The organism is Fibrobacter sp. UWB15 (assembly GCF_900177705.1).
Classification (GTDB): domain Bacteria; phylum Fibrobacterota; class Fibrobacteria; order Fibrobacterales; family Fibrobacteraceae; genus Fibrobacter.
The window spans coordinates 173014-230684 of sequence record NZ_FXBA01000003.1 but is presented as its reverse complement, the minus strand read 5'-3'; the positions used below and the strand labels follow the sequence as shown (position 1 = coordinate 230684).

The 57671-nt window shown below is 50.8% G+C and carries 50 protein-coding genes and 3 pseudogenes (2 of these 53 only partly in view); 45 read left to right on the top strand and 8 right to left on the bottom strand.

What is annotated here, in order from left to right; translation table 11 throughout:
* From B9Y58_RS07200 to B9Y58_RS07140, 14 genes and pseudogenes are all read left to right on the top strand, one after another.
* Positions 1-2059, top strand: partial view of a peptidyl-prolyl cis-trans isomerase gene (locus B9Y58_RS07200; RefSeq protein ID WP_073054916.1) — the 3' portion only. Its footprint begins 17 nt before the window's first position; the window shows 2059 of its 2076 coding nt (coding positions 18-2076); its start codon lies beyond the left edge, outside the window; it ends in the stop codon at positions 2057-2059.
* 132 nt (positions 2060-2191) lie between these two features.
* A complete protein-coding gene (gene ndk / locus B9Y58_RS07195; RefSeq protein ID WP_072797367.1) occupies positions 2192-2644 on the top strand; it encodes a nucleoside-diphosphate kinase in 453 nt (150 codons plus the stop codon).
* A gap of 37 nt (positions 2645-2681) precedes the next feature.
* Complete coding sequence (locus tag B9Y58_RS07190) at positions 2682-3527, top strand: succinate dehydrogenase cytochrome b subunit (protein WP_073054918.1); 846 nt, start codon at positions 2682-2684, stop codon at positions 3525-3527.
* Between the two features lie 17 nt (positions 3528-3544).
* On the top strand, positions 3545-5458 hold the full coding sequence (locus tag B9Y58_RS07185; RefSeq protein ID WP_073054921.1) for a fumarate reductase/succinate dehydrogenase flavoprotein subunit: 1914 nt from the start codon (positions 3545-3547) through the stop codon (positions 5456-5458).
* Positions 5458-6234, top strand: coding sequence for a succinate dehydrogenase/fumarate reductase iron-sulfur subunit (locus tag B9Y58_RS07180; RefSeq protein WP_073054923.1), 777 nt, complete (start codon positions 5458-5460; stop codon positions 6232-6234). The genes B9Y58_RS07185 and B9Y58_RS07180 overlap by 1 nt, the downstream gene beginning before the upstream one ends.
* A 357-nt stretch (positions 6235-6591) precedes the next feature.
* A complete protein-coding gene (locus B9Y58_RS07175) occupies positions 6592-7503 on the top strand; it encodes a homing endonuclease associated repeat-containing protein (protein ID WP_158278338.1) in 912 nt (303 codons plus the stop codon).
* A 189-nt stretch (positions 7504-7692) separates the two neighbouring features.
* Positions 7693-7959, top strand: a complete 267-nt coding sequence (locus tag B9Y58_RS07170) for a type II toxin-antitoxin system Phd/YefM family antitoxin (protein WP_073054927.1) — start codon at positions 7693-7695, stop codon at positions 7957-7959.
* Positions 7956-8267, top strand: coding sequence for a type II toxin-antitoxin system RelE/ParE family toxin (locus B9Y58_RS07165; RefSeq protein ID WP_083532231.1), 312 nt, complete (start codon positions 7956-7958; stop codon positions 8265-8267). The genes B9Y58_RS07170 and B9Y58_RS07165 overlap by 4 nt, the downstream gene beginning before the upstream one ends.
* A 148-nt stretch (positions 8268-8415) precedes the next feature.
* Positions 8416-9325, top strand: a pseudogene (locus B9Y58_RS07160) (succinate dehydrogenase/fumarate reductase iron-sulfur subunit).
* Positions 9326-9600: 275 nt separating this feature from the next.
* A pseudogene (locus B9Y58_RS15145) lies at positions 9601-9720 on the top strand (LuxR C-terminal-related transcriptional regulator); the annotation flags it as partial.
* 135 nt (positions 9721-9855) lie between these two features.
* Positions 9856-10935: a tetratricopeptide repeat protein gene (locus tag B9Y58_RS07155; protein ID WP_233247881.1), complete on the top strand. Its 1080-nt coding sequence runs from the start codon at positions 9856-9858 to the stop codon at positions 10933-10935.
* Positions 10936-11097: 162 nt separating this feature from the next.
* Positions 11098-11889: an amino acid ABC transporter substrate-binding protein gene (locus B9Y58_RS07150; RefSeq protein ID WP_073054935.1), complete on the top strand. Its 792-nt coding sequence runs from the start codon at positions 11098-11100 to the stop codon at positions 11887-11889.
* Positions 11889-12548: an amino acid ABC transporter permease gene (locus B9Y58_RS07145; protein WP_072978795.1), complete on the top strand. Its 660-nt coding sequence runs from the start codon at positions 11889-11891 to the stop codon at positions 12546-12548. Before B9Y58_RS07150 ends, B9Y58_RS07145 begins: the two co-directional genes overlap by 1 nt.
* A gap of 8 nt (positions 12549-12556) precedes the next feature.
* Positions 12557-13351 carry an amino acid ABC transporter ATP-binding protein gene (locus B9Y58_RS07140; protein ID WP_073054937.1) on the top strand — a complete coding sequence of 265 codons (795 nt, stop codon included), beginning with the start codon at positions 12557-12559 and terminating at the stop codon, positions 13349-13351.
* A gap of 5 nt (positions 13352-13356) precedes the next feature.
* Here B9Y58_RS07140 and B9Y58_RS07135 read toward each other — a convergent pair whose 3' ends face one another.
* Positions 13357-13809, bottom strand: a complete 453-nt coding sequence (locus tag B9Y58_RS07135; protein ID WP_073054939.1) for a hypothetical protein — start codon at positions 13807-13809, stop codon at positions 13357-13359.
* 171 nt (positions 13810-13980) lie between these two features.
* On the opposite strand from B9Y58_RS07135, the gene B9Y58_RS07130 reads away from it, so the two are divergent.
* Both B9Y58_RS07130 and B9Y58_RS07125 read left to right on the top strand, forming a co-directional pair.
* Positions 13981-14748 (top strand): transporter substrate-binding domain-containing protein, encoded by a 768-nt coding sequence (locus tag B9Y58_RS07130; RefSeq protein ID WP_073054941.1) that lies wholly within the window; start codon positions 13981-13983, stop codon positions 14746-14748.
* A gap of 22 nt (positions 14749-14770) precedes the next feature.
* The gene (locus B9Y58_RS07125) at positions 14771-15556 is read left to right on the top strand and encodes a transporter substrate-binding domain-containing protein (RefSeq protein ID WP_073055199.1); all 786 of its coding nucleotides are present in this window, start codon (positions 14771-14773) and stop codon (positions 15554-15556) included.
* Here B9Y58_RS07125 and B9Y58_RS07120 read toward each other — a convergent pair whose 3' ends face one another.
* A complete protein-coding gene (locus B9Y58_RS07120; RefSeq protein ID WP_073054942.1) occupies positions 15557-16366 on the bottom strand; it encodes a hypothetical protein in 810 nt (269 codons plus the stop codon).
* Positions 16367-16371: 5 nt separating this feature from the next.
* On the bottom strand, positions 16372-17343 hold the full coding sequence (gene floA, locus B9Y58_RS07115; protein WP_073054943.1) for a flotillin-like protein FloA: 972 nt from the start codon (positions 17341-17343) through the stop codon (positions 16372-16374).
* A 104-nt stretch (positions 17344-17447) separates the two neighbouring features.
* On the opposite strand from floA, the gene B9Y58_RS07110 reads away from it, so the two are divergent.
* On the top strand, positions 17448-19646 hold the full coding sequence (locus B9Y58_RS07110) for an FISUMP domain-containing protein (RefSeq protein ID WP_073054944.1): 2199 nt from the start codon (positions 17448-17450) through the stop codon (positions 19644-19646).
* A gap of 5 nt (positions 19647-19651) precedes the next feature.
* Here B9Y58_RS07110 and B9Y58_RS07105 read toward each other — a convergent pair whose 3' ends face one another.
* The gene (locus B9Y58_RS07105; protein ID WP_073054945.1) at positions 19652-21205 is read right to left on the bottom strand and encodes an NfeD family protein; all 1554 of its coding nucleotides are present in this window, start codon (positions 21203-21205) and stop codon (positions 19652-19654) included.
* A 373-nt stretch (positions 21206-21578) separates the two neighbouring features.
* Between B9Y58_RS07105 and B9Y58_RS07095 the strand changes: the two genes are divergently transcribed.
* The 6 genes from B9Y58_RS07095 (at position 21579) to B9Y58_RS07070 (ending at position 31458) form a co-directional block, all read left to right on the top strand.
* The gene (locus B9Y58_RS07095; RefSeq protein WP_233247880.1) at positions 21579-23675 is read left to right on the top strand and encodes a pectate lyase family protein; all 2097 of its coding nucleotides are present in this window, start codon (positions 21579-21581) and stop codon (positions 23673-23675) included.
* A gap of 358 nt (positions 23676-24033) precedes the next feature.
* Positions 24034-25599 carry a 2-isopropylmalate synthase LeuA2 gene (gene leuA2, locus B9Y58_RS07090; RefSeq protein ID WP_073055202.1) on the top strand — a complete coding sequence of 522 codons (1566 nt, stop codon included), beginning with the start codon at positions 24034-24036 and terminating at the stop codon, positions 25597-25599.
* A 59-nt stretch (positions 25600-25658) separates the two neighbouring features.
* Positions 25659-28190, top strand: a complete 2532-nt coding sequence (locus tag B9Y58_RS07085) for a hypothetical protein (protein ID WP_073054947.1) — start codon at positions 25659-25661, stop codon at positions 28188-28190.
* Positions 28191-28215: 25 nt separating this feature from the next.
* On the top strand, positions 28216-28575 hold the full coding sequence (locus B9Y58_RS07080; protein WP_073054948.1) for a DUF4349 domain-containing protein: 360 nt from the start codon (positions 28216-28218) through the stop codon (positions 28573-28575).
* Positions 28576-28614: 39 nt separating this feature from the next.
* Entirely contained in the window at positions 28615-30180 is a 1566-nt protein-coding gene (locus B9Y58_RS07075) for a fibrobacter succinogenes major paralogous domain-containing protein (RefSeq protein WP_083532232.1), read from the top strand.
* Positions 30181-30183: 3 nt separating this feature from the next.
* Positions 30184-31458 carry a pyridoxal phosphate-dependent aminotransferase gene (locus tag B9Y58_RS07070; protein WP_073054950.1) on the top strand — a complete coding sequence of 425 codons (1275 nt, stop codon included), beginning with the start codon at positions 30184-30186 and terminating at the stop codon, positions 31456-31458.
* Between the two features lie 15 nt (positions 31459-31473).
* Here B9Y58_RS07070 and B9Y58_RS07065 read toward each other — a convergent pair whose 3' ends face one another.
* Positions 31474-32613, bottom strand: a complete 1140-nt coding sequence (locus B9Y58_RS07065; protein ID WP_073054951.1) for a DegT/DnrJ/EryC1/StrS family aminotransferase — start codon at positions 32611-32613, stop codon at positions 31474-31476.
* Between the two features lie 102 nt (positions 32614-32715).
* Here B9Y58_RS07065 and rpsT point away from each other — a divergent pair, with 102 nt between their 5' ends.
* The 7 genes and pseudogenes from rpsT to B9Y58_RS07030 all read left to right on the top strand — a co-directional run bounded on the left by rpsT (position 32716) and on the right by B9Y58_RS07030 (position 40214).
* Positions 32716-32976: a 30S ribosomal protein S20 gene (gene rpsT / locus B9Y58_RS07060; RefSeq protein WP_073054952.1), complete on the top strand. Its 261-nt coding sequence runs from the start codon at positions 32716-32718 to the stop codon at positions 32974-32976.
* A 95-nt stretch (positions 32977-33071) separates the two neighbouring features.
* Positions 33072-33905, top strand: a complete 834-nt coding sequence (locus B9Y58_RS07055) for a mechanosensitive ion channel family protein (protein WP_073054953.1) — start codon at positions 33072-33074, stop codon at positions 33903-33905.
* A gap of 95 nt (positions 33906-34000) precedes the next feature.
* Positions 34001-34564, top strand: a pseudogene (locus B9Y58_RS15140) (ATP/GTP-binding protein); the annotation flags it as partial.
* Positions 34565-34983: 419 nt separating this feature from the next.
* On the top strand, positions 34984-35403 hold the full coding sequence (locus tag B9Y58_RS07045; protein WP_073054955.1) for a roadblock/LC7 domain-containing protein: 420 nt from the start codon (positions 34984-34986) through the stop codon (positions 35401-35403).
* Between the two features lie 73 nt (positions 35404-35476).
* Complete coding sequence (locus tag B9Y58_RS07040; protein WP_072797409.1) at positions 35477-35887, top strand: hypothetical protein; 411 nt, start codon at positions 35477-35479, stop codon at positions 35885-35887.
* A 5-nt stretch (positions 35888-35892) separates the two neighbouring features.
* Entirely contained in the window at positions 35893-38781 is a 2889-nt protein-coding gene (locus B9Y58_RS07035) for a hypothetical protein (RefSeq protein ID WP_073054956.1), read from the top strand.
* A 41-nt stretch (positions 38782-38822) separates the two neighbouring features.
* Positions 38823-40214, top strand: coding sequence for a BamA/TamA family outer membrane protein (locus B9Y58_RS07030; protein WP_073054957.1), 1392 nt, complete (start codon positions 38823-38825; stop codon positions 40212-40214).
* On the opposite strand, the gene B9Y58_RS07025 is transcribed toward B9Y58_RS07030, so the two are convergent.
* Positions 40211-41185 (bottom strand): KamA family radical SAM protein, encoded by a 975-nt coding sequence (locus B9Y58_RS07025; RefSeq protein ID WP_073054958.1) that lies wholly within the window; start codon positions 41183-41185, stop codon positions 40211-40213. The two genes, B9Y58_RS07030 and B9Y58_RS07025, sit on opposite strands and share 4 nt — an antisense overlap.
* A 41-nt stretch (positions 41186-41226) precedes the next feature.
* Here B9Y58_RS07025 and efp point away from each other — a divergent pair, with 41 nt between their 5' ends.
* Positions 41227-41811, top strand: coding sequence for an elongation factor P (efp, locus tag B9Y58_RS07020; protein ID WP_073054959.1), 585 nt, complete (start codon positions 41227-41229; stop codon positions 41809-41811).
* 158 nt (positions 41812-41969) lie between these two features.
* Positions 41970-43550, top strand: coding sequence for a sialate O-acetylesterase (locus tag B9Y58_RS07015; RefSeq protein ID WP_073054960.1), 1581 nt, complete (start codon positions 41970-41972; stop codon positions 43548-43550).
* Positions 43551-43569: 19 nt separating this feature from the next.
* Here the strand turns inward: B9Y58_RS07015 and B9Y58_RS07010 are convergent, their stop codons facing one another.
* Positions 43570-44547 (bottom strand): glycoside hydrolase family protein, encoded by a 978-nt coding sequence (locus B9Y58_RS07010; protein ID WP_073054961.1) that lies wholly within the window; start codon positions 44545-44547, stop codon positions 43570-43572.
* A 17-nt stretch (positions 44548-44564) separates the two neighbouring features.
* Positions 44565-44987: a hypothetical protein gene (locus B9Y58_RS07005; RefSeq protein WP_072797422.1), complete on the bottom strand. Its 423-nt coding sequence runs from the start codon at positions 44985-44987 to the stop codon at positions 44565-44567.
* A gap of 281 nt (positions 44988-45268) precedes the next feature.
* Between B9Y58_RS07005 and thiL the strand changes: the two genes are divergently transcribed.
* The 13 genes from thiL to B9Y58_RS14750 form a co-directional block, all read left to right on the top strand.
* Positions 45269-46264 carry a thiamine-phosphate kinase gene (gene thiL, locus B9Y58_RS07000; protein WP_073054962.1) on the top strand — a complete coding sequence of 332 codons (996 nt, stop codon included), beginning with the start codon at positions 45269-45271 and terminating at the stop codon, positions 46262-46264.
* Complete coding sequence (locus B9Y58_RS06995; RefSeq protein ID WP_234989102.1) at positions 46261-48195, top strand: GspE/PulE family protein; 1935 nt, start codon at positions 46261-46263, stop codon at positions 48193-48195. The genes thiL and B9Y58_RS06995 overlap by 4 nt, the downstream gene beginning before the upstream one ends.
* Positions 48196-48286: 91 nt before the next feature.
* Positions 48287-50788, top strand: a complete 2502-nt coding sequence (locus B9Y58_RS06990; protein WP_085534873.1) for an ATP-dependent helicase — start codon at positions 48287-48289, stop codon at positions 50786-50788.
* A 75-nt stretch (positions 50789-50863) separates the two neighbouring features.
* Positions 50864-51151 carry an Asp-tRNA(Asn)/Glu-tRNA(Gln) amidotransferase subunit GatC gene (gene gatC / locus B9Y58_RS06985; protein ID WP_073054966.1) on the top strand — a complete coding sequence of 96 codons (288 nt, stop codon included), beginning with the start codon at positions 50864-50866 and terminating at the stop codon, positions 51149-51151.
* Positions 51152-51175: 24 nt separating this feature from the next.
* Positions 51176-51886, top strand: a complete 711-nt coding sequence (locus tag B9Y58_RS06980) for a 3-deoxy-manno-octulosonate cytidylyltransferase (protein ID WP_085534872.1) — start codon at positions 51176-51178, stop codon at positions 51884-51886.
* 18 nt (positions 51887-51904) lie between these two features.
* Positions 51905-52354, top strand: a complete 450-nt coding sequence (locus tag B9Y58_RS06975) for a ComEA family DNA-binding protein (protein WP_085534871.1) — start codon at positions 51905-51907, stop codon at positions 52352-52354.
* 38 nt (positions 52355-52392) lie between these two features.
* Positions 52393-53307 (top strand): type IV pilus biogenesis protein PilM, encoded by a 915-nt coding sequence (locus tag B9Y58_RS06970; RefSeq protein WP_085534870.1) that lies wholly within the window; start codon positions 52393-52395, stop codon positions 53305-53307.
* Entirely contained in the window at positions 53304-54320 is a 1017-nt protein-coding gene (locus B9Y58_RS06965; RefSeq protein ID WP_085534869.1) for a hypothetical protein, read from the top strand. The genes B9Y58_RS06970 and B9Y58_RS06965 overlap by 4 nt, the downstream gene beginning before the upstream one ends.
* Positions 54321-54325: 5 nt before the next feature.
* Positions 54326-54874 carry a 16S rRNA (guanine(966)-N(2))-methyltransferase RsmD gene (rsmD, locus tag B9Y58_RS06960; RefSeq protein WP_085534868.1) on the top strand — a complete coding sequence of 183 codons (549 nt, stop codon included), beginning with the start codon at positions 54326-54328 and terminating at the stop codon, positions 54872-54874.
* A gap of 85 nt (positions 54875-54959) precedes the next feature.
* Positions 54960-55460 carry a pantetheine-phosphate adenylyltransferase gene (gene coaD, locus B9Y58_RS06955; RefSeq protein ID WP_085534867.1) on the top strand — a complete coding sequence of 167 codons (501 nt, stop codon included), beginning with the start codon at positions 54960-54962 and terminating at the stop codon, positions 55458-55460.
* A 69-nt stretch (positions 55461-55529) separates the two neighbouring features.
* Entirely contained in the window at positions 55530-56381 is an 852-nt protein-coding gene (locus B9Y58_RS06950; RefSeq protein ID WP_234989101.1) for a rhomboid family protein, read from the top strand.
* Positions 56381-57343 carry an adenosine kinase gene (locus tag B9Y58_RS06945; RefSeq protein ID WP_085534865.1) on the top strand — a complete coding sequence of 321 codons (963 nt, stop codon included), beginning with the start codon at positions 56381-56383 and terminating at the stop codon, positions 57341-57343. The genes B9Y58_RS06950 and B9Y58_RS06945 overlap by 1 nt, the downstream gene beginning before the upstream one ends.
* Positions 57344-57458: 115 nt before the next feature.
* Positions 57459-57671: the 5' portion of a hypothetical protein gene (locus B9Y58_RS14750; protein WP_085534864.1), read on the top strand. 792 nt of this gene lie beyond the right edge of the window; only the first 213 of its 1005 coding nucleotides appear in the window; its start codon is at positions 57459-57461; its stop codon lies beyond the right edge, outside the window.

Sequence of the window (57671 nt, the reverse complement as noted above, 5' to 3'; positions counted from 1 at the left end):
GGCTCTTGTTTCATTGGCATCGCTGTTTGTATTGAACGGCTGTAACGGTATCGGCGACAAGGATACGCTCCTGGCTCGCATCGATGGCGAAAAGGTCTATCAAGAAGATTATGCACTGCTCATGAAAAATGGAGAAACGTACAAGACGACTAAAGGTCAGTTCCTGTACGACAAGCTCTATTCGAAGGCTGCACTTGTAACGAGAGCTCTTGCAGAATATCCTGAATTGGCTGAAGATTGGAAAACGCATTTTGCTGATTTGGAATCGCGCATCTTGATGATGGTGTACCAGCGCTATTACGTCATGGAATGCTTGATGTATAGCGATGCAGAACTGCGTCAGTTCTACGATGCCAACCGCAATCTGTTCCCGTCCGATTCTACGGGTGATTTCTTGATGGTTCGTGGCGATGTCGCAAACTACTACTATGTTTCAAAGAATCAGGAACAGTTCGATGCGTATGTGAAAGATTCGCTTAAACTTGAAAATCCTTCGGAAGAAGAACTCCTAAAACAGAAGAAGAATTACGCGGATATGCATCGTCGCACGTTGCGTTACGAAATGTCGGAAAATATTCTCGAAAAGGCTCACGTAGGTCTTCAAGAAGTTTCCGCAGTCGATGCGAAGACGTATTACAATTCCCACAAGGATGAATTCATGACCGCCCCTGGTTATGAACTGTACCATGTGCAGGGAGATTCCGCGAAGCTTGCCAACTTGTTTGCCGAAACGCCGTCTCTTGAACAGTTCAAGGCTGCTGCATATGCAAACAGTTCCAATCAGAAGACTGCAAAAGACAGCGGCTATGTGGGACATGTCAAGCAGAATTATGCGCTGCCCTATGGCATTGGCTTGGTAAATGACCTTTCTTCTGCTTTGGAAGGTAAGGAACCTGGCTTTGTGACACCGGTGATTCGTGCAAACGACATGAAAAACTTCCATCGTTTCTACCTTGCTGCCGTTGATCCTGCAAAGCTCAAGTCCTATGATCGCGTGGGGGCTGGTATCGAAGCTGGCGTCAAGGCGGGAACCTATTTCGAAGTGGATTCTTCTGCGGTGTTGATCACTATCGCTGGCAAGCCGGTTTTTACCGAAGCCGATTTGCTCAGGTTTAATGAAGCGTATTTCCGTCGAGTATTAACTCAGCAAATCCATCAAAAGATGGTGCAGATGATCGCAGAAACTTTCGCCTATGCTGAAATTGCAAAGGAACTGAAGCTGAACCATTCCTGGGAATACAGGGCCTTGTACCGCTATAACCGTTTGGAATATCTGTCGGATCGTTATGTCGAAAAGAAATTATTTGACAAGGATGTTCCGGAAGATACTTTGAAAGCATTCTACGAATATGTTCGTAATTCTATTCAGGCGGGCTATTCTTACGAACAGTCCAAGAGTCTGGTACGCAAGATTGCCTTGTTCCCCGAAAACTTGTACAAGCATGATTACTTCATGTGCTACCGCATGATTTATGCAGGCAAGACTTATGAACAAAGTATTTCGGAAATTTATAACAGGAATGTGGGCGAGTATACGGCGACAATGACCGATAGATTTGCTGCAGAAGCCTATAACCAGGCCGATGTTCATCTGTATGATACGGGTATTGCCGAATTCAAACCCTACAAGATTGCTGACAAGCTAATCGCTCGTGCGGATTCCCTTTACCAGGCCGGTAAGAAATCCGATGCCTATTACGCCTACCGTGATGTTATGTATGCTTATGCCGAAAACGACAGCCTGTTTGAACGTGTCGCTTATGAAATGGCTCAGATTCAGGGTGAAAACGAAGAATTTATGGATGCGGAAGGGGAGTATTACGCCTTCTACACCATGTGGCCGAATAGCGTAAATGCCGAAAAGGCCATGTTCAGTCGCGGCTTTATGCTCAACGAAAACCTGGGCTGGAACGACAAGGCTCTGAAGGTGCTGGAAGAATTCCTTCAAAAGTATCCGAACAGCGAACTCAAGGAATCTGCCCAGTGGCTCGTCGACAACATCAAGAGTAACGGCAAACTCGCCGAAGACCTGATGAAGAAAATCGAAGCCGAAGAGTAGCTCGCAAAGCTCGCCGTAGACAGTAGACGGTAGGAAGTAGGCAGTTTTTTTGTCTTTTTACTTCCTACTTCCTACTTCCTACTTCCTACTAAAATCTATATTTCACATACTTTCAAACAAAAGGTACCTACTATGGAAATGACATTTGCAATGATCAAGCCCAATGCAGTCAAGTCTGGCCTCATTGGACGCATTATCGACCGTTACATCGCTGCAGGCCTCTCCGTCTGCGCCGTGAAGATGCACCAGATGACCTCTGCTGATGCTCGCGGTTTCTACGCCGAACACGTGGAAAAGCCGTTCTTCCCGGAACTCGAAGCCTACATGACCAAGGGCCCGTCCGTGATGCTCGCCCTCGGCGGCGAAAATGCCATTGCCAAGGTTCGCGCCATCAACGGCGCCACCAATCCGGCTAAGGCGGAACCCGGTACCCTCCGCTACGATTTTGCCCCTTCCATGACTGAAAACGTCGTGCACAGCTCCGACAGTCCCGAATCCGCCAAGCGCGAACTGGACTTCTGGTTCAAGGAAGACGAACGCTACGCTTACGAAATGCCGAGCCTCAAGGCCTGCTGCGTCCTCTAAGTTTCAAAAATAACCCCCCTCAAGGAGACACAACTCAATGCAATGGATCGTCAAGTATCTTACCTCTTCCATCGGTAAGAAGCAGATCATGGGATGCACAGGCGCGTTCCTCGCCCTGTTCATCTTCGGCCACATGTGTGGTAACTTCCAGCTTCTGAATTTCGATCAGGCTGCGGCTCAGGCATCTTACAATGCCTACACCGAATTCCTGACCGGATTCAACCCGCTCCACTTCCCGATCAAGATGATTTATCTTGTTGAACTGGTGCTGGTGGCTGCTTTCGCTCTCCACATCTTCCTTGCTATCAAGCTGAAGATCGAGAACAAGAAGGCTCGCGGTGGCATCGACTACGAAGTCAACGCTCGCAAGGGCAAGAAGACTTTCGCAACCTTCACCATGATCTGGTCCGGTCTCTTCATTCTCGGCTTCCTCGTGCAGCACCTCATGATGCTCAAGTTCGGCGAACACTACCTCTATGTGAATGCCGAAGGTGAAATCGTCCGCGACATGTGGCTCACCACCATCCAGATGTTTGCTAACCCGGCTTGGGCTGCATTCTATGTGGTCAGCATGTTCGTGATCGGTATGCACCTCTTCCACGCTATTTCTTCTGCCTTCCAGACCATGGGCATTGCTCACCAGAAGTGGACCCCGATTATCGACATCGCCGGTATCGCTTACAGCATTATCGTTGCCCTCGGTTTCGGTATCACCGCCGTTGCAGCCTTCTACCTCGCTAATCAGCCGGGTACCCAGGCCCTCATCGAAAAGTCCCGCAGCCTCCAGCCGCAGTACGAACAGATGAAGAAGGACAAGGAAGCCGCCAAGACTTCTTACGTGATTCCTTCTGTCGGCACCGTCGAAGTTTCTTTTAACGCTTAATTTTAAGGAGCCCACTAATGATTCTTGATTCTAAAATCCCCGGTGGTTCCATCGAAGAAAAGTGGACCAAGCACAAGTTCGAACTCAAGCTCGTGAACCCCGCCAACAAGCGTAAGTTCACGGTAATCGTGGTTGGTACTGGCCTTGCCGGTGCATCCGCTGCCGCATCCCTCGCCGAACTTGGTTACAATGTCAAGTCTTTCTGCATCCAGGATAGCCCCCGTCGCGCACACTCCATTGCTGCCCAGGGTGGTATCAACGCTGCCAAGAACTACAAGAACGACGGCGACTCCGTTTACCGTCTGTTTTACGATACCGTGAAGGGCGGTGACTTCCGCGCTCGCGAAGCCAACGTGCACCGCTTGGCCGAAAACTCGAACCTCATCATCGACCAGTGCGTCGCCCAGGGTGTTCCGTTCGGTCGTGAATACGGTGGCCTCCTCGACAACCGCTCTTTCGGTGGTACGCAGGTTTCCCGTACGTTCTACGCCCGCGGTCAGACGGGTCAGCAGCTCTTGCTCGGTGCCTACCAGGCCCTCATGCGCCAGGTTGCCGCCGGTAAGGTGAAGATGTTCCCCCGCCGCGAAATGATGGACCTCGTCGTGATCGACGGCAAGGCTCGCGGTATCATCGTCCGTAACCTCATCACTGGCGAACTTGAAAGCCACGTGGGTGACGCTGTGTGCCTCTGCACCGGTGGTTACGGTAACGTCTACTACCTTTCTACAAATGCTCAGGGTTCCAACGTCACGGCTGCATTCCGTGCCTACAAGCGCGGCGCCCTGTTCGCTAACCCCTGCTACACGCAGATTCACCCGACTTGCATTCCTCGCCACGGCGACCTGCAGTCCAAGCTCACCTTGATGAGTGAATCTCTCCGTAACGACGGCCGTATCTGGGTTCCGCGCAAGGCGGGCGACACCCGCAGCCCGGACCAGATCCCCGAAGAAGAACGTTACTACTACCTCGAAGAAAAGTACCCGAGCTTCGGTAACCTGGTGCCGCGTGACGTGGCTTCCCGTAACGCCAAGCAGGTCTGCGACGCAGGTCTCGGCGTGGGTAACACCAAGCAGGCCGTGTACCTCGACTTCGCCGACGCTATCCAGCGCATGGGCGTTGCAGGCGTGTCTGCCAAGTACGGCAACCTCTTCCAGATGTACGAAAAGATTACCGACGAAGACCCGTACAAGGTCCCGATGCGTATCTTCCCGGCCATCCACTACACCATGGGCGGCCTCTGGGTGGACTACGATCTGATGTCCACGATTCCGGGCTGCTTCGTTCTCGGTGAAGCCAACTTCTCCGACCACGGTGCAAACCGCCTCGGCGCTTCTGCTCTTATGCAGGGCCTCTCCGACGGTTACTTCGTCATTCCGTTCACCATCGGCGGCTACTTCGCGGGCACCAAGCTCGAGAAGGTTTCCGAATCCGATGCCGCGTTCGAAGACTGCAAGAAGCAGACCGAAGAACGCATCCACAAGCTCCTCTCCATCAAAGGTCACCGCACGGTCAACGATATCCATCGTGAACTCGGTAACATCATGTGGGAATACGTGGGCATGGCTCGTAACGAGGCCGGCCTCAAGACCGCCCTCGAGAAGATTCCGGCCCTCCGTGCCGAATTCTGGGAAAACGTCAACGTGCTCGGCTCCGAAGGTTCCTTCAACCAGAACCTCGAACGTGCCGGCCGCGTTGCAGACTTCCTCGAATTCGCCGAAGTCCTCACTCTCGACGCCCTGCACCGCAAGGAATCTTGCGGCGGCCACTTCCGCGAAGAAAGCCAGACTCCGGAAGGCGAAGCCAAGCGCGACGACGAGAACTTCTGCTACGTGGGTGCCTGGGAGTACAAGGGCGACGGTGTCGCACCGGAACTTTCCAAGGAACCTCTTACCTTTGATAACGTCCACCTCGCTACTAGGAGCTACAAATAATGAGCGGACTGAATTTGACTTTGAAGATTTGGCGTCAGAAGGATGCCAAGACCAAGGGACAGTTCGAAACTGTCAAGATCAACGATGTTTCCCCGGACATGTCCTTCCTGGAAATGCTGGACATCGTGAACGAAGAACAGATGAAGCAGGGCAAGGAAGGCTTCGCCTTCGACCACGACTGCCGCGAAGGTATTTGTGGCATGTGCTCTCTCGTCATCAACGGTATGCCGCACGGTCCTGACCATGCGACTACCACTTGCCAGCTTCACATGCGTAAGTTCAAGGATGGCGACACCATCGTGATCGAACCGTGGCGCGCCGCCGCATTCCCGGTTATCCGTGACTGCGCCGTGGACCGTACCGCATTCGACCGCATCATCCAGGCTGGCGGTTTCATTTCTGTGAATACCGGTGCCGCTCCTGAAGCATCCACGATTCCGGTTCCCAAGGCTGATGCCGACCGCGCCTTCGACGCTGCCGCCTGTATCGGTTGCGGTGCCTGCGTGGCTGCCTGTAAGAACGCTTCTGCAATGCTCTTCGTTTCTGCGAAGGTCTCTCACCTCAGCTTCTTGCCGCAGGGCAAGGTCGAGGCCAAGAAGCGCGTTCTCGCCATGGTCGCTCAGATGGACAAGGAAGGCTTCGGCAACTGCACGAACCTTTACGAATGCCAGGCTGCCTGCCCGAAGGGTATTACCGTGGATTACATCGCCAAGATGAACCGCGAATACCTCGGCGCTACCGTGACCTACGCCGAAAAGGTTTATGGCAAGGATTAATGTGGAATGTGGGATGTGTAATGTGAAATGAAAATCATTTCGCGTTGCACGTCATTGCGAACCCCGAATAGGGGTGAAGCAATCCACTCCTAACATGTCATCCCCGCGCAGGCGGGGATCTCCTTTAAAAGAGGACTGCTTAACGGCAGTTCCCTTTTTTTATGGTGGGGGACGGATCCCCCTGGCTTCAGCCCCGTTGGGTCTTCCGCGCACCCCCACTGCGGGGCTCATTCGCCGCCCCGCAACGCCCTGCTTATTCTTATTCAACGTGTCTGATAATATATTGGAAGAGCGCGAATTAATGTATATTAGTTTGGGAGTCTTTATTTTTAGAACATTTGGTTAATGGATAGAAGTATGAAGTTTGTTCTTAACGAATATAAGAGAGAATTATCAGATGAAGAGATAATTCAAGACATAAAAAAGACTTCCGAACTACTGAAAAAAGATCGAATCGCTATTTCTGAATACAGAAAATATGGAAAATATTCTCTAAATGCAATCCAACGTCATTTTGGAACATGGGTGAACGCCCTAAAAAAGGCCGGATTGAGAACCGAAAGGACCAAATCTGAATTAAAAATAATTCCAGATAAGAAAATTTATGAAGACTTGTTAAATGTTGCGGAAAAAATAAAATTAAAGACTGTTCCTTATGCAGAATACAAAAAGTATGGGAAATATTCAGCAGACTATATTTGCAGTAGATTTAAAAAATGGAACATTGCGCTAAAAAATGCTGGTCTAGAAGAAACTGGTTTTTCGAAAGATAAAATTACAGAACAAGAATGCTTTGATGAAATAGAAAGAATTTGGACACTTTTGGGAAGACAGCCTACATCAACTGATTTAACAAACTCAAATATTTGCAAGTATTCTTTAGACACTTTTAAACGCCGCTTTGGTGGTTGGCGAAAAGCATTGGAAGCATTTGTAAATTATGTGAACGAAGATGATACAGGTGATCTTGAACCTAAATGTGAAGAAAAAGTCGTTGTAGAAGATGAAGCTCCAAAACAAAGTGAAGCAAAAATTTCGCAACCAGATAAACATACAACATCAAGGACCATAACAACAAGATTGAGATTTATCGTCTTGCAAAGGGATAATTTCAAATGTTGTGCTTGTGGAGCGTCTCCTGCAAAAGATCCTTCCGTTGTATTACATGTAGACCACATAAAGCCTTGGTCGAAAGGTGGAGAGACTGTTCTTAATAATTTGCAAACATTATGTTCTAAATGCAACTTAGGGAAGAGTGATGTTCTTTAACTTAATTGTTTAGACATAATTTTAAATTTCGAAAGAAATTCTCAAGGAATTACGTTTTAACGGAAAAGCGTAAACCGGTGGGACAGTCTGCCCGCCGAATTATTTCTCATTTGAGTGTCAATAGAAATATGTGATGCTTGCTTTTGTCAGTTAAATAATGTATATTGCAGATATACTCAAGGAGTTTCTATGAACGCCATAAGACCTGTTTCAGATTTGCAAGATTGTCTTGACGACATTGCCCAGACAGTCCATGAAACTGGACGTCCTGTGTTCTTGACAAAGGACGGCTATGGCGATATGGTCCTTATGAGTATGGAAGCCTACGCTCAAATCCAGACTGAAAATGAGATTTATGCCAAGTTGCATGAGGCTGAAATGCAAGCGGCAACTTCCGACAAGCGCTATACCTCGGAAGAAATTCTCAAGGAACTGGAACACAGCGTATCGGTATGAAATATAGAGTCGAGTATCTCGGACTTGCTCTTGAAGACCTGAAAGAAATGGTCGCCTACATTTCGGATGAACTTGGTTCGCCGGAATCCGCAAGTCACTTGGCAACAGACATTGTTGAACGAATCAACACCCTTTCCGATTTTCCCTATGCCTATGCGGTCTATATTCCGATTCGCCCGCTGTCGCACGAATTCAGGAAGATGGTCGTGCAGAATTACTCCGTATTCTATTGGATTGACGATGTTGCCAAGCTAGTCACCGTCGCCCGAGTTTTATACAATAAAAGAAATATCATTTCGCTTTTGTAACAAAACCTGATGCCGGTGCGAGCAGAACGTTCTTGCCGCATTTGCGTTAGGGATAGTGACCCCTTGGGGCGGTGCTGTGGCACCGTTTTAGGCGGCGGGTGGCAAGCGTCGCGATGACAACTGCCCCTAAAATATAGCCCGACCGCACATGCAATGTGCGGGAACGCCAAAAAGAAAATGCCGCGACGGCGACGGATTCAATTTGACTTTGAAGATTTGGCGTCAGAAGGATGCCAAGACCAAGGGACAGTTCGAAACTGTCAAGATCAACGATGTTTCTCCGGACATGTCCTTCTTGGAAATGCTCGACATTGTGAACGAAGAACAGATGAAGCAGGGCAAGGAAGGCTTCGCCTTCGACCACGACTGCCGCGAAGGTATCTGTGGCATGTGCTCTCTCGTCATCAACGGTATGCCGCACGGTCCTGACCATGCGACCACCACTTGCCAGCTTCACATGCGCAAGTTCAAGGATGGCGACACCATCGTGATCGAACCGTGGCGCGCCGCCGCATTCCCGGTTATCCGTGACTGCGCCGTTGACCGTACCGCTTTCGACCGCATCATCGCTGCCGGTGGCTTCGTTTCTGTGAATACCGGTGCCGCTCCTGAAGCATCCACGATTCCGGTTCCCAAGGCCGATGCCGACCGCGCCTTTGACGCTGCCGCCTGTATCGGTTGCGGTGCCTGCGTGGCCGCTTGTAAGAACGCATCCGCAATGCTCTTCGTATCTGCCAAGGTTTCTCACCTCAGCTTCTTGCCGCAGGCTGTGAGCCAAAAGCGACTCGTATTGACGAGTCGTGTTGGCGAGAGTGAGCGCTAATTAGAGTTTTTTTTATGCGTCTAGCGCGAACGGTCGTCATAGGGTCGAGGCGAAGAAGCGTGTGCTCGCCATGGTCGCCCAGATGGACAAGGAAGGCTTCGGCAACTGCACGAACCTTTACGAATGCCAGGCCGCCTGCCCGAAGGGTATCACCGTGGATTACATCGCCAAGATGAACCGCGAATACCTCGGCGCCACCGTGACCTACGCCGAAAAGGTTTATGGAAAAGACTAGCAAGCCGAGCGTCGCGAGCAAGCTCGCTTGCTCATGACCGAGGCGCCGCGAGTCTGCGCTTAAGCCCGTAGGGCGCAAGCGCAACGATTAATATCCGGCATTGTCATCCTGAGCGAAGAGGCGTAGCCTCGGAGTCGAAGGATCCAGACCAGCATTAAAAAGGGACCGCAGCGATGCGGCCCTTTTTGGCATATAAATGAAATAAATAAAAAAACAGATATTTTTTATGGTTGGGTTTCTATAAAATCTAACTTTATAGATATATTTGCTTATGTATGGCAGAGCCTGGTAAATGTTTAACATCGCGACAAAAGGAAATCCTCTCCTTGCTCCGTAGAGGGCTTACGAATGTTGAAATTTGCAGGGCGTTGAATATCTCGGCGAATACGGTCAAGGTCCATCTAGCAAACATCTACAAGATTCTCGATGTCACGAACAGGACCGAAGCGGTATCTGTCGATCTTGAAGAAAGACGTAAAAAACCAGCTGTCGACGAAGAAATCCACATCGCGTTTATAGATGGGAAAGCCTTGGACGTTTTTCCCCCTGCAAAAGAGCTTTATCTCTCTATCATCCAAGCCTTGAACCGGTACCGGCTTTTTTCAATCAACGAGGGCGAAGACGCTTCGTCCGCGGCAACGTATCAGGTAAAAATATCCCCGGTCTTGAACAAAGAAAATACCTTCTTTGTAACTCTATACAAAGGAAAAACGGCGGATATTCTTTGGTCGGAATCGCTACAGGTTAACGCTAACGACGATTTTGGACTGGTGGGAACGCAGGTGGCGATGCAGATTTTTAGGCTTTTGTTCCATTCGGCGGCGCAGACTTATGAACAAAACAAGGAATTGGCTCCCCGGTGGTGGTATGCCACTTCTTTTGCCAATGTCAAAATCGACAATATTTGCCGGGATTCGTTTGATGAAATAGTCAACGAATTGGAGCCGTTGGCTAAAGCGGAGAAAAGCCCCATATTTGTACCCTATACGCTTGTTTGGGCCTATTATGTTGCCATAACGGAATCCTGGGTGAACGCCAAGGAGTATGTTGCAAAAATAGAATCGCTTGCCTGTGCCGCAATGCGGAACAATCCCTATTCTGTATACGCCCAGTTCATGATGGCGGTTTACAATATGGCGATCGGGAACAAAAATGGAGCTGTTCCTTACCTTCGGCAGATCTTGGCTGATCTTCCGCAGTGTGTTAGGTCTCGGCGTATTCTGGTTCAGCTCTGTATGTTCGCGGGGCAGATGGACGAGGCTTTGCGTTTGCTGAACGAAGGCTCCCGGTTTATTAAGGGGCCCGAAGGCGTGCTCCTCCATTCTACACCAAGGGCGTTCATCTTTTTCTTGCAGGGCAAGTTTGCGGAATGTGAAGAAACGTTAAATCAAGTTTTGATGTTCCATCCGGAATCGACCTTAGCTAGGCTTATGCTGATTGCCTGCAATAACAAAAGGGGCAATTTCAAGGAAAGTGAAAAGCATATACGGGTGTTTTTTGAATACCATCCGAATTTCCAGAAGTCTGACCTGGAGCATATTTTGAAGGGAATCCCTTCGCCTACGAAAGATGCGCTTCTTGGTAGCGTTAGCAACGTTTTTCTGTCATAAAATAGGCACGAAAATAACCCGTTTGGGCTATAGACAAGTAATACCGTCGTTGTTTATCTTTAAAAAGGTTAGGGGAGTTTTTATTTCTAAACACCTCGCTCATGACGGTTTAATTTTAGATCGTCATGAGTTTTTTATATTTGGTAAAAAAAAGGAGTTTCAATGAAAAAGATTTTTGCGATGTTTGCGGCGGTTGCGTGTGCCGCGGTTCTTTCTGCCTGCAACGACCAGAAGGCGGAATCCAAGACTCAGGCCGATGAATCCCTGAACAAGGTGAAAGCGGCGGGCGAGTTCGTGCTCGGTCTCGACGATTCTTTTCCGCCGATGGGTTTCCGCGACAAGGACAACAACATCGTGGGTTTCGATATCGACCTCGCTACCGAAGTTTGTGCGCGCCTGGGCGTGAAGCTCAAGACGCAGCCGATTTCCTGGGATGCGAAGGAACAGGAACTGAACACCGGCAAGATTGACTGCATCTGGAACGGCATGAGCGTGGACAGCGCCCGTGCGAAAGCGATGAACTTGAGCGACCCGTACCTCAAGAACCGCATGATTTTCACGGTGAAGGACAAGGCTCTTGCAAATCTCGCGGCCCTCGCCGGCAAGAAGATTGCCGTGCAGAACGGTTCTACCGCCCAGAAGCTTTTGGATGCTTCCGAAGCGGGCAAGGCTGCCAAGGAAATCGTCCCGTTTGACGACAACCAGACGGCGCTTATGGATTTGGACAAGGGCGGTGTCGACGCCGTGTTCCTGGACGAAATCGTGGCCAAGTACTGGATTGTGACGAACGCGAAGGACTACACGGTGCTCGAGGAAGGCCTCTCCGACGAAGTCTATGCCGTGGGTTTCCGCAAAAAAGACCAGGCCCTGCGTGATGCCGTGAACTCTACCCTGGCCGCCATGAAGGCCGACGGCAAGTTCGACGAAATCTCTGCCAAGTGGTTCGGCAAGTAATGTCGGAATTGTCAACGCTTTTGCCTATCCTTTGGGGCGGCTTCTGCACGACGCTCGCCATTTTCGGGCTCACGCTCCTGTTCTCAATTCCGTTGGGTCTGCTCATTGCGGTTCTCAAGATGAGCAAGTGGCGCGTGGTGCGTTACCCGGTATCGTTCTACATCTCGGTGATGCGCGGCACCCCTTTGCTGCTCCAGATTGTGGCGATTTACTTTGGTTCCTACTACCTGAGCGAATATGCGGGCGTGGATTTTTCCTTTGACCGCTTCCCGGCGGTGATTGTGGCGTTTTCGATAAACTATGCGGCCTACTTTGCTGAAATTTTCCGCGGCGGCATCCAGTCCATACCCAAGGGGCAGTACGAGGCGGCCTACATGCTGGGCATGACCCGCACGCAGACGTTCTTCCGTATTATCCTCCCGCAGGTGGTAAAGCGCGTGGTACCCGCCAGCGCTAACGAAGTCATCACTCTGGTGAAGGACACCTCCCTTGCGCAGGTGATTGCGGTGACGGAACTTTTTGCGCTGGCCAAGAAACAGCAGGCCGCTTACGCGAGCATTTACCCGCTGTTCGTGGCGGGCGTATTCTACTATGTGGCGAACCTTTTGCTGAGCGTGCTTTTTGCCTACGTGGAACGCAAGCTCAATTACTATAAGTGAGGCGTGGAATGGGAAATGTGAATGAATCTGCGCCGATCCTCAAGGTAGAACACGTCAAGAAGTCCTTTGGCGACTTGCATGTGCTCAAGGATATTTCTTTTGACCTGAAGGCGGGCGAGGTGCTCTCGATTATCGGACCCAGCGGTTCCGGCAAGAGTACGCTGTTGCGCTGCCTTACCCAGCTCGAAACGGTTGACGGCGGCCTGGTGCAGGTCGACGGCAAGGACATGGTGGTGCCGAATGATTCGGCGAAGGGCGCTGCGGTCAAGTATGCTCCGGCTAAAACGCTTCGTGAAATTCGCCTTTCTACGGGACTCGTGTTCCAGAACTTCAACTTGTTCCCGCACCTGACGGTGCTCCAGAACCTTTGCCTCGCTCCGGTGCGTGTGCTGGGGGACGAACGCAAGGATGCCCGCGCCATGGGGCGGTTCCTGCTCAAGCGCATGGGCCTTGAAGGTAAGGAAAAGGCTTACCCTTGCGAACTCAGCGGCGGCCAGCAGCAGCGCGTGTCCATTGCCCGCGCGCTCGCGATGAACCCGAAGATTCTTTTCTTTGATGAGCCGACGAGTGCCTTGGACCCGGAACTCACCGGCGAAGTGCTCAAGATTATCAAGAAACTGGCTGAAGACAAGATGACCATGGTCATCGTGACTCACGAAATGGCCTTTGCCCGCGACGTGGCCGACAAGGTCATCTTCATGGACGGCGGTGTCATTGTGGAACAGGGGACCCCCGACCACGTGTTCCGCGAATCGGGCAACGAGCGCCTGGCGCAGTTCCTGAGCCGTTTTTCAAAGGCTTGATGCCTTTAGTGGTCGCTGACGTTTATGGTTCTGCCGTCTGAGCAGTAGTACGACGATATTGAGCCCTCGGTTTTGAGAGCTTTCATGTCGCAGGTCTCGGCAATCTCGCTGATTTTCTGGCGCACCTCGTTCCAGGCCTCTATGGTGGCGTCTTCGCGCTTGCCCAGATTGTCTTGCAGGTCCTTTGCAATCAGGGCCTGCTCCACAATCTGCTTTTCGCAGTCGGTGTAACCTTCGTTCGAGAATTTCTCGGTGTCGAATACCGGCTCGCAATCATTGGAATAGTCGTACGGGTCTTCGCCGCCGTATGCGCAGGCGATTGTCTGTATGGCAATGGAAGAAAGGAGCAGTTGTACCCAGTACTTGCGGATAAACCTGAACGGATTGCCGCTTCTTGCGCCGTTCCCCCAGAATATGGAACACGCGAATACGCTGATTTTCCTGAGTAGCTTTCTCATGATATTTTCCTCGATCCCTATGGGAAAAATACAATAAATACAGAAAAAAGATGAGCTCGACTGAACCTACCGTGAAGCGTCCCCCATGAAACTATGGAGCCTGCAATTTAGCGCAACAGCCTATTTTTTGTAGAAAAAAATCTTATTTTTATGACGAAGAAGGATTGAAAAGTGAAAAAGATTTTTGCGTTTATTGCTCTTGTTGCCTTAGCTCTGGCTTCCGTTGGCTGTGAAAGTGGAGATGATTCCTACAAGAAGGTGATGGCGAAGGGCGAATTGGTCATTGGCCTCGATGCATATTATCCGCCTATGGGCTTTTACGACCAGGATGGCGACATCGTTGGCTTTGATATTGATCTTGCCATAGAAGTTTGCGCCCGCCTAGGTATCAAACTCAAGACAGTTCCGATTAATTGGGAAAACAAGGAACATGAACTGAATTCGGGAGCGATCGATTGTATTTGGAATGGTATGAGTGTCGATAGCGCCCGAGCTTCTTCGATGAGTTTGAGCGATCCGTACTTAAAAAATGGCATGTACTTTGTGGTGAAGGATTCTTCGCTTGTGAATATGGATTCGCTAATGGGTAAGAGAATTGCCTTGCAGAAGGGGTCCACTTCGCAAGATCATCTTGTCACGTCGAAGATAGGGATGTCAGCCAAGGAAATCATCGCGTTTGAAGACAACCTCAAGGCGCTTGCGGCTTTGGACAGCGGCGACGTAGACGTTGTGTACGTGGATGAGGTCATCGCAAAGTATCTGATCTATAAATACAAGAAAGAATACTTTTTTTGGGTAGACCCTCATATAAAAGAAAAACTTGCTGTCGGTTTCCGCAAGAATGACCAGGCGCTCCGCAATGCCGTAAATGACATTTTGAATACGATGAAAATTGATGGTCGTTTTGTGAAAATTTCGATGAAGTGGTTTGGCAAATAAGCATCTAAAAAAGGAAAACGTCATGAAAAAGTTTTTCTCGGTTGTTTCTGCGATTGCCTGCATTGTTGCTCTTTCTGGGTGCAATGAAAAAAAATTATCCCTGAATTCGGATTATTCCTACAATAGAGTAAAGGCTTCTGGAATCCTGGTGATGGGCCATATGGGGGATTATCCGCCCATGGTCTTTACCGATAAGGACAGCAATGTTGTGGGTTTTGATGTTGACCTAGCGCGTGAGGTTTGCTCTCGTCTGGGACTGAGACTTAAACTGCACTTGATTCCTTGGGCTGACAAGGAAAAAGAATTGAATACGGAAAATATTGACTGCGTGTGGAATGGCATGAGCGTCGACGAATCTCGAACTTCGGCCATGAACTTGAGCGATCCTTACCTCACCAACAGACTGGTTTTCATGGTGAAGAATGAGGCCTACAATAGCTTGGATTCTTTGAAGGGTAAAAAGATTGGTGTCCAGTATGCTTCGACTGCTTGGTCGATGATCGAACAGTCTGAAATTAAAAAGGATGTCAAGGAAATCGTGCAGTTTGAAACTATGAACCTTGCGCTGGATGCTATGGTGCAAGATTCTGTCGAAGCAGTGTTTATGGATGAAGTCGCAGCCAAGTATTGGAATGTCTTGAACAATAAAAATTATGCCATTTTGGAAGATGGCGTGTACAATGAATTTTATGCAGTCGGGTTCCGCAAGGCTGACAAGGCTCTCCGCGATACAATAAATGCCGTCCTTGCTTCGATGAAGAAAGACGGCAAATTCGTTGATATTACGGTCAAGTGGTTCGGTAAGTAGTTACCGGTACTGAGCGCTCCAGCGGCGCTTGAAGCGGGGCTCGTCCAGGACTTTAGCCCAGATGAATCCCTTGCGCACGTCGGTAAGGTTTTTAGTCGAAACAAGGGGTGCGCGGCGCGGAGCCTGTTCGGTTCCGCTGACGACGTCATTTCCCATGAATGCGGCGGCAGATTCACGTGCAGACTTGGCGCGTTCTTCGAGAGCGTTCAGCTCACGCTGGCGCTCCAGTTCCTTGCGGTGCGCGTCTTCGCGTTCCGTATCATTGTCACCTTGCACCTGTCGAAGGGTCTCATTGCGTGATTCTTCGGCATGCTTTTCGTGACTGAGCAGGTTGTCGAGTTCTTCCAGATCGTGCACTAAAACGTCGCAGTCGCCTTCGCCCATGTCGTGGCCTACGATGCGGTGGGCCTGTAGGTCCATCAGCATCTCGGTGGCGGTGTTTTCGTCAACGTCGAATTCTTCCATCAAGAATTCCAGATTGACTTCATCGACTTCAATCACGACCTCGGCTATGTCGCGGAGCGTCAACTGCTCTGGGTGCTTGCGCTGCACGGGGGGAGTGGGGGGCTCGATGTTGCCTTGCGTCGCCTCACGCTGGGCATTTTCGAACTGACGGATCAAATCCTGTAACGAGCGCGGAGGGTGGTACCCTTGCGCCTGATCTTCGGATTCGTTCAATTCGTCGTCATCGCTCTGGTATTGCGGTGGCACTTGTTGTTCGCGTTGCTGTTGCTCCCTTCGGTTGGCCGCGACCTTCTTAATGACGATATCGAGAACCCATATCCCTATGAGAATGAGTAGTCCTTCCATGGTTACTACTTAGTCTCCGGGGCAGCTCCGATTTCTTTACGCATTTGCGTGTCGGCTTCGATATTCTTGAGGTTGTAATAGTCCATCACGCCGAGCTTGCCGTCGCGAAGGGCAGATGCCATGGCCATCGGAATCTGGGCTTCGGCTTCCACAAGTTTTGCCTTCATTTCCATGACCTTGGCCTTCATTTCCTGTTCGGCGGCGTACGCCATGGCGCGGCGTTCTTCGGCCTTGGCCTGTGCAATCTTCTTGTCGGCTTCGGCACGGTCGGTTTCGAGGATAGCGCCGATGTTCTGGCCCACGTCCACGTCGGCGATGTCAATCGAAAGAATTTCGAAGGCGGTACCGGCATCAAGGCCGGAAGCGAGCACCTTCTTGGAAATCATGTTCGGATTTTCGAGCACGTCCTTGTGGCTCTTTGCAGAACCGATAGAAGACACAATGCCTTCGCCCACGCGGGCGACCACGGTATCTTCGCCAGCGCCACCGACCAGCTTCTGGATGCTGGCACGCACGGTAATACGGGTCACGGCATGCAGCTGAATACCGTCGAGAGCCACGGCGGAAACCTTCGGCGTTTCAATCACCTTCGGGTTCACGGACATCTGCACGGCTTCGAGCACGTTACGGCCGGCGAGGTCGATAGCGGCGGCTTCCTTGAAGTCGAGCTTGATGTTCGCCTTGTTCGCGGCAATCAAAGCCTGGATTACGCGGAGTACGTTACCGCGGCTAAGGTAGTGGGCTTCGAGCAGGTTCGTGTCGACCGGGAGGCCTGCCTTGCAGCTGAGGATTCGGGCTTCAACAATCACCTGCGGCGGCACCTTACGCAGACGCATACCGATAAGCTGGAAAATGCTCACGTTTGCCTTGGAGAACAAGGCCTGCAGCCATAGGCTGAAGAACTTGCCAATAAAGGCGAGCAAAACGATAACGGCAATCGCCGCGATGATGATTCCAACGATAAGAAGAGTATCCATTGTTTATCTCCATTTTTTGTTTTCTTTTCGTAATATACATAATTTGAGTAAAGAAAAGATTTATCTTTGATATAAGAATATTTGGACAAGGGAGGAACCTGGTCATGTATAGGCTTTTTTTCAGAATAGTTGCATTTTGTGCTTTCATTGCTTTTGCCTGTTTATGCCTGAACGCCTGTCTCGAAGACGGAGGCTCAAGCAGCGTTGCAGCGAATGATGCTCCACAGAAGGAGAACGACTCGGATAAGGACAAAGATGGTTCAAAAGATCCGTCTGATTCGTCTATGTTCGCTGAAGTAAAATGTCCCGAGGTAACCTCCAAGTCGCAGTTCCTGAACCCTGATATAGACTATGGAGAAATGACCGATGAACGCGACGGCCAAGTTTACAAGACTGTGCAGATCGGCAATCAAACTTGGATGGCGGAAAACTTGAATTATGCTGCTGATCGTTCCATGTGCCCAGATAGCCTGGAAAGTAACTGCAAAATTTATGGAAGGTGGTATACAATGTCAGGTTCGTGTCCAGAAGGTTGGCATCTCCCTAGTGTTGCTGAGTGGAATGTACTCCTCAGATCAGTTGGTAAAGATGACAAAGTTGATGCTGCGATGCTGAAATCAAGGTTCGGTTGGGCTGATGGAAAACAAGGGGTGGATGCTTTTGGTTTCTCGGCGATGCCGATGAGTAAACGGAATTGTTCTCAGGTCTTCTTTTTGACTTCTGATTACTATGATAACGAAAATACGGGTGAACGGAGTTGCATAGCGTTTAATTATCGAGCTGGAGCTTATTATTACAATAACGAAACCTCTGTTACGGGTTGGTTTATGGGCTATTTCAATGAAGTTACTAGGGGTGTTCCCGTGCGATGCCTGAAGGACGGGAGTGGTCCTTACGAGAAATCTTTGCTGAATACCGAAAATCTCGCTTTATGGGATAAAGCAGACAAGAAAGATTTTTTCAATCCGAAAGTCGAGTATGGAGAAATGACCGATGAACGTGACGGTCAGGTTTACAAGACCGTGAAGATCGGTAATCAAACATGGATGGCGGAGAACTTGAACTATATCTATGCGGTAGATTCGCTTCTTAAGGAAGAAGGTGTATGTCCCATCTATTACGGCAACGATTATGTTTTTCCTGACGGCTTTAAAACTTGTGATTTGTATGGGCGCTTGTACCCGTTTGGCGCCGCGATGGATTCAGCTGGAGTCTTTAGTGATGACGGTTTGGACTGTAATGGGTTAGTGTGTAAGCCAAACGAACAGGTCCGTGGAATTTGTCCTGAAGGTTGGCGCTTGCCGGGTGACAGTGATTGGGATACCTTGCTTGATGCCGTAGGGGGTGCAGATGTTGCTGGCAAAAAATTAAAATCGCTAACGGGGTGGTTTTACGACGGCAATGGTTCCGATGAGTATGGTTTTTCTGCGAGGCCTTCTCCCGATTTGAGCGGCAGTAACAATCATACTCATGTTGGTTTTTGGAGCGTCGGCTCTCATCTAAACGGAAGGTATTTTAGTTTCTATAGCGATGCCGTTTATCAGGGCGCCGCAGATAAGTTGTACATTCGTTGCATAAAGGGGTACACTCATATTGATGATCCGAGCAGGTATATTCCGGGAATCTTGCCTTCCGAGGTGGAGGAAGGGTCAATGACGGATGCTCGTGATGGGCAAGTTTACAAGACCGTAAAAATTGGCGACAAGACCTGGATGGCGGAAAACTTGAATTACGACTACCAGGTGGGAGATTCCGTATCGATATATGGTTCTGTTTGCCTCACCGATAGCTTGGGAAACTGCGATTCTTCTTATGGCCGCTATTACACGTGGCCTGCGGCGATGGATTCGGCGGGAATCTTTAGTGACGGAGGCAAGGGATGCGGCTTTAGTGAATTATGCAACCCGAAGGGGACTATTCGTGGAGTCTGTCCGGAAGGTTGGCATTTGCCGGATACGACCGAATGGAACGCATTGTTCTCGGAACTGAACTGTGTTGAGGATGGTCAAAATAATTGTGGGCCTTTATTGAAATCTTCCCGGGATTGGGTGTCCCGCGGAGGTGGATTTGATTATTATGGTTTTACGGTTTTGCCTTCGAATATTGCAGATTGGCGTCAAGATTATACCAAGGAATGGTTCTTTGAATCGGTTCGAACTGCCCGCAATAACGCCCAAATTTGGCTGTCAAATGAATCGGAGAAAGACGCGGCGATGGTTGCTGAATTCACTATTTACAAATTTGTCCGTTTTTCGAAAACCCGGAAAAAATACGGGGCGTCAGTCCGCTGCGTGAAGGATTGACGAAACTAGCCTTCCATTTCAGCTTTAGCAACCGTCACCCAGATGTGGCCTTCTTGTACGGCGGTCACCTTGATGCGGGTGCTGGCTTCGATGATTTCGCCGTGGGTCTGCACGTCAAAAAGTTTTCCGTTAATAAGGGCCTGGCCGACCGGACGTAAGAATGTCTTTGCGATACCTTCGTCGCCGACAGAAACTTCTTGCACGGCTTCGGTAGGCGAGGCTGCGGTTTCAAGGTCGGTCTTGAGCATAGGAGTCCAGCCTTCGGGGAGTAGCGGAATCAGGTACTTGCTTGCGGCAATGGGGAACACGAGCGCTATCGCCGCGCAGGTTAGCATGTAAAGCAATCCGAACAGCCAGGGGGTGGCGTCAAAGGATTCTTCGACAGCTTCGGGAACGTAATCGGGAATGTCGGCGGGGGAGTACGACAGCGCAAGTGCCAAGATCATGCACGCGATGCCGCCTACGCCGAACAGGAACGTTCCGGGCATCACGAAGATTTCAACCAGGAACAGCGCTACGCCCGCGACGAGCAGGATGGCGGGAATGTAGCCGTCGAGCTGCGGTGCGAACTGCCCGAGGAACACGATGCCGATGAGGATGATGCCGATGATGCCGAACAGGCCGAATCCCGGCGTCTTGAATTCGATGTAGAGCGCGCCGAAACCGAGAATCAAAAGGATTCCCGCGATAGCCGCGATGGCCGAGGCGATATCTTCGCCCAAGGTGGTCTCGACTTCGCTGCGGCTTTCGATGGCAAGTGCGGTCTCGAATTCGCTACGGTCCTTGAACGTTCCCTTCGAGAATCCGAGTTCCTGCGCTTCCTTGTCGGTCATGGTCAGGAGTTCGCCTTCTTTCACGAGAATCTTCGGGGCGCCCCAGAATGCCTTGGCGGCGCTGTCGAGGACGCTGTACTTGGAGCCTTCGATAATGAGCGTGGTGTCGCGCTGAGACTTTTTACCCTTGTCGAGCGTGGCGGTGAGTTCGAGAATTTCGAGTTCCGGCGTAACGAAGGCGGAACTCAGGAGCTCCGGATAACCGTTACGCTGGGCAAGGTTCCTGAATTTAGCACGCAAGGGCGACTGGATTTTTTCGCCGACGATTTGCGGAGTGCCGTCGCCACCCTGCACGATGGGGGCGCAGTCGCCAATCGTGGTGGCTTCGAGCATGTAAAGCTTTTGACAGGCGAGTGCGATAAGGCTGCCCGCACTGATCGCTTTCTTTTTCACGAGCGCGATGGTGGTCGGGCCCTTGACGGCCATGATGGTATCGACGATGTCGAAGGCGGCGTCGAGGCGGCCACCGAAGGTGTTGATTTCAAAGACGATGTAGTCCGGATTTTCCTGGAGAGCGTCATCGATGGCGCGGGCGCAGAAATCGTACATGGACGGTTCTACGTCACCTTCGAGCTTAATCCAAACAGCATGTTTTTTAGTTTCTTGGGTGATGACCGAGTCGGTTGCCGTCTTTGTAGAATCGACCGGAGTGATTGATGTGGTGTCGGCAAAACAGAATGCCGCAAGCACCAAAAGGGTAGAAAAAATACGCACAAACAACTTCATACCTTCAATATATGAAGATTTTGACCTGAAAAGTGCAAAATTACGCGAAAATAGACGGAAAGAATGGGATTGGGACGTGAAATGTCTTTTGTTGTCACACGAATTCGATTTTTCTAACGAAAAATCTTTTTTTTCTCAGAAAAGCCGTTAGGCATTTCGAATCAGTGTGACAGTCAAGTTTTCTTTTTCAGATCGAAAATGTCTGTAGATCGCTTGTATTGTCAAAAAATTAAGGATTTTTATATTTTTGAGAACATTTTGAAATGTAAAATCTTTAAAAATATCAAATAAATATTGAATTCTGTATTGCTTTTGTTGAGTTTTGAGTGTATATTTTGAGAAGAAATTTGAGAACATTTTCAAAAAGGGATGGATGAATATGGTTTCGACAGGTTCCAAAATGGTTTCTAGAGTGGCGCTCGGTGTGGCACTTCTCGGATTTGCCGGGGCTTATGCCCAGGTGTCGATCAACAAGGCCGAAGGCTGGCTCGAATCGGCTTTTGCCGAATGGGCTTCCGATGGTTCGGACAGCTACAATGTTTACTATTCGGGCGCTGGCGCAAGCAATGTCAAGGTAGACGGCCAGCTTGTTCGCAAGTACGGCTCCAAGTACCGTGTTGACGTGGTCGGCCTCAAGGCCGGTAGCTACACGCTCAAGGTGGCCTCTGTCAAGGGCGGCAAAGAAGGTGCTTCCACCACTTCGAAGTCCCTGACCGTTAAGGCCCATGATCGCGCGGGCTTCGCTTTTAGCAACGGCCATGTTCCGGGTGCTTACAAGACCGATGGTACGCTCAAGAGCGGCGCCGTGATTCTCTATGTGACCGAATCGACCAAGAATACCATTAAACTTGATGTGGTGACGAGCAGCAAGGGTGCCGTAACAGAATGCGTGGGCCTCCAGAATATCTTGACGGCGTTCAAGAAGGGCTACGATACGCGTCCGCTCGCCATTCGCTTGATTGGCAACGTGACCGACCCCGAAGTGACCGACAAGGGTGACATTCTGATTGACATGGGCAAAAAGGAAGGTGGCGCCATGACGATCGAAGGTATCGGTAACGACGCTACGGCAAACGGCTGGGGCATTCGTATCAAGAATGCTTTCGATGTTGAAATCCGCAACATCGGTGTTATGAATGTCGATTCCGACGAAGGCGACAACATTGGCTTGCAGCAGGACAACCAGTACATTTGGGTGCACAACTGCGACTTCTTCTACGGCCATGCGGGTAGCGACAAGGACCAGGTCAAGGGCGATGGTGCCTTGGACTGCAAAAAGTCCACCTACGTGACCTTCAGCTACAACCACTTCTGGGATAACGGTAAGTCGAACTTGCTCGGCCTTTCCGAAGGTACGACTGACGGTCTCTACATCACTTATCACCACAACTGGTACGACCATTCCGATAGCCGCCACCCGCGCGTGCGCTTCTACAGCGCCCATGTGTACAATAACTACTACGATGGCGTGGCCAAATACGGCGCTGGTTCTACGAAGGGCTCTTCCGTGTTTATGGAAGCGAACTACTTCCGTAATTGCAAGTACCCGATGATGACGTCTATGCAGGGAAGCGACGTGTATGCTGGCGGCACCACTCGCGATACCAAGAACAATCCGACATTCAGCAGCGAAGATGGCGGTACGATCAAGGCTTATAACAACCACATGGAAGGTTCTTACACGTTCATTCCGTATGGTGCAAGCAAGTATGTGCTCAAGGGCTCTGAAACGGCTGCTGGCTCCATCGATACCAAAGCCGACTTTGACGCCTACGTGGTTTCTAGCCGCAACGACAAGGTTCCGAATACGGTCAAGTCTTATGCCGGTGCGAATACCTACAACAACTTCGATACCGACAATTCCGTGATGTACAGCTACACGGCGGATACTCCGGCGCAGGCCATGGCGAATGTGCGTGCCTATGCGGGCCGCGTGCAGGGTGGTGATTTCAAGTGGACCTTTGACAACTCGGTGGACGATGCCGCCTACGAAGTGAACCAGAAACTGAAAGACGCCCTGATGGCTTACAAGGGCAGCAATGGCGAGGTCATGGAATATGCAAGCTCCAGTTCTGTGGCGCCGGCATCCAGCAGTTCCGTGGAATCGAGCTCCTCTGAACAGTCTTCTAGCTCGGTCTCATCGAGCAGCGAAAAGCTGGATTCCTCGAGCAGTGTGGAAAATCCGGAATCCAGTAGCTCGGCTGAAGGCGATTCGACCACAAGCATTGCCGCGACGGTGGCTTATGCCGGAGTGCCGATGCGCTACCTCGCTGGCGAAGCCCGCCTCGAGATTTTCACCGGAAATGTCCGCCGTTTGGATATTTTCGCGGTCAATGGAAATGTCGTGAAACTCTCGACCGAAGCGGTGTCGCAGTCCAGTGTGGATTTGTCCAGCCTTAAGCCTGGTGTTTACCTGGTGCGCCTGGTGGCAGGCGGCAAGGCCTACCAGCAAAAGATTGTGAGACGATAGAATTTGATATAGTTCCGTTCAGGATGTCTGAGGTGTTTGGTCCTGAATCGGAACTTTGTGTGGGGTAGCTCCCGGGGATATCCCCGGGGGTTTTCCCTTGCCAAGAATATTGTATTTTGTTACATTATGGGCATGATGATGAAGAATCTACGACTTATTAACCTACTAGGACGTTGCGCTGGAGCGCAAGCCGGTTTTTAAGCATAGGTTCAAGACGATTTTAGAGTTTTAACCCAAGGATTTAAACCATAAGGCCCGCTCCAATGAGGATGCGGGTTCTTTTTTTAAGTCAAATTTCTATTTTTGAACGTAAAAACGAACTTGAGCCTTGTTGGACAGGCAAGGAGATAAGGAAAAAATGAGCGAAAATACGAATGCAAGACAACCCTTCTTCTATGACGTCACGCTGCGTGACGGAAACCAGGCGCTCCCGAAGCCTTGGAACAATGCCCAGAAAAAGGACGTGTACCTGCAACTCTTGAAGCTCGGCGTGCAGGGTGCCGAAGTCGGTTTCCCGGCTTCGAGCGAGATGGACTTTGAATCGTGTAAGGAACTTGCCCTGCTGACCGCCAAGATGGCCGAAGAGGGCGACGAAGTCGCAAAGCGCATCGTGGTGTCGGGCCTGGCCCGCTGCGTGGAAAGCGATATCCAGCGCTGCTGGGAGGCCGTGCAGTACGCTCCGCATCCGCGTATTCATACGTTCCTGGCTACAAGCCCGCTCTCGATGGAACATGTGCTGCACATGACGCCGGAACAGGTGAAGGAAAAGGCGGTGCATTGCGTGAAGTTTGCAAAATCGCTCGTGGGTAGCAAGGGCGATGTGGAATTCAGCGCCGAACATTTTGGCGACTGCCTCGAAAACATGGATTTTGTGATTGACGTGCTGAAGGCCGTGGTCGAAGCCGGCGCAACGACCATCAACCTGCCGAATACGGTCGAACGTTATCGTCCGTTCCTGTACGTAAATCAAATCAAGCAGGTGTACGAAGCCCTGCCGAAGAATATCACGATTTCAGTACACTGCCACAACGACTTGGGCATGGCGACGGCCGCGACGGTCGAAAGTTTCTTCGTGGGTGCAACCCAGCTGGAAGTCGCGCTGAACGGCCTGGGCGAACGCTGCGGCAACACGAATTTCTACGAAGTCGCGGTCGCGCTGCACAACTCCGGCGTCGAGACAGGTTTGCACATGGAGCGCATTTACGAAACGGCTATCTTGATTTCTCAGTGGTCGGGTATCAGCATCTATAGTCGCGCTCCGTTGATTGGCGCCGAAGCAATCGTGCACCGTAGCGGCATCCACCAGGATGGCGCCTCCAAGACGAAGGACATGAAGAAGGGTGCCTACCGCCCCATCGACTACTCGATTATCGGTCGTCACCAGAACGATTCGCTCAGCTTTACAAGTCAGAGTGGCCGTACCGCCGTGTACGAAATCATCACGAAGTTCGGCTACAAGATGTCTCTTGCCGAAGCCGCCGAACTGCAGCCGATTCTGAAGGCTTGCAGCGAAAAAGAAGGCGAACTGTCTGCCGAACGCGTGCTGGATGTGTTCCGCGAACATTTCGTGAATGTGAACGGTCGCCTGGTGTTCAACAACATCGAGGTTATTCCCGACGAGAACCGCTTCATTTTCCACTTCAAGAAGGATGGCGAATCTTTGGTGAAGTCCGTGACGGCCGAAGGCCCGATCGAGGCGGCCCTCATGCTCATGCGCGAAATCGGCATGCCGGTGGAACTCGTCAAATACCGTCAGCTCGTGGTGCCTGAAAAGGACAAAATGTGGGCGGGTCGAGGCCTCAGTCGCATAGTGCTGAAGGCGAACAACGTTGAAGTCGAAGGCCGCGGCGTCTCTAGCGATACGCTCAAGGCCAATATGCGTGCCCTCTTCGGCGGCGTGAACCTGCTGTATAAGAAGGTGTAAAATTCTTGGCCGGGTATTTTTACCCGGCATTTTCTATGGGATGAAAATTAGGAGGTTGCATGCTTTTAATTGTAGCTCTTTTGCTTGCCGCAAGCTTTAGCTTTGCTACTGATTGGGTTGATGTTGCCGTAAAACCCAAACTCGTCGAATCTAGCGGAGATTCTTATTATGAGATTTCTTCTGCAAAGGAACTAGCTTGGTTTTCGAAAGAAGTCGCTTCTGGAAAAACGGGTATTAATGCCGTTTTGAAGAATGACATTGTTCTCTGGAATCCGGCTTCGGGTGATACCAACTATTGGAATCCGATTGGTCCTTCGGACTCGCTTGCCTTTGAGGGTACTTTTGACGGTAACGGAAAAACGATTGCTGGAGCGCATTCTGTTTACGAAGAAAGAAACCTGGACACCTTGGTGAATGGCTTTTTCCGCTATGTGGGTGAGTCTGGAGTTGTGAAAAATTTGACGTTGAAACAGTCTTTTATTAAGACTGTTTACGCGGGTTCCGATACCATTACGGATACTTCTGCAGAAGACGCTGTAGCTCCTCAGTTGTATTCTGCGGTGGGTGGAATTGCTGGCTACAATAAGGGCTTGTTGCAGAATGTTTCGTTTGTCGGAGATTCTGTTGTTGCCGCGGGAGATTCCAAGGTTACTTCTGGTGCGAGAACCGGTAATATCTACATTGTCAACTATATCGCAGGCAATATCGCTGCTATAAATGATGGCGTTATTGACGGCTTTGAATCGGATGCGCAACTCAATGTCCGCAACAGAGGTGTAATGAGCCTTAGCTTTAATATTGGCTATGCAGGCGGCGCGGTCGGTATAAATAGGGGCTCTGTCAAGAATGGAGTGAATCTCAAATATGTGAATTTGCCGAATATAGGCTTTGCTGGCGGTATTTGCGGCTATAATTATGGTTCTATCGAAAATGTTGAAAATAGGGGCATTGTCTATAATAACGAAGGTAGTGCGGGCGGTATTGCCTCATATAACTTGGGGACAATCAAAAGGGCTGTCATGACAACTTCGATAAGGGGCTCTGCGTCTTATACGACTTATGGTGGTGGCGTTACTGCGTACAACAATGGTTATATAACGGAAAGTGGAATGTTCCAGACAAAAAATTCGAACATCACGGTGAATAAAAATGCACAAGAATATCAGATGATGGGCGTGTCTATTTTGCCGGCGGAAGGAACGGCTGGCGGCGTTTCTGCGACGCAAGGCCCGCAGGGGGTTATAGAAAATTGTGGCGCGGCCGTATGGATCGTGGGTGTTGGTGTCTCATCGACTACCAAGTCAAGGAATATCTATGTCGGAGGTCTTGTGGGACTAGATTCTGGCTCTGTCATTGGATCCTATGCGGCAAATTCGAATCTTCTTCAAGGCGACAAATATAAGCCGATGTATTATATAGTGGATTCAACAAAAAAACACAGCTCGAACCATTATGATTCGACTTATCTGTCTGTTAAGTTTGATGACGAAAATGCGGGGCTTCCGACTTCGACAATGCGCTCCGCAAAGTATGCCTGGCTTTTAAATACCCAAATGGGGTCTGCAAAGAATAATGGTGTGTGGACCTACGATGATTGGTATCCGCTTATTGCAAATATGGATAAAATACCTACATATCGGGTTGTTCGCTATGTGAATGATGCTGCTTATGATACGCTTTATACGAATTATCTGGGACATGCTATTTGGAATGATCGTATTCCTGAAGGCGATAATGGAAAATCACTTGCTTATTGGGCTTATCGTAATGGGAACTCGTTTGCAAAAATTACTGATCAGCATATATTTAAAAGTGATACCAGTATTTACGCTGTTCTTGATGCAAAGGAAAACCTGGACTTTACGGTGACCTTCTTGGATTATAATGGTGTTGTTTTACAAGAATTGAAAAATATTCCTTATGGAACGGTTCCTCAATATTCTGGACCGGAATTATTCCGCGATTCTACTGGATTAATGCGTCGTTACACGTTCAAGGGGTGGAGCCCTGCTGTAACCGAAGTGCATTACAATCAGGTTTATAAGGCTCTTTACGATTCGACTTACAGAAAATACCAGGTTTCCTATAGTGCAGTTTGCCTTAATCGAGATTACAGTAGGCAGGATACCTCTATTTATGGAAATGAAGCGCATTTGTGTGGCCGCTATTATCCCGGCAGTTGCACGGATTCGTTAAATGAATATGTTTTTAAAGGCTGGAATGTAAATTGTGATTCGTTTGCCGTTCTTTCGGATACGACAATTTATGCCGTATATGATACGATTCCTTTGTCAAGCTCGTCTTCTGAAAAGATTAGTTCGAGTTCCTCTGTCGAAGAAAAAAGCTCCTCGTCGAAGACTGAAACGATTCAGCTGCCTTTGGCAAGCGTATTGCTGAAATACTCGGTGGAAAGAGGCTGGATCCATGTTTACGGGTTGACTGCTGGAGTGCCTGTGACGCTGTTTGATGTGCAGGGTAATCTGGTAAAGCGAGAAATTTCAACGGGTAGTAACTTATCTATTGCGCTTGAACGCCGAGGAATGTATATTTTGAGGTATATGGGAACAAGTTACAGGGTCTTTGTTCCTTAAACGAATAAATGCCTAGAGGTGGCTTATGCTCGAACAACTCAAGCGCCCTTTCAAGAAACGCTACGACAAGGTTCGCGAACGTGCGGCTCAGTATGTCGGTCCCGTAAAGGAATCGGTGTCCAAGCTGATGGCCATGCTCCCGAAGATGGAAGCCTTTGCGGGCTCTGAGGATTTGGCGGGCGAGAATGCTGAAGGTGCTGTTGTCGATGCCGCAGCAAAGCCGACGGGCATTAAAGGCTTTGTCGCGAAGTTCAAGGATTTTAAAAATTCGCTCAAGGATTTGACGGATTTCCAGAAACTGATTCTCTTGACTATTGCAGTTGTGCTCCCGGCGGGCATCTTTATCGCTGTTGTATTGGCTGGGCTCCTTCGCCGGAAGAAGTAGCGTTTTTTAGTGTTGGGGTGTAAAGTGCTGGGAGGAAACATGAATTCTTTTGCATGTTGCTTTAAAGGAATGATGCTTGTTTTGTTGTCGTTCCTTTTTGTTGCTTGTGGCGACAACGGCTCGAGCTCGGGAGCAGAAGATGAAGTTCCCTTTTCGAGCGAGAACGTTTCGAGCTGCTCGTACCAACTGCTCCTATCTTCTGCAGATGCAGAAGGGGAGTCGTCGTCGAGTGAAATGCAGACAGAACCGTCCAGCAGCAGCTTTGTGAAAACCTGGGATTACTTGAATCCCGAAATTTCTTACGAGGAGATTGTCGATAAGCGCGACAGCCAGGTCTACAAGATTGTGAAAATCGGCAATCAGTGGTGGATGGCAGAAAACTTGAATTACCGCTATCTGGAGCCCAACTATAAAGTCGATTCGAGTAGTTTCTGCTACAACGATTCCATCCAGTATTGCGAAAAGTATGGTCGTCTGTACCTGTGGAGCGCTGCGGTTGATGGTGCGGGGCTGTTTTCCGACAACGCTAAGGGATGTGGCTACGGGGAACATTGTGAACCGATTTTACCAGTGCGGGGAGCCTGTCCCGAAGGCTGGCATTTGCCCGATTGGGACGATTGGAGTGAATTGTTCGATTTTGTGGGAGGACAGGGCGCTGCTTCTAAGGCTCTAAAATCGAAGATGGGCTGGAAGGATGGTGCTAATGGTCCTGACGCTTATGGCATGGCTCTGTTTCCGGCCGGTGTCCGGAGCATGGTGGATTTTGGCATGTATTCATGTTTGGACTGTTATGTTGAATTTTGGGTATCCTCGTATAAAGACGATTATATGTCACAAAGTTTGAGTTTTGGCAAGGAAGGACTAGGTTTTGGTCAGGGAACACAGGATTATGCCCATTCGGTCCGCTGCATCAAGGATTTTGATGCGACTGATATTGTCTCTTCCTCGTCGGTTTCGAGTAGCTCAAATGATGCGCCGGAATCGTCCTCGTCCCATGAAGAATCGTCTTCTTCTCGCAATAATGAGAGAACTTATACGGATTCCCGCGATGGTCAGGTTTACAGGGCGGTGAAGATTGGTGAGATGGAATGGATGGCACAGAACTTGAACTACGAAACGGAAAACAGCTATTGTGCCTATACCTCTCCCGATAGCTGCGCCAAGTACGGTCGCTATTATAAATGGGCAGATGCCGTTGGCAAAACTGAAGAAGAATGCGGTGAAGGCCACGAGCGCGGACTCGTTAACTACGACTATGCTGAGGGAATTTGTCCTACCGGTTGGCATCTTCCGTCGCAAAAGGAATGGTACGCCCTTATGGATGCTATTGACGGTCAAAAACCAACGACGACGAAAATGCTGAAGGCGAAAGATGGTTGGTCTGATGGGGCCGAAGGTACCGACGATTACGGCTTTTCTGCTTACCCCGGTGGATTATGGTATGGTGATGACGACTTTTTCTATGAAAAAAGTGCCTATTTCTGGGTGTCTACGGAGTACTCCGCTGATTTGGCCATTTCTGCGAGAATTGAAGAAGACAACACCATTTGGGTTCCGCCCGAGTATAAGCATTTTGGGATGAATGTCCGCTGCATCAGGAATTAGTCTATGAAGCTTTCATCCCGACTCCCCAAAGATCTGTCTCCATCGCCGTTCTTTGCTGAACTGGAACGCGCGAAGGCGTGCGCGAAAAAGGATGCTGCCGAGGGCGGTCTTTCGTTCATCGACATGACGGTTTCTTCGCCTGTGAAGGCGGGGCTTCCGGTTGACTTGAGTGCTGCGGTGGAGGAGGCTCGCAAGGATTTCGGTTGCTGGAATCCGGATGCGGCGGGTTGGAAGTCGGCGCGCGAGGCGGTGGTGGAGTACTATCGCGAACGCGGCGGAAACTTTACCGCGGGTCAAATTATCCTGACCGCAAGTACCAGCGAAGTTTACTCTGTTTTGTTCAAGACATTCTGCGACCCGGGCGACGTGATTTTGACGCCGATGCCGGGCTACCCGCTGCTCGATACGCTTGCACAGCTCGAGCATTTGGAATGTGCTCCCTATTTTCTGCAACTTAGACGAGAGAACGCGGCGTTTAGATTCGTTCTCGATTCTGACAGTTTGTTAGCTGCTCCGGAGAAAGCGAAAATCCTGCTGCTGGTGAACCCGCATAACCCGACCGGGCATTGCGTTTCCCGCGAAGAATGGAATGCGGCGGTTCGTTTTTGCGAAGAGAACGACATGATTCTCGTGGTCGACGAAGTCTTCGGCGATTATGCACTTACGGATAAAGTAAAGCGTACTTGGCAATACGTCATTGCGACCCCCGAAGGGGGGAAGCAATCCATTGAGGAAAAATCAAATAATCTATGGGATGCCGGTGGCGGCGACTTCATCAACCTTCCCGAAGACGGACCCAAGTGCCCCATCTTCTGGCTGAACGGCTTAAGCAAGGCCGTAGGTTCCCCGCAGCTCAAGCTCGGCTGGATGGCTTTTTACGCGCCCCGCGAACGCTTTGAAGAAATCCGCGCAGCGCTTGAATTTGTAGAAGACGCCTACTTGAGTGTGTCCGCTCCGGCGCAGGCTCTCGGCATGTCTCTGTTGCCCGCGGCCGCCGCTTACGAATCGCGCGTCAAGGAACGCTTGCTTGCCAACTGGCAGACGCTCCGCGAAGCCTTCCCGTCCAAGTACTGCCCCGAGGTTCTCGGCGGCTGGTATGCGGTCGTGCGCCTCGGTGAAGACGACGAGGAACTCACGCTCCGTTTGCTCCGCGAAAAGCATGTGCTGGTGCAACCCGGGTTCTTCTTCGATTTCGACGGAGACGGCTGGGTGGTCATCAGTTTGCTGCAAGAGCCCGCGACCTTCAAGGAGGCGGTGCAGCGAATGAAAGAACTGTAATGGCAGATTTTAAAGCTACAGGTGAGCCTTTAGCTTTTCGATAATTTCATCTACATTGGTGAAGGCGCACACGGGCAGGCTGATAGCTTGCTTTGAAACCTTTACTGAATTCGGGTCGGGATGTTCCTCTGGAATCCAAATGATGCCGCCCAGGGGTTCTTGGTAAAATTGCATAAAACAAGGCTGATTTCGCAGGGCGCTGGGGTAGTGAATGCAGTAAGGGATTTCTGCGGCCTTCAATTTCTCAATAAAGCTTTCGCGGTTCTCGGCCAAAACCGTATACTGGGCGTAGGTGCATTTGCACCCGGTTTCAATTTTTTGCGGAACAATCTTTTCGCCGGTAGCTGCGGTGCGGTTGTATTCGGCGAAGAATGCGTCGTACTTGGCTGCGTTTTGGCGCCTGACCGCAAGTTCTTCGTCCAGGTGCCTAAGCTTGACTCTAAGGACCGCCGCTTGCAGTGCGTCAAGTCGGCTGTTCATGCCGATGATTTCATGCTGGTAACGCCCGGCGCTCCCGTGGTTTGCAATCATGCGGATTTTTTTGGCGAATTCTTCGTTTTCGGTAAACAGGGCGCCGCCGTCACCGTAACAGCCGAGCGGCTTGCTCGGGTAAAAACTGGTGATGGCAATATCTCCGAATGTGCATGCCATCTGGTTGGTGCGGGCACCGAATGCCTGGGCGCTGTCCTCTATAATCCAGAGCTTGTGTTCGGTGGCGATTTCGCGCAGTTCCTTGAACGGGGCGCACTGGCCGAATAGGTTCACCGCAATAATGCCCTTGGTGCGCGGTCCAATCAGTTTCTTGACGCTTTCGGGGGCAATTTGCAGCGTTTCCCGGTCAATATCGGCAAATTGGGGGGTGCTGCCGAGAAGGGCGATACATTCGGCAGGGGCGATAAAGGTAAAATCGGGGACAATCACCTCGTCGCCAGGGCGTAAATCCATGGCCATCAGGGCGATCGTGAGGGCGTCCGTGCCGCTTGCGCAGGTAATCGTGTGGATTTTTCCGCCCAGATACTCCGAAAGTTCCTTTTCGAGAGCCTGTACCTGGGGGCCTCCTATGTAACAACCGCTGTCCAACACCTCTCGTTCGGCTTTTTCGAGTTCAAAACGATATTTTTCGCGTTGTGCAGTTAAATTTACAAAGGAAATCATGCGCCCAAAGATATAAATTTTTGCCCACCCCTTGAAAAATTTCCAATATTTACTAACTTTGAACCAACATTTTTAAGTAGGTTTTCACCCGGAGATAATAAGGTGCCTCAACACAAATCTTGCAAAAAGCGTCTGCTTCAGGCCGAAAAGGCCAATGCCATGAACCGTTCTACCCGTTCCGCTATCCGCACCGCCCTCAAGGCTGTCCGTAGCGCAACTTCTAAGGAAGAAGCCCTCAAGGCCATGCCGGCTCTGTTCAGCATGCTCGACAAGGCTGCTGCCAAGGGTCGTGCCGGTTTCTGCGCTAACCGCGTCGCTAACTACAAGGCCAAGGCCGCTAAGGTCATTAACGGTCTCGCCTAATTAATCGTTAAGTCGATTTAGTGCGAATTTGAATAAGCCGATACACAGTGTGTGTCGGCTGTTCGTGTATATTCATTTTTCTATATTTGTCCACAATGGATTCGTTTAGGCTTTTTCTTGAAACTCGTTTTGGCGGAATCTTGGACCACTCCGTGATTCAGCGCCTGTTTATTGCGTTGCTGCTCCTGGTGGCGGCGCGCCTTCTTTTGATTTTCTTGAAGCATGTCATTAACCATGCCGAAAACCGTGGGCTCGATTCCTCGGCCAAACCGCTGGTCTATTCGCTATTTTCGTATTGCATCTATATTGTTACTTTGTTGTTAGTGCTGCATGTGCTGGGCGTGAATACCGCAGGCATTGTCGCTCTTGTAGGTGCGGCGAGCTTGGCGGTGGGCCTTGCCTTGAAAGATGCCCTGGCAAACATTGCCTCTGGCTTGCTTTTGTTGTTCCTTCGCCCCTTTAAGGCCGGTGACTATATTGAATGCGGCAATATCAAGGGAAACATTATCGGAATCGGGCTTTTCAATACGACGCTCCGTACTTTGGATGGACTTTCTGTTTCAGCACCGAATACCTCCTTGTGGGGGCAGCCGATCGTGAACTTTAGCAAGAATCCGCTCCGAAGGCTCGAAATTACGGTCGGAATTGACTACGGCGATTCCCCGGAAAAGGCTCTCGACATCATGCGCGACGTTGTGGCGGGCGAACCCTTGTTTATGCGTAAACCTGAACCCCAGTTCTTTGTTTCTGGGCTCGAAGACAGCGCCGTGAATGTGACTTTTAGGGCTTGGACCCGCACTCAGGACTATTTTAATTTGCGTTGGAAATATACTGCCGAAATCAAGAAACGCTTTGTTGAAGAAAAAATTACAATTCCTTTCCCGCAGCGAGTTGTTCATTTCGTGGATCGCCCCCAAGGTCCTGTTTGACCGGTATTCCCGATTAGAATGCTAAAAAAGCATATTTTGTGGTCTGCGAAATTATTTTTTTATTAGATTTGAGGTAGATATATCAAGGATGTGTAATGTCTTCGATAAACTTTGCTACACGAGAAATTAGTTGTAAAGTCGTTTACTATGGACCGGGCCTTAGCGGTAAGACCACCAATTTGCAGGTGATCCACCAGAAGATGCCCCAGGACAAGCGTACCGATATGGTGTCCCTCGCGACTGAAGGTGACCGTACGCTCTTTTTTGACTTTTTGCCGCTGAATTTAGGGGATATCAAGGGGTTCAAAACAAGGTTCCAGCTTTATACTGTTCCTGGTCAGGTCTATTATAACAGTACCCGTAAGCTTGTGCTTCGTGGTGTAGACGGCATTGTTTTTGTGGCGGACTCCCAGAGGTCCCGTCAGGCCGAAAACTTGGAAAGCTTGCAAAACCTGCGCCAGAACCTGCAGGATTACGGCATGGATCTGGACGATATGCCATTTGTGCTTCAGTACAACAAGCGCGATATGGACAACGTGTTCACCCTTGATGAACTGAATGCCGAACTCAACCCGCGCAATGTGCCTTTCTTCCCGGCCACGGCCCACAACGGTAAGGGTGTCGTGACGACGCTCAAGACCATTGCGATGCTCGTGATTGAAAAGTTTAATGTGAAGCAGGGATTCCTCCGTCAGGCAGCAGCCAATGTCGGTAATACCGGCGTACACGATGTGTCGCTCACCAAGGAAGGTGTTTCGGTCAAGGCTTCTCAACCGGCCGCTCCGGCCCAGCCTGCTGCCCAGCCCGCCGCTCCTGCCCAGCCGGGCTCCCCGTTCCGTATGCCTTCGTTTGCGGCAAAACCGCCTTCAGCGGCTCCTGCCCAGCCTTCGACTGCCGGCGCCGGTCTGTTCCAAAAGGGAGCGACGTCCTCGCCGTTTGGTCGCCCGCGTGCCGCTACTGCGGTTCCTCGTATGCCGACCTTCGGTCGCGATGTCGCTAAGCCTGCTGCCGATAACGATGACGAAATTGAATTGCGTCCGTACGTACCTAAGAAGAAGTAATTTAACGAAGGTGCATAATGAGCGATTTTACCATTTATTCTGATGATGCCGCCAAAGTCCAGCGACTCATGACTGCCTACCAGGCTAGCGTCAAGGCTGAATATATTGTTCTTTGCCATCGTGATGGATCGATTATTGCTGAAGTTGGCTCTTTGGGTATAGATGCAACTCCGCTTGCAGTGCTCAGCACGGCGTCTTTCGACTCCGCCCGTCAGGTGGGCATGATGCTCGGTGGCGAAAACTTCCAAGCAGTTTCTTTTAGTGGCGAATCCCGTTCCATCTACATTGCTCCTGTAGACCAGGCGCTCTTGTTGGTGCAGATTTTTCCGGGTTCCAAGCTTCCGAACCGCATTGAAGATTTCAATCGCCTGCTAGTCGAAAAACTAGTTGATGCTGTTCCTGCCTTTACGCAGAATACTAGCAGCCTGGTTCGTTAAACCATTCATTTAGGACCGCCTTGTGACAAAGTTACCTCCGCTTCGCAATTTGCGGAAAACAACGATCGTCGTTATGGTGGTCTTTCTTGGATTTTTGATCCACCGAATTGTGGTTGCCATGCATGGCGCCGAAACCATTTGGAATTCTGCCGATACGGAACTTTCGATGGCGCAAAGCGTGGTCTGCAGCCATATTGTGAACGGGTCTCCGTTTGGTGTCGATAGCGTGTTCGAAGAGGGCATGCGTCTGTACTATTACTCCACGGTTTCCTCGGCGTTGCAATTGGGCGACGACACCTTGATGCATATTTGGTTCAACGGTGCCGACACAGTGCAAAAACTGGCCTGCGATATGACGCAGGACGTTTGCCTCACGACCATTGTCCCTAATCTTTTGAAGCCGGGGGAATGGAGCGTGGACTTGGTGGCTGGACGCAAATTGCTTTCGACTCGCCAGTTTATCGTAGAATCTAACGAAAGGTAGTTGGAATGTCCCGGCGATTCTGGTTGGGACTTTTGTTGCTAGCGGTATGCGCTTTCGGCTTGGATATTGATTCCTTGCCGGTGTGGGATCCTTCGATTTTGGCACGGGGTGATTCCTTTGTTCAAAATGCGGATACGGCGGCTCGAAAAGATTCCCTTGAAACCCACGGCTACAAGACGGTACAGGTTACCGTAGGCGATGGCGGAACCCAGGTGGATCAGGAACTGCGCCTTTCTATTATGGGGCGCCTTACGGATAGCGTGTACATTGACGCTTTGCTTTCTGACGTGGGGCGCCGTGCGGGCGATCAGACGACGGCGACTTTGCGCGAGGTGGACCAGATATATTTTCGGGTCGAATCGCCACATTATTTTTTGCATTTGGGCGACTTGACGTGGGTAGATTCTTCAATGGGGTTCACAGGGATATCCCGAGCCTCTCTTGGTGCTATGGGCGGTGTTCGAGGTGATTTCGGTGGCGGTTATGCACAAGTTCGCGGCGTGGTTGGAACCGACGAGGTGCAGCATTATATGCGGACATTTAATGGCGTGAGCGGTCAGCAACTGGGCTATTCGCTTGACGGTTTCGGCAGCTTTATTGCGGTGGTTCCGCAGTCCGAAACGGTGTGGCTGAATGGGGTGCGCCTCACGCGGGGCCGTGATTATTTGGTGAACTACGCCGGTGGTATGCTGGATTTTAAAGGGGCGGTGTTGCCGAGTTTCGATGACGAAATCCGCGTGGAATATGACGCCTACGAAAACGATAACATTTATATGCTTAAAGGCGCTGCTGCCAGCTACAGACACCCGAACTTGTACTTGGATGTTTCGGGCTTTAGGCTCGAAAACGATGTAGACCGCTTAAAACGCGGCGTGTGGACCGATGAAGACTACGCCTTGCTTAAGGCGGACCGCGGTGATGAATTTGTTCGTGATGATACTTTGCCGCCGCTGCACAGACCCGACCGTACGGAGCGTGTGAATGCCCGTATCCGTACGCAGTATAATCAGCAACTTTATGCCGATTTTGAAATGTCTTTTAACCGTGCGGACACAAATATGGTGTCGAACCATGTCGATGGCAGTGAAGGCAAGGCTTTCCGCTGGTTCGTGACGACGGATTCTACCCGAGATTTGACGCATTTCCCCTTGGCGATGTCTGTGTATGGAAACCGTGTGCAGCAAGGCTTTGATATCCTGAAATATCCGGGCTCTGATTTAGATTGGAACCTTTACGACCTGCGAGATAGCTGGGATTTGGCGTATAGCGATTCTGTATTTTTGAACGACGACTTGCTACACGATGAATTCATGATGCGTGCGCGTTTTGCAAAAGACTGGTTCGGGTCTGCACAGTGGGGCTACCGCCGCAATGCCGACGAAGACTGGAATTCTTCGCGTGTGCAGTTGGGCGTGCAGCACCGCAACCGGAATGCCTTGGGAGAACTCGCCTTGATTCGCGTGGCAAGCCTGCAAGAACGCGAAATGGAACGCTATCAGGGAACGGCGAATGCCGAATTCTTGCAGGGAATGGTTCGTCCGTTTGGCAGTGGCGACTTGCGTTTTACGAAAATCAATTTGGATGGAATAGAAGACGAGGTGGTTTACGGCAAGTCTTCGAGTGGATTAGGGATTTATTTTGACCGCGGCGAGATTCGTGAAAGTGTGGGCGGGCGAATGGCCAAGCGTCGGGGCGATACCTATGGCGACGAATGGGCGGATTCTTTGAGGGCATCTACTTGGGTGCAAGAGGCGAATTACAATAGCCGCTACTTTACACTGTCACATTTATTGCAGTACGAACGTATGCGTACGGATTCTTCGGAGAGTGAAAATAGTTGGCTTGCCAATTTGAATTCCCGTTTTGGCGGCGAAGATCTGGGCTGGCAAGGAAATGTTTCGTATCAATTAGGACTTACGGAAGAGCAAATTTATACGGCCGTTTATAAGGCGGTGGCGCCAGGAACGGGCGATGTGCGCTATGACAGCTTGACATCGAGTTACATCGAAGGTGTGGATAACGGTGATTTTGTGTACGAGGGCATGGGCCGTAACGATTCCGTGGGGGCGGTGCTTTCGTCTGATGCCACTTTCAATATTGAAATCCGCTTTAATCCGGGGCTTGTCTTTGGCGTGCGCGACGGATTCTTGCGCGATGTGACCTTGGGCGGATCGTATGAGGGTGAAGGAAGTGATACCACGGGTAAAAAAATATACTTTCCACCGGTCACGACTTCGCAACTGCACCGTATGACCTCGGGTCGCATGGCAGTCGAGGGCTTGGTCGATTGGCAACATCCTTCGGGTGTATCGCTTGCGTATAAGCCGGGTGCCACATTCGATAAAAAACTTTCTTCGATTTCGTATTACGAGACCTCTTACTCGCATGAATTCGAAGCGGGTTACCGCATTAATTTGGATCATTTTGTGGGCGGCACGCTCCTGATTCAAGAAAACGAACTTTCGGCCATGCAGGAATGGAATTGGGATATTTATGATGGAACGCTCCGTTATCGCTTCGATTTTTTGCAAGGTTTTTATGTACAGCCTCTGGGACGTTATCGTATAGGCGAAGGGGCCGATGGCTCCGGTCGCGAAGAGGGCGAGTTCGAGGCGAATCTTTGGGAAGGGGCGCTCCGTGTTGGTTATAATAGGCAAAAAAAGGTGAATTCCTATGCCAATTTCTCGGTGGTGCAGGTGGATAGCGACGGCGATATTATTCCATATCAGGTGATGAATGGCTATAGCGATGGCCGTACGTATCGTTTTGAATTTTCGCTCTCGGTCGATTTGAATGACTTTTTGTCGATGGGTTGCAGTTACATTTTGCGGTTTGGCGACGCCGAAGAGAATATCTTCCAGAAGCTTAGTACCGAAGCGAGGGCGTACTTCTGATGTGTGATGTGAAATGTGAAATGTGGAATGAAAAATTAAAAATGAATAATGAAAAAAAGTTCATTGTTCATTATTCATTATTCTTAGTTGTAGCATTGTTCCTTGCTGTGTCTGCTTTTGCAGATTCTTGTCGGATTACTTCAATTGTTTGGGTGGGCAAGCACGAATCGTACGAAGAATCCCAAGTGCAGACGCTGGTGGGTAAATCTTGCGAAAGTTGGCCGATTACGCGAGACCGCATCGTGCGTTATTACGAGAATCGTGGATTCTTGGCAACCCAAATGAGGGGTGACGTGGATTCGACAGGAATGTTGACGATTGAGATGAAACGTGGCGCAGCTTGGGTGTGGGCGAATCCTGAAAATTTGGATTCTTCGGGAAATAAAACCGAGGTGTTCCGCAAACAGACGGGAATTGTTGCTGGAGACCTTGTATCGCCACTGGATTTGGAACGTTCTGACATGAAGTTGGCGCGCCTTGGCTACTATAACCGCACGGCTCCGGCACAGATGTTTCGTGACCCGGTGCGCAACCGCATTATTCCTGTGTACCACATGCAGGCGGCTGCCGTTTCCGAGGCGTACGCGCTTTTGACTTATTCCAGCGAAACCGATGTGTGGGAAGGCAACGTGAATGTGGCTCTCTACAACATTCTCGGAACCGCCCGTGACTTGCAAATCGAAGGGTATACGGGAGACGAGGTCCGCAGGCTAGAAGGTTCGTACAAGGAACCTTGGATTTTCGGTACCGAATGGAATGTGATTGCCCGCGGCTACTTCGACGAGGATTCTTCGGAACGCGATGCCTACGGCGAAATCGGAATTTCTCGCGACATCGGTTTTGACTTTACCTTGGGCGTGTTCCTCGGCATCGGTAACAACCGAAAAACATCGACCTTTGAACTCTCTTATGTGTCGCTTGACCGATTTGTATTGCCGCGCTCGGGTACGCGATTCAACGGCTCGATTGTTTGGAATATGGACCGCCCGGATTCCTTGGACAATTACTTGAAGGCGTCAGCCAAATTCTCGCGGTACTTGCCGCTTTATGGCAACTGGATAACGCGCTTCAGCGGGGCTGCCGGTGGAATATTCCCGACCGATGCGGACTTGGACCGCTTCGATTATTTCGCGCTGGGCGGCATGGATAGCTTCAAGGGCATGGACGTACGCTTTATGCGGAGCCGCGCCTACGGGTATTCCGAATTCGCGATTCTATGGCAAGATGGCTACGACTTGAGCATCGAGGCTTTCTACCAGCCGGGACTTTACCGCGCATTTGCGCCGGAACATGGCTGGAAGCGCGAACATGATTACGGTGTGGCCTTTACGCAGTACCGCGGCAACTGGAGCGTGAACCTGTATTACGCGCTACGCAACGGCGAGAATTACCTTGACGGCATCATCGGCTTTGGTCTCAAGACCTTATTCTAAATCGGAGTCTTGCTTTTCTCGCCGGCGATTTCTCGTACAAGTTTCGGCACCAGATAGCCGGGCAGCTTGGTGCGGATTTCTGCAATCAGTTCGCGGGCTTCGTCATCAGCTACTTCGAAGTGGGCGACCCCGTTTGCGTGGTCCAGCTGGTGCAGGTAGTAGGGGAGCACTCCCTGCTCGAAAAGTTTGCGGCACAAGGCGGTGAGCTTGATGGCTTCATCGCTGATTCCCCGCAGGAGTACGCTCTGGTTCAGAAGCGTCCAACCGCTAAAGCGCAGTTGTGCAAACACGGTTGCCGATTCCTCGTCGAGTTCGTCGGCGTGGTCTACATGCGACACCAGCACGCAGCTAAACCTGGCAGGCAGTTCGCGCAGCAGTTCAAAATGCTGCATCACCAGGTCCGGGCGCATCACGGGGAGTCTCGTGTGGATTCTGAGCGTGGTGACCGAGGGGTGCATCGCGATCGCTTCAATCAGTTCGCGGAAGGCGCCGGGACCAAGGGTCAGCGGGTCGCCGCCCGAAAGAATCACTTCCCAGACGTCGGTATGGGTGTCGAGCCAGTGGCTCACCTGGCGTGCAACGTCGGGTGTGTTTTGGAAAGGGTAGTTCTTGCGGAAACAGAAACGGCAACGGGCACCGCAGGTGGCGGTCGAGACAATCAGGGCTCGTTGGTCGTATTTCTGGATTACACAGTCGGATTTTCCGGCCGGTAAATCGCCCACGGGATCGTCTACAAAGCCTTCAACCTTCTTGAGTTCGTCCTTGGTGGGCAAAATTTCGCGCAACAGGGCGGCTGGGTCGCTCGCCTTCTTGATTAGGTCGGCGTAATGCCTAGAACAAAGGAACGGAAACTTCGGGTTCAGGTCAAGGTCGGCAAGTGCGGTCGTTTTGGCAATGACTGTCGCCAAATCGGATCCCAAATAGTCCAAAAAGTCAGGGATTTGCGTAAAAACGGTAACGGGGCTTTCCATTATATTGCTAAATTTAGAATCAAAATCAACAAGAGGATAATATGGGTACTGTAAGCACCAACGAATTCCGCAAGAAACTTAAAATCATGGTTGATGGTCAGCCGTACGAAATCATCGAAAACCAGTTCGTGAAGCCGGGTAAGGGCCAGGCCTTTAACCGCGTTCGCATCAAGAACTTGGTGACCGGCCGCACCCTCGAACGCACTTGGAAGAGTGGCGATACGGTTGAAGAAGCCGACGTGACCTTCACCGAAATGACCTACCTTTACAATGACGGTTCTACTTGGTATTTCTTGAACAACGAAACTCAGGAAACTGAAGAAATCTCCAAGGAAGCTCTCAATGGCTGCGAAGTTTGGCTCCTCGATGGCGCTACTGTCGAAGTCACTTGGTGGAAGGACCCGAAGTCCGGCGCTACGCTTCCGATCGAAGTGATTCCGCCTACCTTCGTTGACCTCATGATCATCGACGCTCCTCCGGCAGTCCAGGGCAACACCAGCGGTAACGTGATGCGTGAATGCACCGTCGAAACCGGTGCCAAGGTGATGATTCCGCTCTTCATCGAGAACAACACCAAGATCCGCGTGGACACCCGCGACGGTTCTTACCTCGAAAGAGCTAAGTAATCTTTTATAAAAAACGACATTAAAAGCCTCGTCCAAGCGACGGGGTTTTTTGTTTTGTCTTCATTGACAATCTGTCTATAGAATAAGGGCGCTGGGGGCGCCTTTTGTGCTTTTTTCAAGATATCTTTAAGAAGGATGTTTGAAAAAGAAGGGTTGTCATGAGATTTTTAAATAAATTCTCAGGTTTCGTGCCGGCAGCATGTTTTGCTGCGGGCTTAATGTCATTCGGTGCAATTCAGGCGAATGCCGCTCCGGATCCGAATTTCCACATTTACATCGCTTATGGCCAGTCCAATATGGGCGGCACTGCCGATGCCCAAAGTGCCGACAAGGCCGAAAATCCGCGTTTCAAGATTTTTGCGACGCAAAAGTGCTCGGGCAAGGGCCGCAACACGTTGGGCGAGGTCTACCCGGCGGTGCCATCGCTCTTCAACTGCGGCAACACGATTTCCATTGCCGACTGGTTCGGCCGTACGATGGCTGACAGCATGCCGGACGTGACCATCGGGATTATCCCGGTTGCGGTGGGTGGCGCTAGCATCAAGCTCTTTGATCAAGATCAGTATGCAAGTTACCTCGCGGGCGCCGAAAGCTGGCTCCAGAACTACGCGAAGGAATACGCGAGCGACGGCAACGTCACCAAGACAATTATCGATATCGCGAAGAAGGCGCAACAGGTGGGCGTCATCAAGGGGTTCATCTTCCACCAGGGCGAAACCGACGGCGGCTACCCGGACTGGCCGAAAATCGTGAAGAAAACCCGCGACGATATCCTCAAGGCGCTCGACATGAGTTCCGACACGGTGCCGTTCGTGGCGGGCGAGCTTTTGCGCGAAGGCTGCTGCTATTCCGACCGCGTGTCGAAACTCCCGAACACGATGGATAATACCTACTACGCGTCGTCCGAGGGCCTGGGCGGCAACGGCGTGGATCGTTTCCATTTCAACCATGATGCCTACGTGACGTTCGGCAAGCGCTATGCGGAGCAGATGCTCAAGGCGGTGAACCGTAAACCCGTGGAACCTGTTCCGCAGAAGCCGTTCAAGGATAAACCGTTTGAAATTCCGGGCAAGATCGAGGCGGAAGACTTCGACATTCCGGGTGTCGGCTCGGGCAATGACTCCTACAAGGAAAACGATTCCGAAGACCATGGCGGTAGCAATTACCGCGAAGGTACGGGCGTCGACATTTACAAGAAGGCGACGGGCTACATCGTGGGCTACAACCAGGAAGGCGAATGGCTCGAATACACCGTGAACGTGAAGGAAGCGGGCGAATATTCCTTCTACGCGTCGGTCGCATCCGCAAACGAGACTTCGAGCTTCCAGATGTCGCTTGACGGCAAGAACATCACGGACGTAATCGCTGTCCCGAAAAACGAAGGCGAGGACAACTACGACGACTACAACAAGGTGCGGGCGACGGTGAACCTCCCTGCGGGCGAACACATATTGCGCTTTATGGTAACCGGTTCCTGGATGGACGTGGATTACTTTGTGTTCGGAGAGGATGAAGTCGTTTGCGTTGATGAATGCACGGCCTTTGTCAAACCCGCGCTATCGCATGCGGCCGGAACCGAAAGCTACCGCATCTTCGACATGAACGGCAATTATCTGGGAAAGGTACGAGCCTCAGGAATGCTGGAACTCCGCGCCAGAGCGAAAAACCTCGTGAAAAGCGGCGGCACGTTCATCGCAAAATCCCGCGCGGGTTCCGCGACGATACGCGTGATGAAGTAATTAGCGTTCGCGCGTTCCGTTAGAGACTGAGCGATTTCCTGAATACCCGGGCGACTTCGTCCGGGTTGTCGCTTTTTAGCCAGCTGAGCGTTTCTGTGCCGCGGTAGCTCCAGGCGAAAATGTTGTCGATACCTGCGGCGCGACTCTCGGAAACTGCGATGGCGAGGTCGTTTTCGCGGCCCGCTTCAATCTGGTATGCCTTGATCCACATCTGCACGGCCTTGCCGTACTTGGCGGCGACTTCGGTCAGCTTGCGAGCTGTCTCGGCGTATTTTTCGCGGACCCATTCCTCGGTGGCGCCTCGTTCCCAGTACGGGTCAGATGCGACTTCGTCTACGCTTTCCAACTTAGCTACGCGGCCCCAGTCGTCGAGCCCCGCGGGGAACCAGGGCGGCAGCATGCACACGCAGTTGCGCTTCCCGCGGGCGTGCACGTCCTCAGTCATTTCCTTCAGAAAGTCAATAAGCGAATCCTCGCGGAATTTTTTCACGTCGTCGGTAAGTTCTGCGGGCATCTCGAACCCGAAGCGTGCGCGGAACAGCTCGCGACACTTTTCACAGCGGCAGCTCCAGTTGCTAAGCCCGCCCTTCTCGAAATAAAAATGCGGTTCATCCCAGAAAATCGTGTCGACCTTCGTCGCGCAAACGGATTCAATCCACTTGTGCATGTAGGCGCGGAACTCCGGATGGTTCGGGCAGGCGGCCACCTTGGGCTTGCCATCGAGCGCTACCTGGCACAGGTCGTGATTGCGTGCGGTGAGTTCCGAATACGCCTCGCCGCCAAACACGCGGCCCACACCCCACGGGTTCACGTAGACCGTCAGACCTAAGTCTGCAGAATGGTCCACGATATCCTTCATGGTGCCGTAGTAGTATTGCTGGTCTTCTTCGCTCCAGGTGTGGAGCACCGCGTTAAAACCCGCTGCCTTGATGTCTTGCATATCGGCAAGAACATGCTTAGGCGAACGCACGCCAAAATAACTTACGCCTTTGATCATGCGCGGAAATATAGAAGTTAGTTATTAGCCCATTGGGGCGATCCGCTCTTGAGCAACACCTGTTCGAGAGTGCTGTACCATTCGTCTTCACTCACGGGTTTGCGGACCCAGTAATAATTTTCGTCGCACTGGGGGAGCGGCATATTGTCGGGCACCAGTTCCACAATCCACGATTCAGGAATGCCGTCGTGCAAGAGCTTGCTGAACTTGAGGTTCTGTTCGTGCGGGCGATCTGCGTGGTCGAGAATGATAAGTGCGGGGGACTGTCCGATAATCAGGGCCGATTCCAGAAGGTTCGTTGCATCTTCGATCGAATTGCAAGTGTACATGGTGGAATCTTCTGCCAAATCGCCGTGCTCCAAAAGCCAACGGAAAGTCCATTGACTGAGGCGGTCTAAGCTACCGGGGGAGGACGGAGCGATGAAGAAAATGTGTCCCATGGCCTAAAAGATAGGTAATTCTCCCAAATTGTGGATAGATTTTTTCGCTTTTTTCAAAAAATATTTTTTGTCAAAAAGAAACACTCAATTTATCAACAATTTACCGCCAAACTGTTTCTTTGAAATTTTTTTTAATAGAAAAAGCGGGGATGATAGTGAATAAAAAAGTGGTTTATGCGGAGAGGAAATGGAAGCGTCGGCCTAGGATGGGGAGCGTAAAAAAGCCCCTCCCTCATTAAAAATTATATTTTAAAGAAAAAGCTTTTTGATGATTTAAAAAGATGTTTCCTAACCTAGGTGAATTCAATTTTATTCAGGCCCTTTTAAAAGATGCTGCCGCCTTTAAAAAAGAACCTCCCGCAACAAGAGGCTGGCTCGGCGTGGGCGATGACTGCGCCCAATTCGACGGCTGGCTCGTGACCAAGGACCTGTCGGTCGAAAATACGCATTTCAGGCTGGATTGGTCAACGCCGGAGCAGGCGGTCGAAAAACACATTGTCTCGAATGTGTCGGACATTAATTCCATGGGCGGCATTCCGCGCTTTGCGGTGCTTGGGCTTTGTATCAACAAGAATTGGTCGCCGGAAACTCGCACCCGCGTGCAGGCCGCTCTTTCGCAGGGCTTTGCCAAACGTGGAATCACCTTGATTGGCGGCGACACCGTGGTGGGCGATGTGGGTCTGTTTTCGACAACGCTCTTGGGAACGCTCGAAGGCGAAAATTCGAAACCTCTGTTGCGCTCGGCTGTAAAACCCGGTGATACATTGTATGTAAACGGAACGCTCGGTAAATCGGGTGCTGGCCTTTGGCTTTTGGTGAACCACCCCGAGGCCAAAGACGAATTCCCGACGCTGGTGGAATACCACTTGGCTCCTAAAATTTGCGAATCTGCCGGGGCTGAACTTTTGCGCTTGGGGGCGGGCGGCGCATGCATGGACATTAGCGACGGACTTTCGTCGGAACTGAACCACTTGGCTCTTTCTTCCAATGTTGATTTGCAAATTATTGAAAACAAACTCCCGATAGACCCCGAAGTTACGCGCTTGTGCGAAAAATATGGCCAAAATCCCTTAAATTTTGCATTAAATGGGGGTGAGGAATATCACTTGCTATTTGCAAATTCTAGCCCAAAAAGTATATTTAAAGCAAATACCCAATTGGGCGAGGTGTGTGAAATTGGATTTGCCGTAGAAAAATCTGCGGGCGACCCGGTCAACATGCTTTGCAAAAATGGAGAAAAAATGCCCGTTCAACCTCGGGCGTGGTCGCATTTATGATAAATAGCAATAAGATGAACTTGGGCCAGTTGCTGCTTCGTCAAGGCGTATTGGACGAAGACCAGTTGGCTCATGCCATGGCCGAACACAAACGTACCGGGCTTATGCTCAGTAAGATTCTGGTGCGCCTTGGCATGGTGAGCGAAGAAACGCTAACGAACATCCTCGGGTCGCAGATGCAGTCTTCGACCAAGATGCGTATCGGTGAAATGCTCCTCGCTCAAGGGTACATTACGCAGGAGCAGCTAGACAAGGCGCTCGAGACGCAGAAGACGACCGGCAAGCGCCTTGGCCGTACATTGGTGGACCTGGGCTACATGCCCGAGGAACGCCTTGTTGAAATTCTTTCGAGGCAGTTCGAAGTTCCGTATGTAAAGCTCGACAATTTCAATATTGACCCGAACGCCTATACCTTCTTGCCCGAAGACATGTGCAAGCAGTACAAGGTGGTGCCGCTGTTCGTGCAGAAGGGTGAAGATGATCGCCGCCAGATCCGCTCTGTGATGACGATTGCCATGACGGACCCGACGAACATGCGCACGATCAGCATCGTGAAGTTCAAGGTCCGTATGGACGTGGACATCGTGATGGCCTCCGAAGCGGACGTGATGAAGGCCATTGAACGCGTGTTTGCAGGTCATGGTCCTACCGAAGAGTCTCTCGCCGAACTTATCAGTGAATCTAAGGACGGTGAAGAACTTGAAACCGTGGAACGCGGTCAGGGCGGTAACGACGAACCGGAACTGACCGACGAAGAAGGCCGCCAGGTGGTGCGAATCGTGACCACGCTGATTCACGAAGCCATTGCCCGTCACGCATCCGATATTCACCTGGAACCCCAGGAGACATTCCTCAAGCTCCGCTACCGTATTGACGGCGACCTGCAGGTCATGTCTCCCATTCCTGCCCGCTTGATGCCTCAGATTCTTTCCCGTATCAAGCTTCTTTCCAAGATGGACATCGCTGAAAAGCGTAAACCCTTGGACGGTCGTTTCACGGTGCGTTACAAGGGCTCCGAGGTGGACCTTCGTGTGAGCTCCTTCCCGATATCGCTCCGTAAGCGTGGCGTCTGCGAAAAGATTGTTATGCGTATCTTGGACCCGAACTCGGGTCAGTTCCCCTTGAAGGACATGGGCTTTGACCCGCGCGTGCTCAAGCAGTTTATCGATGCGATTAATGCTCCTAACGGTATTGTGCTGGTGACCGGTCCTACCGGTTCCGGTAAGTCTACCACGCTTTATGCTTCTATTCGAGAAATTTTGGATTCCACCATCAACATCTCTACGATGGAAGACCCGGTGGAATTGAATATTGATGGTGTGAACCAAGGACAAATTAATAACGCCGCAGGCTTTACCTTTGCGGCGGGCATTCGCGCCCTCTTGCGTCAGGACCCGGATGTGATTATGATCGGTGAAATGCGTGACCAGGAAACTTCGTCCATGGCTATCGAAGCTGCTTTGACGGGTCACTTGGTCTTCAGTACGCTCCATACCAACGATGCTGCCGGTGCATTCCCGCGTTTGCTCGAAATGGGTCTGGAACCGTTCCTTGTGTCTACCGCTATTAAGGGCGTGCTTGCACAACGTCTTGTGCGCCGCATTTGTAAGTATTGTAAGGAACCTGTCGAAATTTCGCAGGCCATGCGCGACGAATTCCACTTGAGCCCCGACATGCAGTTCTACCATGGTAAGGGTTGCGACAAGTGCGATGGTTCGGGCTACAAGGGCCGTTGCGGTATTTACGAATTTCTGGTGCCGAACGAAACCGTGCGTAACCTGATTATCAAGCGTTCTTCGGGCGACGTTATCAAACGCGCCGCCATGCAGGAATGCGGCATGATTACCTTGCGTATGGACGGTATCCAGAAGGCTCTCGACGGACACACGACGCTTGAACAGGCCATTGGCGCCTCTACGTCGGATGACTAGTAGAAGCCCCTGATTCAAATTTAAAGAAAGACCCTCTTGGAGGGTCTTTCTTTTTGCTATATTGCACATCCGTGTATTAAAAGGGACCCCCATGGCAAATATTGTAGATAATGCTGTTTTAGATAAAGAACTGAACCCGGAACAGGCTGCAGCGGCAAAAAAGATTGATGGCCCGATGCTGATTTTGGCGGGTGCCGGTTCGGGAAAGACGCGTTGCATTACCTATAAGATTGCTCACCTTGTTTCGCAGTATCGCGTGGAACCGGACCGCATTTTGGCGGTGACTTTTACGAACAAGGCTGCCCGCGAAATGAAGTCGCGTATCCAGAAGTTGCTCGACAGCAACATGAACTTTGCCTGGATGGGAACGTTCCATTCCGTGTGCTTGCGCCTTTTGAAGCTTTGCCTTTCGAAACAATCTGTGCTTGATGCCTTGGGCGGCACATGGTACGACGGCAATTTCTCGATTTACGATGACGATGACCAGAAACGTCTCCTAAAAGAAATCATGAAGGAACAGGTGGGCGACAATTTTGAGCCCTCCGAAGTCAAGAAAATGCATGGCGCCATTTCGAAGTACAAGAACACGATTTTGTACCGAGGAAAGGTCGCTCAGCTGCAGACTCCCGATGTGGCGCAAGAATTGGCGAACTTCCCGGACGAAGAGCTGCGTGCAAAAATTTACGCCGAATACCAGAAACGCCTTAAAGAATCTAACGCCATGGACTTTGACGACTTGTTGTTCAACACGGTTTACATGCTACAGAAGATTCCGAATTTGGCGTCTCAGTTGGCACAGCGATTCCGCTATGTGGTGGTGGACGAATATCAGGATACGAACGACGTTCAGTACGAACTGTTGAAATTACTGATAAACGAAAATAAGAACGTGACGGTGGTGGGTGACGATGACCAAAGTATTTACGGCTGGCGCGGCGCGAACATCAAGATTATCCGTAACTTCCACCGCGACTTTGCGCCAGTAACGATTGTCAAGCTCGAACGCAATTATCGCTCGACCGCAAACATCGTGAAGGGCGCAGGCTCCGTGATTGCGCACAACATTCGTCCGCAAGAAATGCAGAAGAACGTGTTCTCTAAAGAAGATGCGGGCGACTTGATTCACGTGCGCCACTTTATGGACGACCGCTCCGAAGCGTCTACCATTGCAGACACGATTGCAAAAGCGGGCGAGGATTTTTATGCCAAGACTGCTGTATTCTACCGCACCAACGCGCAGTCCCGCGCCTTGGAAAAGGCGCTGAATGACCGCCGTATACCGTCGGTCATTTTTGGCGGCATGCGGTTCTGGGACCGCAAAGAAATCAAGGATGTGCTCGCATACTTGCGCCTGCTGGCTAACGAACGTGACGATGCCGCCTACCTGCGCGTGATCAACACGCCGCCTCGCGCCATTGGAAAGACGACTGTCGAAAACATCTTGGAAAGAGAACGCCAAGGCGAAGGCTCCTTCTGGGATAACTTGCTTGCCGAAGTCAACAGCGGAAGCCGCTCGGCGGCAAAGCTCAAGGGTTTTACCGACCTCGTGCAGAATTGGAAGGCGTTGCTTGCCGCGGGCGAAACGCCGCTTCCGATTTTGGCTGAAAAAATCATCAACGATGTGGGTTACAAGGAATTCCTGCGCAAAGAAGACGAACTCACCGCCGACGAACGCATCGGTAACTTGGACGAAATGGTGAACGCCATCCGTGAATTCGACGAAGAACATCCGGGGGCCACACTCGATGCATTCTTGCAGGATATTTCGCTACTCACCGATGCGGACAAGAAGGTGGACAATTCCAAGGGCCAGGTGACGCTCATGACGATTCACATGGCGAAGGGCCTGGAATTCAACACCGTGCATATTGCCGGCTGCGACGAAGAAATTTTCCCGCTGATTCGTGCGTCTTCTACTCTGTCTGGCGCCGAGATGAACGAGCAGATGGAAGAAGAACGTCGCCTGTTCTACGTGGGCTGCACCCGCGCCGAAAAGAAATTGTACCTGTATCATGCGGAACGCCGATTCTTCCAAGGGAACATTCGCCCGTTTGCGCCGTCCCGTTTTCTTAAGGAACTGGATCCGTCGGTAGTCGACTTTACGCCTTGCACCGATTTCGGCTTTGGCGCAAGCGATTTCAATCAGGACTTTGCCGGTGGCTCGTCGGGATTTTCGCGCCCGCCGCGTCCGAACATTCCATCTTATCCGCGTAGACCGTCCGGAAGCTTTGGCGGTGGTTACGGTGGAGCTTCGTCTCGCCCGAGCAATTTTGGCTCTTACGGTTATAACCGCCCCTCGGCGGTTCCGAATTCTGTCAAGAAAAATGACAAGCGCATCGTTTACCGCAATCCGGTGAAGGTCGCGGCTCCGATCAAGCCGGCCGAACCTTCGGGCCCGCGCGTGGTCTACGACGAATACAGCGAGAATCCGTACCATCCGGGCGTACGCGTGCGCCACATGAAGTATGGTGTGGGCACGATTGTCAAGTGCTATGGTTCTGGCGACAATGCCCGTGTAGATGTGCGTTTCGGTAGCGACCCGACGGTCCGTACGATTATTTTGAAGTATGCGGCGCTGCAAATAGTGGGCTAGGGCGCATTTGGCAACTCTGGGTTGCTTTTTCGCCAAAATAATTTGCTATTTTGTGGACGTAAGAAAAGAGGTTTTATGCTCGAACGTGAAGAAGTTTTGAAACTCGCGAAGCTTTCTAGGCTCGAAGTTGCCGAAGAAGATATCGAATCCGTGAAGGGTCACTTGGACAAGATGCTCAATCACCTTGAAGCTCTCAAGGCTTTGAACCTTTCCGACGTGGAACCGATGACCGCTGTCGAAAACGGTGCGACGATTCTCCGCGAAGACGTGCCTGTGCCGGGTCTCTCGCTTGAAAAGGCCTTCATGAACGCTCCGGCTGTGGAAAACGATCACTTCGCCATTCCGAAGGTCATCGGCGGCTAAATTCTCGGCTTGAAAAATTAGCCCATGGCAGTTCATTGCGTTGTGCCTGCCCGAATGGGGTCGTCCCGCTTTCCGGGCAAACCCTTGATCAAGATTGCAGGCAAAGAAATGATTGTGCGCACCCTGGAACGTGCGCTTTTGGCCGAATGTTTTGAACGCATTGTTTGTGCGACCGATTCCGAAGAAATTGCAGACGTGGTTTCTCGGGTGGGTTTTGAATTTATCTTGACTCCAGATGCGGCAACTGGTTCTGACCGCGTCGCCTTTGCGGCCCGGGCCCTCGATTTGGACCTCGTGGTGAACTTGCAGGGCGACGAACCGTTGGTGGAACCTTCTGTGCTGTGCGATGTGGCAATGACGCTCGAAAAGCACCCTGATGAATGGGTGACGGTCGCGTGCCCCTTGAATCCTACCGAGGCGGGACTCAAGACGGTAGTCAAGGTTTTGGTAAAAGACGATTACGCGGTGGACTTTACCCGGTGGGTGGCGAATGAGGACGCTCCCCGCTGGTTCCAGCACCAGGGAATCTATGCTTATTCCAGGGTGTGCCGCGACGAATTTTCGTCTTTGCCGCAAACCGATGTCGAAAAGGAACGCTCTCTGGAGCAGATGCGCATTCTGGGCAAACGCCCTATTCGCATTGTCCAGAGCAAGTACCCGTCGATTTCGGTGGATGTCCCTTCAGACGTGAATGCGGTGGAGGCGGCGCTTAAGAAGCCCTTTGGTCGAGGATAACCAACGGAGGTTGTCCTTATGAATGCACCTGAAAAAAACGTAGTCCGATTGGCACTATGCCTTTTGGTCATTGGAATCATTGTCCGGGTTCTCCCGTGGGGTCTCCCGTCTATCGAAACATTTGAGGTGGGCGAGTCATTCATCGTTGCAAACGAGTCCCCCCAGGCAGCCGTTCGCGACTCCGTCACCGTCGATAGTTTGCAAGTGTCAAAAATTGACTCTAATTATACAGTCCGGCCGAAAAAAGAGCGAAAATCGGTCAAAAAAACGAACCTTCCGGTGCATATCAATTCGGCCTCGGTAGATGAACTTTGCGCCCTGAATGGGGTCGGCCCGAAGCTTGCCGAGAAGATTTTGGAGGTCAGAAATGCCCTTGGAGCCTTCAAAAATGCCGAAGATTTGCAAAAAGTGCCTGGAATTGGCAAGAAAAAATTGGAAAAGCTCCTTCCAGGGGTAATTTTTGATTAGTTTTAGAGTGTAGTTTTTTTTCATAAGTCGTTGATAATATGAGTGATACGAAGATTTACATGGGTATAGAAGCAGGGGACGCTTCTCTGAAAGTTGCCCTTGTGGATGCGGCTGAACGCCGTGTTCTGAAGACGGCCGTTCTCGATACGGAAACCGCCCCCCTTGACGATGTCTATACTTTTGAAACCGTCCTCCAGGGATGGATGGAGTTCAACCAGATTGAATCTGTCGAAGCCGTTTCGGTGGCAATTCCTGCATTTAGGTCGATTATCCGCCAAATCTTTGTCCCGGCTGAAGCCACAAAGAACGTTGACGACTATGTAAAGTGGTATGTTTCGCTGATTACGAACGCTGAATCCAATGCGTATGTAATTGATTACAAAATCATGAGCGGTGACCCCGAACTCGGATACACGATTATGCTGATTGCTGTCCGTGAACAATGGGTCGATAATTTACGTAAAGGCTTCCGTAACAAGGCTTTAGCTCCTAAGGCCATGGATGTGGACGTGCTCTCGCTCATGAACCTGATGGATTATGCCGAAAATGTGTCCGAACTGACATGTATAGTCAAGGCTGACTATGCCGGTGTGACGCTCCTTTGGCTCACTAAGGACAACTTGCATGCGCTCCGCTGCGTGTCCACTCTTTCGCTGGTGAACAACACCAAGGAAGAAGCTTACCAGATTCTGGCTAGGGAAATTGCTGAACAGATTGCGGTTGCCCAACAGGAAAACGCCTCGGTCTCGACGAAGTCAATCCGTCTGTGCGGTGAAATGGCTAGCGATTTGCTGTTCGTGGAAGACGTCCGTGCTAAGTTGTCCGAATACCAGCTTTCTTTGATGGATTCTTTCTCTAACTTGAGGCTCCCGATTGAAGAACAAGATTCTGCCGCCGTGCTTTCTTGCGCAGGTGCAATCGGGGCTGCCTTGAATGTGATGGAGGGTGTATGATTCATTTGAACTTGATTGACGCTGCCGAGCGCTTGGTCGAAGTCGAAACTGTGGCTCCGGTCAACGTCACGAGCGTTAAGGAACTGCAGAATAAGTCTCGAAAGAAGGCGTTGACGGTTCTTGTGGCCGCCCTGTTTGTGTTTGTTGCCTTTAGCTGCTTCTTGAGTGTTGCTGGCGTTCCCAAGCAGTTGCAGGGCTTGTTGCCGCCGCCTTATCTGGATTTGATTGGCGCCGAAGACCCGACCCGTTCCGCTCTTGCTATCGGTGCTGGACAGCGTACCTCCGCTGGTGGTTCGCTTGAAGCCGAAGCTGCTGCCGCTGCCGCCATGATCCGTCAGCGAGACAATGTGACGGTCAAGCAGGTCGTGGGCGAAATCAATCCGCAGGCCTTGTTCAACAACAAACGCTCGGATTACAATAGCTACTTGCCGCTCGAAAAACTTTCGTTCCAGAAGGCTTCTGTCGGCCAGTTCTTCGCATTCTTGAATACGGCAACACCTGATGACGTGGGTTTCTCGGATTGTATTTACCAGGCTCCGAATTTCTTCTACGTGCGTGGCGTGGCCGGTAACCCGAATTCCCAGAAGGCTTTCCTCGATCGTATGCGCGCGGTCAGTTCCGATTTCAGGACTCCGCCTCTGCCCGAAAACGCTCCGGCTACCGACATTACCGCTTTCGGTATGTACAACGTGAACAACGTGAATCTGGCTGCAGTTTCTTCGTTTGTACCGTCTTCCGAAGTGAACAACGAAATCAAGTCCATGAAGGCTTTGGCCGCTGCACAGAAGGTTCAGTTCAATGGACTTGAAAAGCCCGTAGTTGAAGAATACGGTGTCTACAAGCGCTACACCATTAAGGCTACGACTACGGCTGACTTTGCCGAACTGAATGCTTTTGTTACGGCCTTTGCGGGTTCGCCTTCTCGTATCGGTATTCGCAACATCGAAATGAAACTTGCCAAGAAGGATATGTTCACCACGATCCTTTTTGAAATGTTCGTTGTCAAGCAATAGTCCCAATGCCTATTCGCATTACCGGCGGACTCATGCGGGGAAGGAACGTTCCTTCTCCAGATACTTCCAAGACAAGACCGACAGCTTCCCGTACCAGAGAGGCTCTCTTCAACATTTTGCAAGGTGTTGAAAATTTTCGCGTGCTGGATTTGTTCTCGGGGACGGGCATTATGGGAATCGAAGCGCTGAGCCGCGGTGCTGCAAGTGTGGTGGCTGTAGAAATGGCGCATGCCCAGGCGAGACTTGTGCTGCAGGCATACAAGGCCTTGTCGCTGGAATCAAAACTTACTTTGTTAGAAAAGAACGCCATGGCGCTCGACAAAGAAGCTCTTTGCGCGAGTGAAGGCTTTGACTTGATTTATGCGGATCCACCCTTCAAGGATATGGATTATCCTGACCTGCGACCCTATTGGGAATGGCTGAATCCGGGTGGTGTAGCCGTGTTCGAAGCGCCGAGTCGTAATTTGCCTGCATGGGTCAAGGAAGCGGACGAGGCGGGAATGGTACAGGTTCGCCGCTACGGCGAATCGTCACTTGTGATTTACAGGAAGTAGACTGTAGACGGAAGGAAGTAGATTTTTTTTGAATAAAAACTTCCTACTTCCAATTTCTAACTTCCTACTTTTCTAAATTGTAAGCATGAAGAAAATCGCCGTATTTGCAGGGTCGTTCGATCCGTTTACCTTAGGGCACCTCGATATCGTGAAGCGCGCCGCAGCGTTGTTTGACGAACTTTATGTGCTTTTGGCGGTGAATGCTTCCAAGAAATACTACTTCGACGAGGCTACCCGCGCCGAGATGGTGCGGAAGGCGGTTGCCGGGCTTTCGAATGTGAAGGTGGAATTTTTTGACGGCCTTACGGTGGAATTTATGAAACGTGTCGGAGCGAATTTCCTGGTGCGCGGAATCCGCGGGGCCGCCGATGTGGAATACGAACAGTCGGTTGCCTGGAACAATAAGAACCTTTACCCTGAATGCGAAACGGTTTTCTTGTCTAGCGCTCCGGAACACTTGATGGTATCTAGCACCGTGGTTCGCGAACTTCTGAAAGTGGGGATTGGCAAAACAAAACAGGGCTGTTCAAAACTTGCGAAATACGTTCCCGCTGAAACTGTACCTTTACTAACCACCAACCACTAACCACTGTCTACATCCAACGTCCTACTAACCATGAGACCATTCCGTTTTTTACCGAAAGTTTTGCGAACCTTGCTGATTGTCAATGCGGTTGTGTTTGGCCTTGCGTTTGTCGTTGGTAAGGTCCTCGGATTGCATTTGAACTTGCCTGGCTACGGTTATGGCAGCGTTGCCGAATATATCGCCTATTTTGGAGCCTTCTGGCCGTTTGCGCCGGAACAGGCTTGGCGCTTTGTGTCGTACATGTTCATCCATGTGGATTTCTGGCATTTCTTGTTCAATATGCTCATGCTCTGGATGTTCGGTAGCGATGTGGCCGACATGATGGGTTCCAAACATTTTACGGGAATGTATTTCTTCTGCGGAATTTTTGCGGCAGTCTTTAGTCTGGTCATGTACTGGATCGGAATGACCAATGCCCCGATTATCGGTGCTTCGGGGGCACTCATGGGAATCTTTGTGGCTTACTACAAGTTCTTCCCGAACCGCATGCTTCTGATGTTCTTCTTTTTCCCGATGCGAATCAAGTATGCCATGTGGTTCATGGTGGCCGTCGACGTGTTCATGGCTCATTCGGGCGATGGCGTGGCCCACCTCGCTCACTTGGGTGGTGTCGTAGGCGGATTCCTTTATATGCATTTTTACGAACGTGGCTTCGGTAACCTCGGCAAGGCTTTCGCAAAATTCCGCGGTCCCAAGTTCAAAGTGCACCGGGGCGGCCGATCCGAAAGCGAATCCGGCGAAAAGTCTAGCGAAGATTCCGACGCTATCGAAGGTGAAGTTTTTTATGTGGACGAAAACAAGCGGATGGACGAAATCCTCAAGAAAGTCAATCGCGAGGGAATCAATTCGCTGAATGAGTCTGAACGTCAATTCTTACTACAGGCGAGCGAAAAGTTGCGCCGCCGCAGAGGAGGCTTTTAATGAAGAAAGTTTTAGGTATGGGGGCAGCCCTCGTTGATATTTTGGCCAATGTGGATGACGCTTGGATTGCGGCCCAGGGCGTGCAGAAGGGTGGCATGAACATGGTGGATTGGCCTCAGATGGAAAAATTCCTGGGTGCCCTCCAGAATCCGCTGCGCGTGCCGGGTGGTTCTACCTGCAATACCATGGTCGGTCTTTCTCGCCTGGGTGGTAAGGCTGCCTTTATCTCGAAGATTGGCAACGACGAACTGGGTGACATTTTCAAGAAGCACTTGGAGAATAACGGTGTGGAATCGAAGCTCGGTCTTTCCGATGCCGCTACCGGTTGCGTCTTTAGCGCCGTGACGCCCGATGCGCAGCGCTCCATGTGGACTTACCTGGGCGCCTCCGATTTCCTTGGTAGCGATGATTTTGTGCCGGCCCTTTACGATGGCGTTGGCCTGCTGTATGCCGAAGGCTACCGCGCCTTTAACGCCGACTGCTTCAAGAAATCCTTTACTTTGGCCCGCAGCCTGGGTGTAGAAACCGCTCTCGACTTTAGCAGCTTTGGCGTGGTGGATGCCTGCCGCAAGCTCTTTGACGAACTCTTTGCCGAAGGAATGATCGATATCATCATCGCGAACGAAGACGAAGCTTATGCATACGCTGGTGTCAAGGAAGAAGCCGCTCTCGATGTGCTAGCCAAGAAGGCCAAGGTTGCCGTGGTGAAAATCGGCAAGCGCGGTGCCTTGATTGCCAAAGACGGCAAGGTGGTGCATGTGCAGGCGGGCCCAGCCAAGGCAATCGATACTACGGGTGCTGGAGACTTGTGGGCATCGGGATTCCTGTATGGCTACATGAACGGCTGGGATATGGAAAAATCGGGCAATTTGGGCAGTGTCGTGAGTAACGAAGTGGTCCAGGTGATGGGAGCCCAGATTCCGGAAGACGGCTGGAAGCGCATTTTGGCTGCTCGCGGCTAGTTTTACGCCCCATTTTGAACTGTGAAACAGGCTAAAAAGATCTTTTTGGCCTGTTTTTCATGTTGCACAATTGTAAAGAAAAATTATATTTAAGAGAAAGTGGAGGTTTAACGTGATGAAACGAATTCTTTGCTTGGTAATGGTTGCAATGGCGTTCTCTTTTGCCCAAGAAGAGACGGAAACCTACATCCGCAATATCTGCGATACGTTGGGTGCGAAGAAAGTGACATTGCAATTGCAACAGATTGAAGAAACCATGTGGTACGGCTCAAAAGATCTGTCCAATTCTGATTCCGTCAAGAAAACAGTTTACAAGGACTATCAGGAA

Bases quoted from the DNA above. Each gene is read 5' to 3' on its own strand.
- coaD (WP_085534867.1), top strand. From the start codon at position 54,960: ATGAAGAAAATCGCCGTATTTGCAGGGTCGTTCGATCCGTTTACCTTA.
- B9Y58_RS06980 (WP_085534872.1), top strand. From the start codon at position 51,176: ATGGCAGTTCATTGCGTTGTGCCTGCCCGAATGGGGTCGTCCCGCTTT.
- B9Y58_RS07045 (WP_073054955.1), top strand. From the start codon at position 34,984: ATGAGCGATTTTACCATTTATTCTGATGATGCCGCCAAAGTCCAGCGA.
- B9Y58_RS06990 (WP_085534873.1), top strand. From the start codon at position 48,287: ATGGCAAATATTGTAGATAATGCTGTTTTAGATAAAGAACTGAACCCG.
- B9Y58_RS07190 (WP_073054918.1), top strand. From the start codon at position 2,682: ATGCAATGGATCGTCAAGTATCTTACCTCTTCCATCGGTAAGAAGCAG.
- rsmD (WP_085534868.1), top strand. From the start codon at position 54,326: ATGCCTATTCGCATTACCGGCGGACTCATGCGGGGAAGGAACGTTCCT.
- B9Y58_RS07030 (WP_073054957.1), top strand. From the start codon at position 38,823: ATGAATAATGAAAAAAAGTTCATTGTTCATTATTCATTATTCTTAGTT.
- B9Y58_RS07075 (WP_083532232.1), top strand. From the start codon at position 28,615: ATGAATTCTTTTGCATGTTGCTTTAAAGGAATGATGCTTGTTTTGTTG.
- B9Y58_RS07070 (WP_073054950.1), top strand. From the start codon at position 30,184: ATGAAGCTTTCATCCCGACTCCCCAAAGATCTGTCTCCATCGCCGTTC.
- B9Y58_RS07055 (WP_073054953.1), top strand. From the start codon at position 33,072: ATGGATTCGTTTAGGCTTTTTCTTGAAACTCGTTTTGGCGGAATCTTG.
- B9Y58_RS07025 (WP_073054958.1), bottom strand. From the start codon at position 41,185: ATGGAAAGCCCCGTTACCGTTTTTACGCAAATCCCTGACTTTTTGGAC.
- B9Y58_RS07120 (WP_073054942.1), bottom strand. From the start codon at position 16,366: ATGGAAGGACTACTCATTCTCATAGGGATATGGGTTCTCGATATCGTC.
- B9Y58_RS06970 (WP_085534870.1), top strand. From the start codon at position 52,393: ATGAGTGATACGAAGATTTACATGGGTATAGAAGCAGGGGACGCTTCT.
- efp (WP_073054959.1), top strand. From the start codon at position 41,227: ATGGGTACTGTAAGCACCAACGAATTCCGCAAGAAACTTAAAATCATG.
- B9Y58_RS06945 (WP_085534865.1), top strand. From the start codon at position 56,381: ATGAAGAAAGTTTTAGGTATGGGGGCAGCCCTCGTTGATATTTTGGCC.
- B9Y58_RS07125 (WP_073055199.1), top strand. From the start codon at position 14,771: ATGAAAAAGTTTTTCTCGGTTGTTTCTGCGATTGCCTGCATTGTTGCT.
- B9Y58_RS07145 (WP_072978795.1), top strand. From the start codon at position 11,889: ATGTCGGAATTGTCAACGCTTTTGCCTATCCTTTGGGGCGGCTTCTGC.
- leuA2 (WP_073055202.1), top strand. From the start codon at position 24,034: ATGAGCGAAAATACGAATGCAAGACAACCCTTCTTCTATGACGTCACG.
- B9Y58_RS07005 (WP_072797422.1), bottom strand. From the start codon at position 44,987: ATGGGACACATTTTCTTCATCGCTCCGTCCTCCCCCGGTAGCTTAGAC.
- B9Y58_RS07015 (WP_073054960.1), top strand. From the start codon at position 41,970: ATGAGATTTTTAAATAAATTCTCAGGTTTCGTGCCGGCAGCATGTTTT.
- B9Y58_RS07185 (WP_073054921.1), top strand. From the start codon at position 3,545: ATGATTCTTGATTCTAAAATCCCCGGTGGTTCCATCGAAGAAAAGTGG.
- B9Y58_RS07080 (WP_073054948.1), top strand. From the start codon at position 28,216: ATGCTCGAACAACTCAAGCGCCCTTTCAAGAAACGCTACGACAAGGTT.
- B9Y58_RS06965 (WP_085534869.1), top strand. From the start codon at position 53,304: ATGATTCATTTGAACTTGATTGACGCTGCCGAGCGCTTGGTCGAAGTC.
- B9Y58_RS07135 (WP_073054939.1), bottom strand. From the start codon at position 13,809: ATGAGAAAGCTACTCAGGAAAATCAGCGTATTCGCGTGTTCCATATTC.
- floA (WP_073054943.1), bottom strand. From the start codon at position 17,343: ATGGATACTCTTCTTATCGTTGGAATCATCATCGCGGCGATTGCCGTT.
- thiL (WP_073054962.1), top strand. From the start codon at position 45,269: ATGTTTCCTAACCTAGGTGAATTCAATTTTATTCAGGCCCTTTTAAAA.
- B9Y58_RS06975 (WP_085534871.1), top strand. From the start codon at position 51,905: ATGAATGCACCTGAAAAAAACGTAGTCCGATTGGCACTATGCCTTTTG.
- gatC (WP_073054966.1), top strand. From the start codon at position 50,864: ATGCTCGAACGTGAAGAAGTTTTGAAACTCGCGAAGCTTTCTAGGCTC.
- B9Y58_RS07165 (WP_083532231.1), top strand. From the start codon at position 7,956: ATGAAATATAGAGTCGAGTATCTCGGACTTGCTCTTGAAGACCTGAAA.
- B9Y58_RS07110 (WP_073054944.1), top strand. From the start codon at position 17,448: ATGTATAGGCTTTTTTTCAGAATAGTTGCATTTTGTGCTTTCATTGCT.
- B9Y58_RS07010 (WP_073054961.1), bottom strand. From the start codon at position 44,547: ATGATCAAAGGCGTAAGTTATTTTGGCGTGCGTTCGCCTAAGCATGTT.
- B9Y58_RS07140 (WP_073054937.1), top strand. From the start codon at position 12,557: ATGGGAAATGTGAATGAATCTGCGCCGATCCTCAAGGTAGAACACGTC.
- ndk (WP_072797367.1), top strand. From the start codon at position 2,192: ATGGAAATGACATTTGCAATGATCAAGCCCAATGCAGTCAAGTCTGGC.
- B9Y58_RS07065 (WP_073054951.1), bottom strand. From the start codon at position 32,613: ATGATTTCCTTTGTAAATTTAACTGCACAACGCGAAAAATATCGTTTT.
- B9Y58_RS07105 (WP_073054945.1), bottom strand. From the start codon at position 21,205: ATGAAGTTGTTTGTGCGTATTTTTTCTACCCTTTTGGTGCTTGCGGCA.
- B9Y58_RS07175 (WP_158278338.1), top strand. From the start codon at position 6,592: ATGAAGTTTGTTCTTAACGAATATAAGAGAGAATTATCAGATGAAGAG.
- B9Y58_RS06995 (WP_234989102.1), top strand. From the start codon at position 46,261: ATGATAAATAGCAATAAGATGAACTTGGGCCAGTTGCTGCTTCGTCAA.
- B9Y58_RS07040 (WP_072797409.1), top strand. From the start codon at position 35,477: ATGGTGGTCTTTCTTGGATTTTTGATCCACCGAATTGTGGTTGCCATG.
- B9Y58_RS07085 (WP_073054947.1), top strand. From the start codon at position 25,659: ATGCTTTTAATTGTAGCTCTTTTGCTTGCCGCAAGCTTTAGCTTTGCT.
- B9Y58_RS07180 (WP_073054923.1), top strand. From the start codon at position 5,458: ATGAGCGGACTGAATTTGACTTTGAAGATTTGGCGTCAGAAGGATGCC.
- B9Y58_RS07170 (WP_073054927.1), top strand. From the start codon at position 7,693: ATGAACGCCATAAGACCTGTTTCAGATTTGCAAGATTGTCTTGACGAC.
- B9Y58_RS07035 (WP_073054956.1), top strand. From the start codon at position 35,893: ATGTCCCGGCGATTCTGGTTGGGACTTTTGTTGCTAGCGGTATGCGCT.
- B9Y58_RS07095 (WP_233247880.1), top strand. From the start codon at position 21,579: ATGAATATGGTTTCGACAGGTTCCAAAATGGTTTCTAGAGTGGCGCTC.
- B9Y58_RS07150 (WP_073054935.1), top strand. From the start codon at position 11,098: ATGAAAAAGATTTTTGCGATGTTTGCGGCGGTTGCGTGTGCCGCGGTT.